51 protein-coding genes, 2 tRNA genes and 2 pseudogenes (1 of these 55 running past the window's edge) are annotated in these 57,671 nt (G+C 45.6%); 46 read left to right on the top strand and 9 right to left on the bottom strand.

All coding sequences use genetic code 11. The features are described from left to right. A protein-coding gene (locus tag ACTQ3K_RS06525) for a LacI family DNA-binding transcriptional regulator (RefSeq protein WP_441566753.1) crosses the window boundary here: on the bottom strand, positions 1 to 623 show its 5' portion. 415 nt of this gene lie to the left of the window's left edge; only the first 623 of its 1,038 coding nucleotides appear in the window; its start codon is at positions 621 to 623; its stop codon lies off the left edge, out of view. Positions 624 to 1,022: 399 nt separating this feature from the next. Between ACTQ3K_RS06525 and ACTQ3K_RS06520 the strand changes: the two genes are divergently transcribed. From ACTQ3K_RS06520 to ACTQ3K_RS06455, 14 genes are all read left to right on the top strand, one after another. Beyond that, on the top strand, positions 1,023 to 1,928 hold the full coding sequence (locus tag ACTQ3K_RS06520; RefSeq protein WP_441566755.1) for a shikimate dehydrogenase family protein: 906 nt from the start codon (positions 1,023 to 1,025) through the stop codon (positions 1,926 to 1,928). A 75-nt stretch (positions 1,929 to 2,003) separates the two neighbouring features. Beyond that, positions 2,004 to 3,041 (top strand): aminopeptidase, encoded by a 1,038-nt coding sequence (locus ACTQ3K_RS06515; protein ID WP_441566757.1) that lies wholly within the window; start codon positions 2,004 to 2,006, stop codon positions 3,039 to 3,041. 12 nt (positions 3,042 to 3,053) lie between these two features. Further along, positions 3,054 to 4,340: an aminotransferase class V-fold PLP-dependent enzyme gene (locus tag ACTQ3K_RS06510; RefSeq protein ID WP_441566758.1), complete on the top strand. Its 1,287-nt coding sequence runs from the start codon at positions 3,054 to 3,056 to the stop codon at positions 4,338 to 4,340. Positions 4,341 to 4,468: 128 nt separating this feature from the next. Beyond that, complete coding sequence (locus tag ACTQ3K_RS06505; RefSeq protein ID WP_441566760.1) at positions 4,469 to 5,803, top strand: ABC transporter substrate-binding protein; 1,335 nt, start codon at positions 4,469 to 4,471, stop codon at positions 5,801 to 5,803. 136 nt (positions 5,804 to 5,939) lie between these two features. Then, positions 5,940 to 6,791 (top strand): branched-chain amino acid ABC transporter permease, encoded by an 852-nt coding sequence (locus ACTQ3K_RS06500; protein ID WP_441566762.1) that lies wholly within the window; start codon positions 5,940 to 5,942, stop codon positions 6,789 to 6,791. A gap of 5 nt (positions 6,792 to 6,796) precedes the next feature. Beyond that, positions 6,797 to 7,795, top strand: coding sequence for a branched-chain amino acid ABC transporter permease (locus ACTQ3K_RS06495; protein ID WP_441566764.1), 999 nt, complete (start codon positions 6,797 to 6,799; stop codon positions 7,793 to 7,795). Position 7,796: 1 nt separating this feature from the next. Beyond that, a complete protein-coding gene (locus ACTQ3K_RS06490) occupies positions 7,797 to 8,525 on the top strand; it encodes an ABC transporter ATP-binding protein (protein ID WP_441566766.1) in 729 nt (242 codons plus the stop codon). After that, positions 8,512 to 9,219 (top strand): ABC transporter ATP-binding protein, encoded by a 708-nt coding sequence (locus ACTQ3K_RS06485; RefSeq protein ID WP_441566768.1) that lies wholly within the window; start codon positions 8,512 to 8,514, stop codon positions 9,217 to 9,219. The genes ACTQ3K_RS06490 and ACTQ3K_RS06485 overlap by 14 nt, the downstream gene beginning before the upstream one ends. Before the next feature lie 11 nt (positions 9,220 to 9,230). Beyond that, on the top strand, positions 9,231 to 9,992 hold the full coding sequence (locus ACTQ3K_RS06480) for an SDR family NAD(P)-dependent oxidoreductase (protein ID WP_441566770.1): 762 nt from the start codon (positions 9,231 to 9,233) through the stop codon (positions 9,990 to 9,992). Positions 9,993 to 10,026: 34 nt separating this feature from the next. Beyond that, positions 10,027 to 10,944 (top strand): sugar phosphate isomerase/epimerase family protein, encoded by a 918-nt coding sequence (locus tag ACTQ3K_RS06475; RefSeq protein WP_441566772.1) that lies wholly within the window; start codon positions 10,027 to 10,029, stop codon positions 10,942 to 10,944. A gap of 27 nt (positions 10,945 to 10,971) precedes the next feature. Beyond that, on the top strand, positions 10,972 to 11,997 hold the full coding sequence (locus tag ACTQ3K_RS06470) for a hypothetical protein (protein ID WP_441566774.1): 1,026 nt from the start codon (positions 10,972 to 10,974) through the stop codon (positions 11,995 to 11,997). 33 nt (positions 11,998 to 12,030) lie between these two features. Further along, on the top strand, positions 12,031 to 13,323 hold the full coding sequence (locus tag ACTQ3K_RS06465; RefSeq protein WP_441566776.1) for a pyridoxal phosphate-dependent aminotransferase: 1,293 nt from the start codon (positions 12,031 to 12,033) through the stop codon (positions 13,321 to 13,323). Continuing rightward, positions 13,259 to 14,215: a D-2-hydroxyacid dehydrogenase gene (locus ACTQ3K_RS06460; RefSeq protein ID WP_441566778.1), complete on the top strand. Its 957-nt coding sequence runs from the start codon at positions 13,259 to 13,261 to the stop codon at positions 14,213 to 14,215. The genes ACTQ3K_RS06465 and ACTQ3K_RS06460 overlap by 65 nt, the downstream gene beginning before the upstream one ends. Positions 14,216 to 14,242: 27 nt before the next feature. After that, on the top strand, positions 14,243 to 15,028 hold the full coding sequence (locus ACTQ3K_RS06455; protein WP_441566780.1) for an HpcH/HpaI aldolase family protein: 786 nt from the start codon (positions 14,243 to 14,245) through the stop codon (positions 15,026 to 15,028). 122 nt (positions 15,029 to 15,150) lie between these two features. On the opposite strand, the gene aroC is transcribed toward ACTQ3K_RS06455, so the two are convergent. Further along, positions 15,151 to 16,254, bottom strand: a complete 1,104-nt coding sequence (gene aroC / locus ACTQ3K_RS06450; RefSeq protein WP_441566782.1) for a chorismate synthase — start codon at positions 16,252 to 16,254, stop codon at positions 15,151 to 15,153. A 196-nt stretch (positions 16,255 to 16,450) separates the two neighbouring features. On the opposite strand from aroC, the gene ACTQ3K_RS06445 reads away from it, so the two are divergent. Further along, a complete protein-coding gene (locus tag ACTQ3K_RS06445) occupies positions 16,451 to 17,125 on the top strand; it encodes an HAD family hydrolase (RefSeq protein ID WP_441566784.1) in 675 nt (224 codons plus the stop codon). A 148-nt stretch (positions 17,126 to 17,273) separates the two neighbouring features. Here the strand turns inward: ACTQ3K_RS06445 and ACTQ3K_RS06440 are convergent, their stop codons facing one another. Together ACTQ3K_RS06440 and ACTQ3K_RS06435 are read right to left on the bottom strand one after the other, a co-directional pair. Further along, positions 17,274 to 18,212, bottom strand: coding sequence for a glycerophosphodiester phosphodiesterase family protein (locus ACTQ3K_RS06440; protein WP_441566786.1), 939 nt, complete (start codon positions 18,210 to 18,212; stop codon positions 17,274 to 17,276). Further along, on the bottom strand, positions 18,209 to 19,012 hold the full coding sequence (locus tag ACTQ3K_RS06435; RefSeq protein WP_441566788.1) for an MBL fold metallo-hydrolase: 804 nt from the start codon (positions 19,010 to 19,012) through the stop codon (positions 18,209 to 18,211). Before ACTQ3K_RS06435 ends, ACTQ3K_RS06440 begins: the two co-directional genes overlap by 4 nt. 278 nt (positions 19,013 to 19,290) lie before the next feature. Between ACTQ3K_RS06435 and ACTQ3K_RS06430 the strand changes: the two genes are divergently transcribed. Further along, positions 19,291 to 19,692 (top strand): hypothetical protein, encoded by a 402-nt coding sequence (locus ACTQ3K_RS06430; protein ID WP_441566790.1) that lies wholly within the window; start codon positions 19,291 to 19,293, stop codon positions 19,690 to 19,692. A gap of 122 nt (positions 19,693 to 19,814) precedes the next feature. On the opposite strand, the gene ACTQ3K_RS06425 is transcribed toward ACTQ3K_RS06430, so the two are convergent. Further along, positions 19,815 to 21,212, bottom strand: a complete 1,398-nt coding sequence (locus ACTQ3K_RS06425) for an alanine/glycine:cation symporter family protein (RefSeq protein WP_441566792.1) — start codon at positions 21,210 to 21,212, stop codon at positions 19,815 to 19,817. A 259-nt stretch (positions 21,213 to 21,471) separates the two neighbouring features. Here ACTQ3K_RS06425 and ACTQ3K_RS06420 point away from each other — a divergent pair. From ACTQ3K_RS06420 to ACTQ3K_RS06315, 22 genes are all read left to right on the top strand, one after another. Further along, a tRNA-Trp gene (locus ACTQ3K_RS06420) sits at positions 21,472 to 21,544 on the top strand. A 24-nt stretch (positions 21,545 to 21,568) separates the two neighbouring features. Then, positions 21,569 to 21,641, top strand: a tRNA-Ala gene (locus tag ACTQ3K_RS06415). 73 nt (positions 21,642 to 21,714) lie between these two features. Continuing rightward, positions 21,715 to 22,068 (top strand): Hpt domain-containing protein, encoded by a 354-nt coding sequence (locus ACTQ3K_RS06410; RefSeq protein WP_441566794.1) that lies wholly within the window; start codon positions 21,715 to 21,717, stop codon positions 22,066 to 22,068. A gap of 230 nt (positions 22,069 to 22,298) precedes the next feature. After that, positions 22,299 to 23,378: an ABC transporter substrate binding protein gene (locus ACTQ3K_RS06405; protein WP_441566796.1), complete on the top strand. Its 1,080-nt coding sequence runs from the start codon at positions 22,299 to 22,301 to the stop codon at positions 23,376 to 23,378. Between the two features lie 18 nt (positions 23,379 to 23,396). Beyond that, a complete protein-coding gene (locus ACTQ3K_RS06400; RefSeq protein WP_441566798.1) occupies positions 23,397 to 24,317 on the top strand; it encodes an ABC transporter permease in 921 nt (306 codons plus the stop codon). A gap of 1 nt (position 24,318) precedes the next feature. Next, positions 24,319 to 25,116: an ABC transporter ATP-binding protein gene (locus ACTQ3K_RS06395; protein WP_441566800.1), complete on the top strand. Its 798-nt coding sequence runs from the start codon at positions 24,319 to 24,321 to the stop codon at positions 25,114 to 25,116. A 243-nt stretch (positions 25,117 to 25,359) separates the two neighbouring features. Continuing rightward, positions 25,360 to 26,676, top strand: a complete 1,317-nt coding sequence (locus tag ACTQ3K_RS06390) for an NCS2 family permease (RefSeq protein ID WP_441566802.1) — start codon at positions 25,360 to 25,362, stop codon at positions 26,674 to 26,676. A 455-nt stretch (positions 26,677 to 27,131) separates the two neighbouring features. Continuing rightward, positions 27,132 to 28,520 carry an AAA family ATPase gene (locus tag ACTQ3K_RS06385; protein WP_441566804.1) on the top strand — a complete coding sequence of 463 codons (1,389 nt, stop codon included), beginning with the start codon at positions 27,132 to 27,134 and terminating at the stop codon, positions 28,518 to 28,520. Between the two features lie 57 nt (positions 28,521 to 28,577). Then, positions 28,578 to 29,744, top strand: a complete 1,167-nt coding sequence (locus ACTQ3K_RS06380; RefSeq protein WP_441566806.1) for a DnaB-like helicase C-terminal domain-containing protein — start codon at positions 28,578 to 28,580, stop codon at positions 29,742 to 29,744. Between the two features lie 46 nt (positions 29,745 to 29,790). Further along, on the top strand, positions 29,791 to 30,825 hold the full coding sequence (locus ACTQ3K_RS06375) for a hypothetical protein (protein WP_441566808.1): 1,035 nt from the start codon (positions 29,791 to 29,793) through the stop codon (positions 30,823 to 30,825). A gap of 31 nt (positions 30,826 to 30,856) precedes the next feature. Continuing rightward, entirely contained in the window at positions 30,857 to 31,951 is a 1,095-nt protein-coding gene (locus ACTQ3K_RS06370) for a phosphoribosyltransferase-like protein (protein WP_441566810.1), read from the top strand. Between the two features lie 25 nt (positions 31,952 to 31,976). Then, positions 31,977 to 32,693 (top strand): hypothetical protein, encoded by a 717-nt coding sequence (locus ACTQ3K_RS06365; RefSeq protein ID WP_441566812.1) that lies wholly within the window; start codon positions 31,977 to 31,979, stop codon positions 32,691 to 32,693. Beyond that, positions 32,687 to 33,202: a pyruvate kinase alpha/beta domain-containing protein gene (locus tag ACTQ3K_RS06360; RefSeq protein ID WP_441566814.1), complete on the top strand. Its 516-nt coding sequence runs from the start codon at positions 32,687 to 32,689 to the stop codon at positions 33,200 to 33,202. The genes ACTQ3K_RS06365 and ACTQ3K_RS06360 overlap by 7 nt, the downstream gene beginning before the upstream one ends. Positions 33,203 to 33,267: 65 nt before the next feature. After that, positions 33,268 to 34,137 carry an FKBP-type peptidyl-prolyl cis-trans isomerase gene (locus ACTQ3K_RS06355; protein ID WP_441566816.1) on the top strand — a complete coding sequence of 290 codons (870 nt, stop codon included), beginning with the start codon at positions 33,268 to 33,270 and terminating at the stop codon, positions 34,135 to 34,137. 140 nt (positions 34,138 to 34,277) lie between these two features. Beyond that, positions 34,278 to 34,841: a M48 family metallopeptidase gene (locus tag ACTQ3K_RS06350; protein ID WP_441566818.1), complete on the top strand. Its 564-nt coding sequence runs from the start codon at positions 34,278 to 34,280 to the stop codon at positions 34,839 to 34,841. Positions 34,842 to 35,024: 183 nt separating this feature from the next. After that, positions 35,025 to 35,147, top strand: a complete 123-nt coding sequence (locus tag ACTQ3K_RS06345) for a hypothetical protein (RefSeq protein ID WP_441566820.1) — start codon at positions 35,025 to 35,027, stop codon at positions 35,145 to 35,147. 83 nt (positions 35,148 to 35,230) lie between these two features. Further along, complete coding sequence (locus tag ACTQ3K_RS06340) at positions 35,231 to 36,724, top strand: radical SAM protein (protein WP_441566822.1); 1,494 nt, start codon at positions 35,231 to 35,233, stop codon at positions 36,722 to 36,724. Between the two features lie 343 nt (positions 36,725 to 37,067). Next, positions 37,068 to 38,000, top strand: coding sequence for a hypothetical protein (locus ACTQ3K_RS06335; RefSeq protein WP_441566824.1), 933 nt, complete (start codon positions 37,068 to 37,070; stop codon positions 37,998 to 38,000). Beyond that, the gene (locus ACTQ3K_RS06330; protein ID WP_441566826.1) at positions 37,997 to 39,853 is read left to right on the top strand and encodes a site-specific DNA-methyltransferase; all 1,857 of its coding nucleotides are present in this window, start codon (positions 37,997 to 37,999) and stop codon (positions 39,851 to 39,853) included. The genes ACTQ3K_RS06335 and ACTQ3K_RS06330 overlap by 4 nt, the downstream gene beginning before the upstream one ends. A 13-nt stretch (positions 39,854 to 39,866) precedes the next feature. After that, a complete protein-coding gene (locus tag ACTQ3K_RS06325; protein ID WP_441566828.1) occupies positions 39,867 to 42,590 on the top strand; it encodes a restriction endonuclease in 2,724 nt (907 codons plus the stop codon). Continuing rightward, on the top strand, positions 42,587 to 43,402 hold the full coding sequence (locus ACTQ3K_RS06320; RefSeq protein WP_441566831.1) for a substrate-binding periplasmic protein: 816 nt from the start codon (positions 42,587 to 42,589) through the stop codon (positions 43,400 to 43,402). Before ACTQ3K_RS06325 ends, ACTQ3K_RS06320 begins: the two co-directional genes overlap by 4 nt. Continuing rightward, positions 43,392 to 45,572, top strand: a complete 2,181-nt coding sequence (locus tag ACTQ3K_RS06315; protein WP_441566833.1) for an ATP-binding protein — start codon at positions 43,392 to 43,394, stop codon at positions 45,570 to 45,572. The genes ACTQ3K_RS06320 and ACTQ3K_RS06315 overlap by 11 nt, the downstream gene beginning before the upstream one ends. 93 nt (positions 45,573 to 45,665) lie before the next feature. Here the strand turns inward: ACTQ3K_RS06315 and hcp are convergent, their stop codons facing one another. Beyond that, positions 45,666 to 47,270 (bottom strand): hydroxylamine reductase, encoded by a 1,605-nt coding sequence (hcp, locus tag ACTQ3K_RS06310; protein ID WP_441566835.1) that lies wholly within the window; start codon positions 47,268 to 47,270, stop codon positions 45,666 to 45,668. Between the two features lie 20 nt (positions 47,271 to 47,290). Then, complete coding sequence (locus ACTQ3K_RS06305; RefSeq protein WP_441566837.1) at positions 47,291 to 48,010, bottom strand: 4Fe-4S binding protein; 720 nt, start codon at positions 48,008 to 48,010, stop codon at positions 47,291 to 47,293. 98 nt (positions 48,011 to 48,108) lie between these two features. Between ACTQ3K_RS06305 and ACTQ3K_RS06300 the strand changes: the two genes are divergently transcribed. The 5 genes and pseudogenes from ACTQ3K_RS06300 to ACTQ3K_RS06280 all read left to right on the top strand — a co-directional run bounded on the left by ACTQ3K_RS06300 (position 48,109) and on the right by ACTQ3K_RS06280 (position 52,370). Beyond that, positions 48,109 to 48,801, top strand: coding sequence for a Crp/Fnr family transcriptional regulator (locus ACTQ3K_RS06300; protein ID WP_441566839.1), 693 nt, complete (start codon positions 48,109 to 48,111; stop codon positions 48,799 to 48,801). A 90-nt stretch (positions 48,802 to 48,891) separates the two neighbouring features. After that, positions 48,892 to 50,145, top strand: a complete 1,254-nt coding sequence (locus tag ACTQ3K_RS06295; protein ID WP_441566841.1) for an ATP-binding protein — start codon at positions 48,892 to 48,894, stop codon at positions 50,143 to 50,145. A 163-nt stretch (positions 50,146 to 50,308) separates the two neighbouring features. Then, positions 50,309 to 50,515, top strand: a pseudogene (locus tag ACTQ3K_RS06290) (cell filamentation protein Fic); the annotation flags it as partial. 170 nt (positions 50,516 to 50,685) lie between these two features. Beyond that, entirely contained in the window at positions 50,686 to 51,315 is a 630-nt protein-coding gene (locus ACTQ3K_RS06285; RefSeq protein ID WP_441566843.1) for a tyrosine-type recombinase/integrase, read from the top strand. 629 nt (positions 51,316 to 51,944) lie between these two features. Continuing rightward, positions 51,945 to 52,370: a hypothetical protein gene (locus tag ACTQ3K_RS06280; RefSeq protein ID WP_441566845.1), complete on the top strand. Its 426-nt coding sequence runs from the start codon at positions 51,945 to 51,947 to the stop codon at positions 52,368 to 52,370. On the opposite strand, the gene ACTQ3K_RS06275 is transcribed toward ACTQ3K_RS06280, so the two are convergent. Both ACTQ3K_RS06275 and ACTQ3K_RS06270 read right to left on the bottom strand, forming a co-directional pair. Continuing rightward, entirely contained in the window at positions 52,367 to 53,281 is a 915-nt protein-coding gene (locus ACTQ3K_RS06275; protein WP_441566847.1) for an IS3 family transposase, read from the bottom strand. The genes ACTQ3K_RS06280 and ACTQ3K_RS06275 overlap by 4 nt on opposite strands. Then, positions 53,278 to 53,562 (bottom strand): transposase, encoded by a 285-nt coding sequence (locus tag ACTQ3K_RS06270; RefSeq protein WP_441566849.1) that lies wholly within the window; start codon positions 53,560 to 53,562, stop codon positions 53,278 to 53,280. Before ACTQ3K_RS06270 ends, ACTQ3K_RS06275 begins: the two co-directional genes overlap by 4 nt. 302 nt (positions 53,563 to 53,864) lie before the next feature. Between ACTQ3K_RS06270 and ACTQ3K_RS06265 the strand changes: the two genes are divergently transcribed. The 3 genes and pseudogenes from ACTQ3K_RS06265 to ACTQ3K_RS06255 form a co-directional block, all read left to right on the top strand. Continuing rightward, the gene (locus tag ACTQ3K_RS06265) at positions 53,865 to 56,177 is read left to right on the top strand and encodes a type II restriction endonuclease subunit M (protein WP_441566851.1); all 2,313 of its coding nucleotides are present in this window, start codon (positions 53,865 to 53,867) and stop codon (positions 56,175 to 56,177) included. Then, entirely contained in the window at positions 56,170 to 57,069 is a 900-nt protein-coding gene (locus ACTQ3K_RS06260; RefSeq protein ID WP_441566853.1) for a hypothetical protein, read from the top strand. Before ACTQ3K_RS06265 ends, ACTQ3K_RS06260 begins: the two co-directional genes overlap by 8 nt. A gap of 19 nt (positions 57,070 to 57,088) precedes the next feature. Further along, positions 57,089 to 57,460: pseudogene (locus ACTQ3K_RS06255) on the top strand (tyrosine-type recombinase/integrase); the annotation flags it as partial. Between the last annotated feature and the right edge of the window lie 211 nt (positions 57,461 to 57,671).

The raw sequence follows: 57,671 nt of genomic DNA, 5'->3' as shown, positions 1-57,671 counted from the left end.
ATATAGCCGGCAAAACGGTGGTTGGTCAAAGTATGCTGGCTCATAGGATATGCCAGGTTGGGAAGCAGAGCGATCCGTTTGTGCCCCAGATGAATCAGCCGGCCGATGGCCTCCCTGACTGCCTGGCGGTAGTGAGGAATAATCTGACTGACAGAAGGATTTAACAAGGTATAATCATGTGTGACATAAAGAAGAACCTTGGTTCCGCTTTTGACCAGCAGGTTGATCTGCTCTTCTGTCAAGGAACTGTTTGCAACGAAGATCGCATCATAATGCCGACTGATCAGGCTGCTGATAAACGCATCCGTTGCATAAAAGGATTCCGTTTTGGAAACGGTAATTAGAGCGATATGATAACCAAGCTCATTGGCCAGAGACTCCAGATAAAAAAGAAGGTCATTGAACATATCGTTCAGGGAAGATCCGCGAATTACAGCGATCATATGAGTTTTTCCCTGCCGCAGGTTCTTCGCATTCTGATTGGGAATATAATTCAGCTCCTCGATGGCGGCAAGAACTGCCTTCCGTTTCTCGGCACTGACATAGTTAGAGTTGTTGATTACATAGGAAACAACCGCGGGGGAAACTTTTGCAAGCTTTGCAACATCATTTCTTGTTACCATATTGTCGACCTCGGATTTCTTGTTTACACACCAGACATAAACACGTATTTATAAATCTAAGCTGTCACGTATAATCAAGCTGGATAAAGTATAGCATGATTTGAAGATAAAGTCCACAGGATACAATGTATAAATAGTAAAAAGTTTAGAAGAACAGAAATTTGTACTGATTGCATAAAAAAATAAATATAAAACTGTAATATATGTGAAAAATAAAAAAATAGCAAAAGAAACATTGACATAAACCGAGACACATGGTAAAACTAAGACATAAACTAAACACGGGTAAATAAAAATGAAAATAACGGAAGGATGCAAAGAAGCAGAAAGGAAATCCAGCGTGTCATTTTAATTTTTCAAAAGATATAAACACGGGTTTATAAAAAGGAGGGTATGTGTATGGCAATGAATATTGATGTGGACAAGCACCTGAGTTTCACCATGAACACAAAGCTGTTTCCCATGATTGGATGTCCGATGGGCCAGAGCAGCGGATCCTACGGTTACAATCCCTTATTCGAGGGAAATGGAATCGATGAGATCATGTGGCCGGTGGAAATTCCGGAGGGCGGTCTGGAGGACTTCGTAAAAGCATTCAAGACACTGGGAATGAGACATTTCACAATTACAATGCCACATAAAGCAGCAATCATCCCTTATCTTGATATTGTTGATGAACACTCCAGAATCTTCAATTCTGTGAATGCAGTAAAGGTTGAATCAGATGGAAAGCTTCATGGAGCCGGTTTTGACGGCAAAGGCAATATGGCAGCTATCGTCAATGCCGGTGTAGATGTGAAGGGCATGGATGTAGCGATCATCGGCGCCGGAAGCATTGTTGGTGTTATTCTTCTTGCAATGGCTGAACATGGGGCCAAGAAGGTAACTCTGATCAACCGGACGGAAGCGAGAGCAAAGCATCTGATCGATGTGGTTCATGAGCACACGCAGATGGAGATCGAGTATCTTCCTTATACCAATGAGAACCTTGACCTTGCAGCTTCCAGATGCGACTTCTTAATGCAGGCAACGCCTCAGGGACTTTTCGGATTCCCTGCAGATTATGAATATCTCGGCTTCCTGGATAAATTAAAACCGGAAGCAGTTGTAATGGAGAATATCGTAAATCCTCCGATGACGAAGTTTGCTGCCAAAGCAAAAGAAAATGGTCACAAAATGATTTACGGCGTGGACATGATGATCGGCCAGCTGGCAGAAATCTTTGAATTCTGTTTCGGCTTCAAGCCTTCACCGGAGTCTGTTGAAAAGTCCAAGAAGAATGTATATGAATACTTTGGACTTTAAACAATAAGGCAGTATAGTCCAGCCGGACAGAACCTGCCCGGCGATCACTATAAAAAATGTAAAGGAGTAAAACTTATGGGAAAGATCTACAAATCCATGCAGACACTTCTCGATGTCTGCGCTCAGTGTAAGAAGGATGAAAAGATCCTGATTATCACTGACCCGGATGCACTCCCGATTGCTCAGGCATTATGGGATGCTGCGGAAGATTATCCGGAAAGAAGTATGATCATGATGCCGACTCAGACAACTCATGGTCAGGAGCCGACAGCACTGGTTGCAGCAGCTATGATGGCAGCAGATGTCATCTTCCGTCCTACCACATTCTCTATTTCCTCTACCGATGCGAAGAGAAATGCATGCGCAAACGGAGCACGTGACCTGAACTGTTCGGACTACGATGCAAGAATGCTGGAGAGCGGCGGACTTTATGCAGACTTTGAAGGACTTGGTGAAGTTATGGACCGTGTTGCTGAGAAGTATGTAGGAAAGACTGTTGAAATCACAACGCCTCTAGGCACACACATCACGGCAGACATCACAGGAAGAAAGAACCTTCCTCAGTACGGAAGAAGCATTGTTCCTGGTCAGTCCTCTTCCCCGCCCGACATTGAATGTGCAATCGGCGCAAATGTCGGAACCATGGAAGGCGTGGCCTACATTGATGGATCCATCCCTCATCCGCTTTTGGGCCTGATCAAAGAGCCGATTCGCTTTGATATTAAGGGAAGCAAGATCGTAAAGATCTCCGGCGGCGAGCAGGCAGACATCTTTGCAAAGATTCTGGAAGACCTGAAGGCAACATATAAGAATGGTGAGCAATATCATGTTGGTGAGATCGGAATCGGAATGAACCCCGCTTGCGAGTTAACCGGCAGAATGCTTGAAGACGAAGGATGCTACGGCACAGTACATTTCGGCGTTGGTGATGACCGTGGTTTCTGCGGAAGCTATGCACCTGCTGATTACACAGGGGCAAATACCTGTGCATCTCACTTAGACTGTGTATTCAGAAATCCTACTTTGACAGTAGACGGCAAGGTGATTCTGAAGGATGGCAAGCTGGCAGACGAGTTTATTAAAGGGACTGTAATGGATCCCGACAAAAAATAGGAGGCTGGAGTTATGGGAGTAATCAATCCTAACGATTATCCTCAGGGACTGATGTTTTCTGACGAGATTCAGAAGCAGGTCAGAGATCGTTTCTGCAACATTGACAGCGATAGCTATGGTGAAAGAGTTTTCTTTGAAAACTCCGGTGGTTCTCTGAGATTAAAGGCTTGTGCAGAGAGTGTCAAGGTCGACACCCATCCCGACTGTCCTGGCCGACACCAGAAGCAGGCAGATATTCAGGGTACATATGTAGAACAGGGTTATAAGGATCTGCGGACAATCTTCGGAACAGAGAAAGGTTCCATTATTACAATGCTTTCCGCATCCCAGACCATGTTTAATATTATTGGTGCAATCGTAGCTGGTGTTCCCGGAAAGAATATGGTTGTTTCCTGTCTGGAGCATCCTTCAGGGTTTGACTCGGTTCAGTACTATGCAGAGCGCTATGGACTGGAGCTTCGAGTAATGCAGAGTAATCCTGCGACCGGCGGTATCGATGTTTCCGAAGTGGAACGTCTCGTAGATAAAGATACAGTTCTGTTAAGCTGTATGTATTCCTGCAACATTACAGGAGCGATCAATGATATTCCTGCTTTCGTAAAGGCTGCAAGAGCAATCAAGCCCGACCTGTACATTGTTGTAGATGCGGTTCAGCATATTCCTCACGCAGCAGTTAACGTAGAAGAGCTGGGGATCGACGCAATGGATTTTGCACCCTATAAATTCTTCGGTCTTCGTGGTTCAGGTATCGGCTGGGTATCCGACAGATGTGCGGTACTGCCTCATAACAGAATCCTGTGTTATCCGGAAGCTCAGTGGGAGCTTGGTTCTACCGCTCCTCATCTGTTTGCTAACTGGAGCGCAATCGTTGACTATGTATGCTGGCTTGGTTCTCAGTATCTGGAAAGCGATAACCGCAGAGAGCTTTTCGAAGAAGGCATGAACAGAATCGAGCTCCATGAGCGTGCGCTTCTGAACCGTGCACTGGAGGGAACAGACGAGCTTCCCGGACTTCGTGCGATCAAGGGTCTGACGGTACAGTGTGATAATCCGAATCTGACACAGAGAGATTTCATTTTACCGATCACCTTTGACAATATGGACGTAACGTCTGCAGTAAAGGAATATGTAAAACGTGGTATTTATGTATTTGAGCGTAAGTCTCCCAGCCATTATTCCAAGAGAATTGTTGAGTCCTTTGGACTGGACGGTGTGATTCGTGTATCTCCGATCCACTGCAATTCCAAGGAAGAGGTTGACAAATTCCTTAAGGCTTCTGCTGAGATCGCAGCATTATAAGCCAAAACCCGACATTCACATAGTACAGCAAACAATGTGTACTGTTACTGCTGTTTAAGTGTTATCTGTCCTCCAATCAAGGGGGGTGGGAGGGCAGAAGCACTTAACTACATACAGGGAGGTATTATATGAAGAAGTTTTTATCGATTGTTTTATCCGCAGCAATGATTTTTTCGTTAGCAGCCTGTGGCGGAAGCGAGACCGGAGGAACAAAGGCGGCTGAGGGAACGAAGGCAGCAACTGAGGGAACAAAGGCTGCTGGTACAACCGATGACAAGGCAAGTGGGGATACGGTTAAGATTGGCCTGATGGTTTCCTTTACCGGTTCTGGCGTACAGTGTGGTGAAGAATGTCAGGCACTGGCAGAAATTTTTGAAGATGTTATTAACAACAAGCATGATGATTTAAATCTTCCTTTCGCATCAGACGAAGGTCTTCCAAACTTAGGAGGCAAGAAGATCGAATTTGTTGTTGGTGACCAGAGTACAACCGAGATCGCACAGAGCGAAGCGGAGCGTCTGATCACGGAGGAAGGCGTTATTGGTATTTGTGGCAACTTCTCTTCCGCAACAACAAAGACCGTTATGGTAGTTGCTGAAAAATACGGCGTACCGGTTATCTCCGAGGGTACCTCCATGTCTCTGCTCGAAGCAAACTATGAATACTTCGGAAGAAGCTTCCCTGGTGATGACCTCTTTATCGAAGAGTCTTTCAACTACCTGGATTCCCTGAACAAAAAGGGTACCACAGACATTAAGACCATCTGCCTTGTATCTGAGGACTCTGAGTTCGGTACCAACATTGCAAATGTAGAAAAATCTGTAGCAGAAAAGCATGGTTATGAGGTCGTTGAAAACATCTCCTATAACAAGGACGCAACCAATGTAACCTCTGAGGTTATGAGGGTTAAGGCTGCTGATGCGGATGTTGTTATGATGAGTTCTTACGCAGCAGATGCGCTTCTGTTCATGAATGAGTATAAAACCCAGAACTACTTCCCCAAGATGCTGTTCGGACAGAGAGGCGGCTTCATGGCTTCCGATTTCGCACTGAACCTTGGTGAAAATTCTGACTATGTATTAACAACTTCCAGATGGAACTCTGATATGGACAACGATGCGTCCAGACAGCTGGTTGACATGTTCAAGGAGAAAACTGGTCTGACTCTGATTGGTGATACGCTTACATCTGTATGGGATGGTATTGTAATCGCAGTTGCAGCTAACCAGGCTGGTTCTACTGATGGCGCTGAGATCCGTAAGGTTATGGAAGAAGGCGTAGATGTTAAGCCCGATGAAGATCCTTTCGGTCTTGAAGGCTATGTATACTCCGGCGCAGGCCAGAACGAATACGGCAGAGCTATCGTTCTTCAGTACATGGGCGGCTCTCTGATTACTGTATATCCTGATTCTCAGGCCAGTGCAGATATCGTTTACCCTGCAAAGGGCTGGAACGAAAGATAGTAACAGCAGTTATTGAAATAACGGTGTAAAATAATTCAACAGGCAGAAGCGGATAGTGATATAGAATGGTATATTAGCGGCCCTTCTGCCTGTTTTGCATCAAAAGACGGATGAAATTGGAAAGGATGGGCTGCTTATGTTTCTGCAGGTACTGTATGAGGGCTTGACGATGGGAACCATTTATGCCCTGTATGCAATGGGTATCGCTCTGGTATGGGGCGTTATGAATATCCTTAGCTTTTCGCAGGGTGAGTTTATGATGGTGGCCATGTATCTCACCTTCTTTATTACAAAATCACTGGGAGTAGATCCTCTGGCTGCAATGCCTTTTGTAGTTGTATTTATGTTCCTGTTTGGAGTCCTGATCTATAAGACCCTGATCGCACGTGCGTTGAAAGGGCCGGTTCTTTCTCAGAGACTTGTTACTTTTGGTCTTGGTATGGTTCTGACAAACGGAATGATCCTGCTTGCAGGCGGCCAGACAAAGAGTATCACAAACAAGATTTTTTCCGGAAGCTTTGATTTCCTCGGAATCACGGTAAGCCGTGAAAAATTATTCCTGTTATGCACATCACTCATTGTAACAGTTTTGTTATTTTGGTTTATGAATAAAACGAAACTCGGAAAAGGTATCCGTGCAACTTCCATGGATAAGGAAGCAGCCGGACTCGTTGGTATTAACACCGAGACTGCTTACATGGTAGCATTTGGTATTTCCGCAGCAATCGCAGGTGCCTGCGGCTGTGCAATGACGTATTACTACTACTTCCAGCCCAGCATTGGTACCAACTTCATGATCTTCGGTTTCATTGCAGTTTGCCTTGGTGGTTTCGGAAGCATTGGCGGCGCATTTGTCGGCGGTCTGATCATGGGTGTTGTCGATCTGTTTGCAGGTACCTATCTGAGTGTATCATTTAAATACCTGGCAGTCAGTGTGATTTTCCTGTTAATCGTTACATTTAGGCCTAAGGGATTATTTGGGAGGTAATGCAGATGAAAACTTTACTGAAAAACGAAAAAAGCTTTCTGACCCGTACGGCCATTATTATGCTGGTGCTTTGCCTGATCCCGGCAGTGCTCCGCGGAGAATTCTTCACCAGTACCTTATGCCTGGCTGTAATCTGGTCTATCATGGGAATCGGCTGGAATGTCCTTGGCGGATATGCCGGACAGGTATCTAACGGACATGCTATGTTCTATGCAATCGGCGCTTATATCAGTGCTCTGATGTTAAAGTGGTGGCACATTACACCCTGGATTTCTATGTTTGTTGCAGCAGCTGTCTGCGCAGTGCTTGCGTTTATCCTTGGTTATCCGCTTCTTCGTCTGCGTGGTCACTATTTTGCAATTTCGACCATGGCAATCGTAGAGTGTGTAAGAATCATCTTTACAAACTGGAATCTGATCGGTGGTGCAACCGGTGTCAGCTACTTAGAGAAGAGCATGAGCCCCTGGTATACTCTTCAGTTTAACAACCGTGTGCCTTACTACTATATCCTGCTTGTATTCCTGTTAATCTTCGTATGCATCAGCCGTGTGATCGAGCGTACCAAGTTCGGTTATTATCTGAGAGCAATCAAGGCAAATCAGGATTCTGCAGAGAGTGCCGGCGTAAACTCCACCGTATATAAGCGCCGTGCGTATATGATCTCCGCAGCAATTGTTGGTATTGCAGGCGCTTTATATGCACAGTACATTCAGTACATCGATCCTCTGTCCCTGCTTCCTCTTTCCAACTCCATGCTGATCGTTCTGGTCGTAGTAATGGGCGGTATCGGAACCATCTGGGGACCTGTACTCGGTGCATTCATTATGACGTTCATCAACCAGTATGCAAGAGCACTGTTCAACCAGATGAGTGGTCTGAATATGTTCATCTATGGCGTCCTGGTAGTTGTTATCGTATTATTCCTGCCTAAGGGACTTGTTTCTCTGATTCCGAACAAGAAGGGAAAGGTGTCCGCAAAGAAGACTGCAAAGGAGGAGAAATAATATGGCTTTGCTTGAGATCAAACATGCAACAAAGGCATTCGGCGGCCTGAAGGCCAATGAGGATGTAACCTTTGATGTAGAAGAAGGAACCATCGTTGGTGTTGTAGGACCAAACGGTGCAGGAAAGACCACGTTGTTCAATTCCATCAGCCGGACCCATGACCTGACATCCGGCCAGATCATCTTCAACGGAAAAGACATTACAAAGATGCGGGCATATCAGGCGTGTCTTTTGGGTATGGGACGTACATATCAGATTCCCCAGGCACTGGAGGATATGACCGTAATGGAAAATATCATGGTTGGTGCGCTGGCAAAGCGTCCCAAGGTAAAGGATGCCATGGAATTTGCGGAAGAGATCGCAGAGTTCTGTGGTCTGAGCAGCCTCGGTGACAAGCTGGCGTCCGGTCTGAACGTTATGCAGAAAAAGAGACTTGAAATCGCGAGAGCACTGGCAGGAGAACCAAAGATCCTTCTGCTGGACGAGGTAATGGCCGGTCTGAACGGTGTAGAGCGTGACGATGCGATCGAGCTGATTCGGAATATTAATGCCAAGGGCATTACCATTCTGATGATCGAGCATGTTATGAAGGTAGTTATGAGCGTTTCAACGAAGGTTGTTGTAATTGTTTCCGGTAAGAAGCTTATGGAAGGTTCTCCGGAAGAGGTTACTAATGATCCTGCAGTTATCAATGCATACTTGGGAGGTGGACATAATGCTGGTCGTTAAAGATCTGGTTTCAGGATATTCAAAAATGCCCGCGATCCATGGCGTATCCTTTAAAGTGGAAGAGGGCCAGGTAGTCGCAATCCTTGGTTCCAACGGAGCTGGTAAAACGACAACGTTAAAGACGGTTATGGGAATTTTACCTGCAATGTCTGGAAGTATCACCTACCAGGGAGAGAATCTGATTGGAACCCCTTCTCATAAGATGGCTGCAAAGGGAATCAGCATGGTTCCCGAAGGACGTCATCTGTTTCCGAAGCTTTCGATCTATGACAACCTGATGATGGGCGCTTATACGATTAAAGATAAGAATAAGATCAAGGAAAAGCTGGATGTTATTTATGACATCTTCCCGATTCTGGCAGAACGAAAGACACAGCTTGCAGGAACCATGTCCGGTGGTGAACAGCAGATGGTCGCAATCGGCCGGGCTCTGATGTGTGATCCGAAGCTTCTAATCCTTGACGAGCCGTCTCTTGGTATCATGCCCAAGCTGGTAGATGAGATCTTCGAGTTTATTAAGACCATCAATAAGATGGGTGTGACGATCGTTATCATTGAGCAGAATGCCGAGAAGACACTTGCATTTTCGGATTATGCGTATGTAATTTCTGATGGTAAGACGGTAATTGAAGGAACTGCTCAGGAACTGATGAATGATGATCAGGTACAAAGAGTATATCTTGGTATTGATTAAGGAGGTCATATATGCTGAAAGAAATCTCACTGGAAGGAAAAACCGCGCTGGTAACAGGCGGTGCGACTGGTATTGGATTTGCTATCTCAACTGAGCTGGCAGACGCCGGTGCACATGTGATCATTGTCGGACGTCGTCAGGAGAAGCTGGACGAGGCAAAGAAGCAGCTTGGAGACAAGTGTACCTGCTATCAGTTTGATGTAACGGAGACTGAGAAGCACGCTGAGTTCATCCAGATGCTTGAGAATGATGCACCGATTGATGTCCTGGTAAACTGTGCCGGTATTAATAATAAGAAGGATTACTTTGACTTTACGGCAGAAGAGTTTGACAAGATCGTAGAGACTCAGGCAAAAGCGCCGTTCATGTTATCCCAGGAAGTGGCAAGACATATGAAGGAGCGGAAGAAGGGATCGATTATCCTGATCTCTTCACTGGCAGCAATTCTTGGTATGCATGAGATTCAGGCATATACCGTCTGCAAGAGCGGTATGAAAGGTCTTGCGAGAAGTCTTGCCAGAGACCTTGGCCCTTACGGCATCCGTGTAAACAGCCTGAACCCCGGATTTGTATATACCGATATGCTTCGGAATACGAATCTGAAAACTCCTGAGAGGTTAAAAGAGATTGAAGACCGTACTCCGATGAGAGGATTTACTCTGCCGAAGGATCTTGGAATGGCTGCCGCTTTCCTGGCTTCTGATGCAGCACGGTTCGTTACCGGAATTGATCTTGTTGTTGATGGTGGAATCAGCAGCTCGTTCCTGATTTAATTATTCATTCGTATATAAATAGGAGGGATTACTTATGGCACAGAAGCTTGTACCGTCCGGACATTTACTTGAAATGTTTATGCCTTACAGAGATGATGAGAAGAGAATGCTGGAAGTTTTAAAGAAAGCCGCTTCCTGCGGATTTTATAAGAATGTGGAGCTTCCCGCATTTAAAGACAAGTACCGTAAGATGTATGTTCGGAATACGTTGGAGGAGAATGGCTTAACGGCAACGACCTTTGTTACACCTTATGTAAAGGAAAAGAAGCTTTCCTTATGTGATCTGGACGAGAGCAGAAGAAGAGAAGCAATCGAACTTTGCAAGGAATATGCCGGACATGCTTCCGATATCGGTATTATGCACTTCGGCGTTCCCAGCGGTGATGATCCCGGCGATGAAAAGCGTGCCGAGGCAAAGAAGGTTATGGCGGAATCTCTGGTTGAGCTGGCAAATTATGTGAAGGGGCTTGGCATGAACCTGACCATTGAACCTCTGGATCGCTATGCTTACAAAAAACAGCTCATTGGACCGATGAAAGAAACCAGCATCTGGTTTGCTCCCATTCATGAGGCTTGTCCGAATGTATTCATTCACTGGGACAGCGCACATGAGGCACTTGGTGAGACCGATCTGATGCATTCTATTGAATATGTAGCACCGTTTATCGGTCAGTTCCATCTGTGTGACGCAATCACGGATGTAAATCATCCCTGCTATGGCGATCTTCACATGGAAGTGGCAGAAGCTCCGGATTGGAAAACAGAAGGCTTCCTGACTCCTGAGGTTGGCGCTCAGATCCTTAGAAAGATTGCAGCTTATGATAAGCCGGAAGGTGTTAAACACGTATGTGTGGCAGTAGAAGTTCTCGGCCATCCCGGGGACAATCTCTGGAACAAAGAGAAGAATGCAAGAGAGTTCCTGGCAAAATGTTTTGAACTTGCTGAAATGTAACGCTTGAAAACAGAGAGGTAACTAGGCATGGTAGTGAAAGAAAAACTTGCAGCTCTGTCCATGTGCTACAGCATTACGGTGATGGAATATCATGGAAGAGAATACTGCATCAGTGCTTCGGAAGAACGTGACGGCGGGATCGTCATGATCGATACAGAAACAAAGGCAGTTTCCGAGCTCGAAGGCCTGGCAGGCGGTGTCATGGCAGTTATCCCGATCCCGGAACATGAGGGAGAGTTCCTTTCCATCCAGAAGTTCTATCCGATCTTTGATTCCGGAAAAGCACAGGTGGTTCGCTGCCGCATCTCGGGGGAAATATCCCCGAAGATGCAGGCAGAGGTATCGGTGGTAGCGGATATTCCGTTTGTACACCGGATCGCACTTGCCGGAACACCCGGAAAGAGAAAGATCATCGCTGCGACCCTCTGCCGGGACAAGGCATTTATCGATGACTGGTCCCAGCCGGGTTCGGTATACGAGTATGATCTGGATGAGAATTTCAAGGTTGTGGGCATCACGCCCCTGATTCAGGGGATCACCAAGAATCATGGGATGTATTTATATGAGAAGCAGGGTGGTTCTTATATTCTGATCAGTGGCGAGCAGGGTGTATGGGTCATTGATGAAAAGTCCGGATTCAGGAAGCTGAGTGAAGAAGCCATCAGCGACCTGTGTATGTTTGACGTGGACGGAGACGGCATTGATGAGATGGTATGCATCGCACCGTTCCATGGAGATCATATGAAGGTGTTTAAGAAAAAAACGGCGGACTGGGAATGCATCGCAGATGAGCCCATTCATTTTGGCCATGCAATCTGGAGCGGAATGTGCGGAGAGAAGCCGCTGATCATTTCCTGCAGCAGAGGAGAAGATAAGTGTACAAGGATCTACCGGCCGGTGATCAGGAAAGGGGAATTCCTGCTGGAGAGCACAGACATTGATGAAGGGGTTGGTGCATCCAATATCCATGTGGTGGAGAAGGACGGAGCGGTCGTGCTTTATGCGGCAAACCATGGAATCGGCCAGGTAGCGCGTTATACCATTATGGAGTAAATGCGCTTAAAAAGAGAAGAGGGGAATATAATTATGAAGATTTCGGAAAAGATCCAGAAATGTGGTCTTTCTCCCATGCGGAAGTTTCACCCTTATGCAGTGAAGGCGGAGAATGCGGGGAAGAAGATTTATCATCTGAACATCGGACAGCCGGATATTAAAACACCGGAGATGTACTTTGATGCAGTTCATGAATTTCATAAGCCGACCCTGGCCTATGCACCGTCACCGGGTCTTCCGGTCATGGTAAAGGCTGTTCAGGACTATTATGAGAAGATCGGCGTAGGGCTGAAGGAAGAAGATATCCTGATCACGACAGGTGGAAGCGAAGCACTCCAGATCCTGATGAATGTGATCCTGGATCCCGGCAGCGAGGTTTTGATACCGGAGCCGTTTTATCCGAATTATAATACCATGATCACTCTGGCGGGCGGCGTGATCCATCCGATCCCTACGACCCCGGAGGAAGGCTACCGTTACGCAAAGCGCGAGAAGATCGAAGCCTGCATCAATGAGAACACAAGAGCCATCATGGTGACCAATCCCGGAAATCCGACTGGTCTGGTAGTGAGCCGTGAGGAGATGCGTGTAATCGCCGATGTGGCAAAAGCCCATGATCTTTATATCATTGGCGACGAAGTTTACCGTGAGTTTGTATATGGAGACGAGCCGCTGGCATCCATGGCGCAGTTAGAAGATGTACAGGAGAATGTGGTGCTGATCGATTCCGTATCGAAGCGGTTTTCCGCATGCGGAGCCCGTGTCGGAGCCCTGATCTCCAAAAACCGTGAGGTGATGAGTCAGGCGATGAAGATGGCTCAGTGCCGTCTGTCGGTGGCAACCCTGGATCAGATCGCCAGTGCAAAGCTGTATGAGTGCGGTCCGGAATACTTTGCGGCAGTCCGTGAAGAGTATAAGAAGCGCAGGGATACCTGTTATGAGATGATCCGGAAGATCCCCGGAGTGGTATGTGCAGAGCCTCAGGGAGCGTTCTATCTGATGGCAGCCCTTCCGGTGGATGATGTGGAGAAGTTCCAGATCTGGCTGCTGGAGGAGTTTGAGGACAAGGGAGAGACTGTCATGTTTGCACCTGGCGGCGGCTTCTACAAGACGAATGGAAAAGGCAATAATGAGATCCGTATCGCCTACGTCCTGAAGCAGGAGGATCTGATCCGTGCAATGGAGCTGCTGGCAATGGGAATCGAGGCTTATAATAAAAAGCAGGCTGAGATTTCCGGAGCAGGGAAAGGAGAATCACTTTATGAAAATTGTAGTGCTCGACGGATACACAGAAAACCCGGGGGATCTGAGCTGGGAAGGCTTTGAGGCTCTGGGAGAGCTTACCGTATATGACAGAACCGCGGCGGAAGAGGTGGTTTCCAGAATTGGAGATGCAGAGCTTGTAATTACCAACAAAACTCCTATTCCGGCGTCTGTATTTGAACAGTGCCCGGGAATCCGTTACATTGGGGTTCTGGCAACCGGATACAATGTGGTCGATGTGAAAGCGGCGGCAGAAAGAAATATTCCGGTAACAAACATTCCTACGTATGGAACTGATGCCGTCGGTCAGTTTGCCATTGCACTGTTGCTTGAAATCTGCCATCATATCGGTCACCATAATCAGGCAGTTCATGAGGGCAGATGGAGCAGCTGTGAAGATTTTTGTTTCTGGGATTATCCGCTCATGGAGCTGAGTGGAAAGACCATGGGAATCATCGGATATGGCCGGATCGGCCGGGTAACCGGAAAAATCGCACAGGCGCTTGGCATGAACGTACTGGCGTATGACACGAATGGAAAGCATGGAGCGATTACGGAGACCAGCCGTTATACGGATCTGGATGAACTGTATGCGAAGTCTGATGTGATTGCACTTCATTGTCCGCTGTTCCCGTCTACGGAAGGCATGATCAATAAGGAAACCATTGCCAGAATGAAAGATGGTGTGATTATTCTGAATAATTCAAGAGGCCCCCTGATCGTGGAAGAGGATCTGGCAGAGGCACTGGAGAGCGGAAAGGTACGTGCGGCCGGCCTGGATGTGGTTTCAACCGAACCGATCCGGGAAGATAATGTTCTTTTAAAGGCGCCGAATTGTATTATTACACCTCATATTTCCTGGGCACCGAAGGAGGCAAGAAAGCGTCTGATGGATATTGCTGTAAATAATTTAAAGCAGTATCTGGCAGGAACGCCGGTAAATGTTGTGAATTAAAAGCTTGCGTGGGGGAGGCTTACAAAAATGGGGAATCGAGCAAAAGAGTTATTAAAAGAAGGTAAAATGTCACTGGGCGGCTGGGAGAGCCTGAATAATGCAGGGGCAGCCGAGGTGATGGCAAGAGCTGGATTTGACTGGATCGCAGCGGATGTGGAGCATGCTTCTCATTCTGTTCAGGATTTTGCGTATATGGCAACCGCAGTAAAGGCACAGGGCTGTGTTCCGATTGCCCGCGTATTTGATAAAAGTATGTGTTCGATCCGGCGGATTCTTGATGCGGGAGCCATGGGCGTGATTGTGCCGATGATCCGTACTGCCGATGATGCGAGAGAGGTCGTAAAAGCGGCAAAGTTTCCACCGCTTGGAATCCGCGGGGCCGGAGCCGGCCCGTACTGCGGGTATGGAATTACCTTGAATGAAGCAATTGCCACCGGGAATGAGGAGACACTGGTAATTGTCATGGTAGAGACAAAAGAAGCTGTGGAAAATATTGATGAGATTCTGGAGGTAGAAGGAATCGATGGGATTTTCATGGGACCGTTTGATCTTTCCTGTTCCTATGGATTCCCGGGCGACATTACAAATCCAGTTGTTTCGGCTGCAATGGTAAAGGTGCGGGAATCCTGCAAAAAGCATGGAAAAGCAGCAGGTATGCATGTAATTCCCAATGATGAAAAGATTTTGTCAGATGCGATTGAAAAAGGATTTACGTTCCTTGCACTGTCCTTTGATTCCAATTTTATCTATCTTGGATCCAGGGGAATGTTGGAAACCGCAAAAAAAGCAGCTGAAGCAGTAGGAACAAAATAGCCATAATCAGCATTTAAACAGAAATAAAGCAGCCGGAGACTCCAGGACATCAGTTCTGGAGTCTCTGTCTGCAAACGGGACAATTTTTAAAATGTCAAATTATTTTCCAGAAATCCGCCCTCCTATTTTTGATAAAACCGGCAGAGGTTATCCATACGGGCGCTCATGTTGGCGAACAGAAGATCCACCAGGGTAACGGCAGTCATAGCCTCCACCACCACAACGGCGCGGGGAACGATCATGGGATCGTGGCGTCCGTGGATGGAGATGGAAACGGCTTCTCCGTTTCGGTTCACGGTTGGCTGTACGCGGGAAATCGAAGGGGTAGGTTTAAAGGCCGCACGGATCAAAATGTCTGATCCGTCACTCATACCGCCCAGGATTCCTCCGGCATGATTGGAGGCTTTTTTTAATGGTGCACCCGGTGCTGCGGCAGGAAGAAAGGGATCATTGTTCTGAGAGCCGGTGCTTTTTGCGGCAGCGAATCCATCACCGATTTCCACGCCTTTTACAGCTCCGATGGAGAACAGTGCTTTCCCCAGGCAGGCATCCAGCTTGTCAAAGACCGGTTCTCCGATGCCGACAGGCATACCGGTCACACAGCAGGCAACGACGCCGCCAACCGAATCCTGTTCCGAGATCTTCTGGTCGGCAAGAATACGAACCTGTTCCGCAGCGTTGGAATCCGGCATACAGAATGGGTTGGAGGCACAGACAGAAAGATCCACCTGTTCACAGGCGATTCCTCCGATCTCCTCCGCATAGGCGTGAACCTCAATTCCAAGAGCTGCAAGAATCTTTATGGCAACGGCTCCGGCGGCAACTCTGGCAGCCGTTTCCCGACCGGAGGAGCGTCCGCCGCCGCGGTAATCGCGAAAACCGTATTTTTCATCAAATCCATAGTCGGCATGACCGGGGCGGTAGCAGGCAGCAATCTGGGAATAATCATGAGAACGCTGATCCTTGTTAAAGATTACCATGGAAATCGGAGTCCCGGTAGTTTTTCCTTCAAAAACGCCGGAAAGGATCTCAACGGCATCTCCCTCGGCGCGGCCGGTGGTATAGCGGCTCTGTCCCGGTTTCCGGCGATCCAGAAAGGGCTGAATATCGCCTTCAGAAAGGGAAAGTCCGGCCGGACAGCCATCCACAACGACCCCCAGTGCCTTTCCGTGGGATTCGCCCCAGGTGGCAAAGGAGAACTGTTTTCCATAGATAGAACCTGACATGGGAATACCTCCATTGATAAAGCCGGTCTGATCCCCGGCTGATTTTCTGTTTCCAGTATAAAGGAAATCCTTTACTTTTACCAGATTTTTTTCTATAATGGCGGAGAAAAAAAGAAAAAGTCAGATCAGTGACTGCGGAGAATAGAAAGAAAAAGAGAACGAACAGGTGCTCCGGCAGAAGGAAAGGAAGGATATCATGTTAAAAAGTGTGATTTTCGATATGGACGGCGTACTGGTCAACAGCGAGCCGCTTCATTATCAGGCATTCGTGAGGACACTGGCACAGTGGGGAAAATGTCTGACGTATGAAGAATATAAGAAATACATCGGAACGACCAACGCAGTGATCTGCGAAGGTCTGGTAAAAACCTATGATCTGTCGGTTACCCCGGAGGAGTTCAATGAGATCATGAAAAAACATAAGGCGGATGTTTATGCCGAGGTGGGATATCCCGGAATCCCCGGAGTACCGGAAATGCTCCGTTCGTTTAAAGAAGCAGGCTATACGATGGCGGTGGCTTCCTCTTCGCCTTATGAAAACATTGTAAAGACAACAAAAGAGCTGGGGATCCATGAATATTTTGATCAGCTGGTCAGCGGTGAGAGCGTAGAACATCCGAAGCCTGCGCCGGATGTATTTTTAAAGGCGGCAAAGGCACTTGGGACGGCACCGGAGGAATGTCTGGTGGTGGAGGATTCCTGCCACGGCGTCCATGCAGCAAAAAATGCCGGAATGCCCAGCATCGGTTTTATCAATCCCGATTCCGGAGACCAGGATCTTTCCTGCGCCACCAGACAGACCAGGGACTTCCATGAAGTAGACGCCTCTTACGCAGAAGAAGTGTACAAAATCTGGAAAAACCGCCAGTAAAAAAAAGCCTGCCCCACAGAACTCAGCACCTTGATTGTCAGACCCTATCAGTGGAGCGTGCAAAGACAAGGAAGATCCCATGCAGCGGGATCTCAGAGGCGACTTTGGGTGGAGCCGGGTGAGAACCGCTGCTGGGATCAACTGGAGTTTACGGGCGGAACCCTTCAAAGATAAAGAGATCGAATTGTTTTTTGCATACTTCCATATCTTCTTTTGAGCGTATCGTCCATGCCACGGACAGATTCCGGTACAGGTTTTTACATAACCGTCTGGACAGTGCTCCGGCGCAGGTGAAGTCATAGGCGATGAAGTCCGGCTTTGTCAGAAAGTTAAACAGAAGATGATGGAGCGGAGAAAGATATACATAATGAAACGGGGAGGATACTTCCCGGAATTTGGCGGAGAGCTGGCCCCGGACGATCTGAGGCCGGTTCTTTTTATACCATCGGAGCACCAGCGGGTTAAAGGATTCGATACAGTAAAGGCCGGAATAATGCTTCAGAAGCCGGTCGCAGACCCGGCAGACGGAGGTATCGAATAATTCCACCTTATACTCGATCAGAAGGGGGACACGGCCATTTACCGTGTCCAGAACCTCTTCAAATTTCGGAATCCGCTCGTTGGTACCGTTCAGCCGAAACATCGACAGCTCTTCCCAGGTGAAACGGCAGACTTTACCGGATACGCCGCAGACACGGTCAAGGGTAAAGTCATGGAATACGACAGGAATCCCGTCCTTCGTGAGCTGAACATCCAGCTCAATGCCATATCCGGCATCTGCCGCAGCATGGAACGCCGGAAGAGAGTTCTCCGGTACATTTATTCCGGGAACGGGGTGAAACGGGACAGAAACCTGTCGGTGGCTGCTGCCGGAGGATGACTGGGTATCACGGCTTTCCGGAAAGATCCGTCGTCTGACGGGCAGCTCCGGAGTTACATCATGAAGCCCGCGGTGGGCATAATAATACCGGCGAAGCTCTGAAACGTCGTCCTTCTTTCCAAGGGCCGGCATGATAAGAAACAGGTAAAGAAGCGGAAGCCCCGGAAAGAAGGCAAAAATCAGAATCAGGATCAGGAACAGGCTCATAGTGTCAGGATCTCCCCGTCATCAGGAACAAACAAGGTTCCGTGATAATACTGGCGTCCTTCTGCCAGATAGCGTTCTTTCCGGTGTGCAATATCCTTGTCTTCCGTATGCCAGAGTACCAGGTTCGGAATATGAAGGCTTTCTGCCAGTTCGCAGGCGTCCTTAACCGTGCTGTGATGCTTTTCGTAAGGCTTGAACCGGTCGCGGTCGCCGTAAAGGCAGAAGGCTTCATGCAGAAGCCAGTCACTTCCGGCCACATACCGCTCACAGCCGGGATTATACGGCTCGTCTCCGGCACAGGTCAGCTTCTTTCCGTTCTTCAGAACCGTAGTGAAGCCGAACTGACGTGCCTTGGTGGAAAGAATATCAAAAAACGTCACCTCATAATCCAGGATCTTATGGGTGTCTCCGTCGGAAAGCGGAACAAATAAAATCCGGTCATCAAAGAAATCACAGAATTTTTTCTGGATCGTCAGACGGCAGAGGGTTTTAATGGTCTCGACCAGTCCATCGTGACAGTAGATGGTCAGGTTTCCTTCGTAGCTGCCCTTTTTCATGGCAGTGGCGATCATACGGATAATCCATACCATTCCAAGAATGTGGTCATTATGTTCGTGGGTAACAAAGACATGATGGATTTTTGTCAGAGGGACATTCATATCTTCCAGGATCCGCAGAATCCCGTTTCCGCCGCCGGCATCCACCAGGAAATATTCTTCCTCATCGCGGATCGCAAAGCAGGTGTTGTAGCATCGTGTAGCCTGGGCATTGCCCGTGCCGAATACATATAATTCTTCCATGGAAAACCATCCTTTCAAATTCGGTTTCAAATTCAGTTTCAAATTCAGTAAAAAACAGGTATAAATCAAAAGGTTTGTCGCATAAAAACTTTGTTTTGTTCCACCGGAATTATACTATATAAGCAGGGACGGCGCAAGGGCTGCGTCCAGTTCACGAAAAATTCAGAATTTGTTTGCATTCGATTCATTGACGGGGAAGCGGAAAACAGCTATGATTAAACAAGATGGCCTGTGATCAGGCGATAAAAGAAATTAGGAAAAGCAGGAGAGAAACAGTCATGGGTGGATTTCGAGATAAATTGAACCGGATGATGTATGGAAGATATGGGAATGATCAGCTTAATAAAGCAATTCTGATCCTCATGATCATCTGCCTGGTGATTTCCATGTTTACGCGGATCCAGGCGTTTTATATGATCGCGCTGGTTGGTCTTCTGCTGGCATATTACCGGATGCTGTCGCGGAACATTTCAAAGCGGGGCATGGAAAACACCCGTTATCTGAAAGCAACCGCCGGGCTTCGTGGAAAATTTCAGAAAATGAAAAACCGGAGTGCCGATAAGACACACTGCTATTTTCAGTGTCCGTCCTGCCATCAGACAGTCCGGGTGCCCAAAGGCAAGGGAAAGATCAGTATCACCTGCCCGAAATGCCGGCATGAGTTTATTAAGAGAACGTAACGGCACTTAAAACTGAAAGAATGGTTAGTTGAACAAAAAGCTCCCTGTCCTGCCGGAAAACCACAGTGTGATCCGGTAAGACAGGGGGCTTTGGCATGTTAATAGAAATGAGCGGAAATCAGTCAGCGTCGTTTCCGCTGTTCAAAATCCTTCAGGCTGGCCAGCGCCTCTTTTGACAGAGGCAGAAGGGCAATCAGGTTGAAGATAGTCATAAGACCGATTCCCACGTCGCCCAGGTCCCACACAAAGGTGTAGGCAGCCAGTCCGCCGATGAAGAGCATGGCGAGGGCAAGAAGCTTGTATCCGGTCTGGGCAGCCCAGCGGTCTCCAAACAGATAGGAGACGTTGGAACGGGCATAGAACAGAATACCGATAAAGGTTGTGAAGCTGAACAGCCAGAGGATCACAGCAATAAAAATCACGCCAAACTGACCTAAATGGGCATACATGGAAGCCTGGAGAAGATCCATGCCAGCCAGTCCGTCGATGGCACCGGCAGGAGCCAGCAGCATGATCAGGGCGGTACAGGTGCATAACAGGGTATCCACAAACACGCCGAAGGCCTGCATAATGCCGACCTTTGCCGGATGATCACTTTCAGCAGCTGCTGCCGCACAGGGGGCAGAGCCGGAGCCTGCTTCATTGGAGAAAAGACCGCGCTTGACGCCGTTCATGAGAACTGCCCCGAAACCGCCGGCTGCGATCTGGCGAAGTCCAAAGGCCTCGGAAAAGATACGGGAGAAAACGGATCCCAGCTGACCGGCGTTTAGGATGATCAGAACGATGGTGATCAGGATATAAAACGCAGACATGATGGGAACCAGAATATCCAGAACCTTTACGGTGGCATTTTTTCGCAGGACGATCAGCAGTGCGACAAGCACCAGCACAATGGTTGTATATAAAGGCGGAATAGAAAATGCATTGTGGAAGGCAGCGGTAACAGAGTTGCCGATCACCTGGCTGATGCCGCACCAGCAGATCAGGCCGGAGATGGCAAACAGGGATGCAAGGATGCTTTTTTTCAGTGGTGTTTTCTGTTTGGACTGAATCCAGTCATGAATATAGTAGGCAGGACCGCCCCGGTAACCGCCGTATAACGGATCCTTCTGTTTATGAAGCTGTGCCAGAGTTGCTTCAACAAAGGCTGTGGCAGAACCAAGGAGTGCCGAGATCCACATCCAGAATACAGCACCGGCACCGCCAAAAGAAATAGCAGCGACCACGCCTACCAGGTTTCCCATGCCGACGCGGGTGGCTGTGGAAACGATCAGAGCCTGTATCGCCGAAAGGCCACCATGCTTTTGATCCTTCTTTTCTGTCAGTGTACGGAACATGTCCGGAATCAGACGGATCTGCATGCACCGCATCCGGATCGTAAAATAGATTCCGACAGGGAACAGAAGAAGCACCAGAGGCGGAAGACTTAAAACTCCATCGCCGGGCAGAGGCAGACGAATCCAGTCGCCCCACAGAAAGCCGTAGACACGGCTGATTAACGTGACAATAAAATTACCCATAATAAAAGAACCCTCCCCAATTATATGTCAAGTACGCTTTGTTCGCAAGGCAGGAGCGCCTGTAAAACGAAGCGCTGCGGCCAGCCTCCGGCTGACCGTAATAGTCATAGTATATAATAAAAAATGTGTTTTGTATAGAGGCGAAAATCCGTGAGAAATGATAGCTTAAAATATTGGTAAGAAATAATAGTTTAAAATATTGGTTGACAGATCCAGAATCATGTGGTATAAATTGAGGGTAGGTTTTTACCTGCCATACAGGGGTGTAGTTCAGTCGGTAGAACGTTGGTCTCCAAAACCAAATGTCGAGGGTTCGAGTCCTTCCGCCCCTGCTTTTTTTATATCTGATACCATGCGGGGCATTAGCGCAGCTGGGAGCGCGCCACACTGGCAGTGTGGAGGCCAGGGGTTCGAATCCCCTATGCTCCATATTGAAAACGCTCGGAACAATAACCGTTTCGGGCTTTTTGCTTATATAGAAGAAACAAAGGGGGATGAAAAGATGTCATTGGAAACGTTTTATGAAAAAACCGGCGGCAGCTATGAGGAAATCCTTGGACGGCTCCGCAGCCCGGAAATGATTCTGAGGTTCGCGAAAATGTATGCGGCGGATCCATCCTGGAAGCAGCTCCATGACGCGCTGGATCAGGGAAATGCGGAAGATGCGTTTCGGGCGGCTCATACCTTAAAAGGCGTGTCTCAGAATCTGGGATTTACAAAACTTTACGAAGTGTCAGCAAAATTAACCGAAGAGCTCCGCGGAGGGAAACCTCTGGTGCATAAAGAACTGGTAGATGCTGTCGATCAGATACACCAGACCATTATCGACAACCTGGGAGAACTGGACACCGAATAAATACGAAAACTAAAGACGGCGGACGGTGTATGTTTCCTAAGCGACTGACTTTCGATGGGAAGAAGTCTGAAGAGCACACAGCACCGCCTATTTTGTTTCTACTAATACTTTAATGCTTTAAACCACGACGCTTTAAAGGATTGACTTTTCAACGCGGCTGTAGTATGCTTGTAAGAAGCGCGGGATAACTGCGTAAAATGTTTAATAAAGAAAGAAAAGAGGAGAGTTTCATGAAGAAGAGATTTCTTGCAGTAATGATGAGTGCTGTTCTTGCGGTGTCCGTTCTCGGCGGCTGCGGAAGCAAAAAGGCAGACAGTGATACGGCGGCACAGACGAAGGCTGCTGACACAAAGGAAGAGGAAACAAGCGCAGCTGATACCAAGGAAGCAGGAGACGAGGCCGCTTCCGGAGATACCGTAAAGGTCGGTGTGATCCAGCTTGCAGAGCATCCGGCGCTGGACCAGAGCTATCAGGGCTTTGTGGACGCACTGAAAGAGGGCGGCTATGAAGAGGGCAAGAACCTGGAACTGGATTTCAACAATGCCCAGGGCGATACCTCCAACTGCGAGACTATCGCAAACAAGCTGGTAAACAATAAGAATGACCTGATCCTTGCCATTGCAACGCCTGCAGCTCAGGCCGTGGCAGGAAAGACAAAGGATATCCCGATCCTTGCAACCGCAGTTACCGATTTTGCGGCAGCAGGTCTGGTTGACAGCAACGAGAAGCCCGGAACCAACGTATCCGGTTCTTCTGATCTGACTCCTGTAGAGGATCAGATCAAGCTGTTAAAAGAGCTTCTTCCCGATGCAAAGAAGGTTGGCATCATGTATTGCTCCTCCGAGGATAACTCCATTATCCAGGCAGATCTTGCAAAGAAGGTATGCGAGGAGCAGGGGCTTGAATACACAGAATATACGGTTTCTGATTCCAGTATGCTCCAGTCTGTGGCAGAATCCATGATCGGAAAGGTTGATGCCGTTTATATTCCCACCGACAACCTGCTGGCAGAGGGCATGTCCACGGTTACCATGATAACCAATGCCAATAATCTTCCCTGCATCGTAGGTGAGGAGGGCATGGTAACAAACGGCGGCCTTGCAACATACGGAATCGATTACTATGAGCTGGGCAAGCTTGCCGGCAAGCAGGCTGTTGAGATTTTAAAGAACGGTGCAGATGTCAGCGAAATGCCGATTGAATACATCAGCGCAGAGAACTGCAAGCTTTCTGTAAATTCTGAAGCAGCAAAGGAGCTTGGAGTCAGCCTGGATGCAATTATGGACAAAGCAGAAGATGTAGCAGAATAAACACAGGGAGGAAGCAGCATGGGGATTTTATTAGCAATTCAGGGCGCAGTCAGCCAGGGAATTCTCTGGGGCATCATGGCGCTTGGAATTTATCTGACATACAGAATCCTTGACGTGGCGGATCTTACCGTTGACGGAAGCTTCGCCCTGGGCGGCTGTACCTGTGCTGCCCTGATCACCGCGGGCCTGAACCCGTATCTTTCTTTAATAGTAGCGATCCTTGCCGGAATGCTGGCCGGGTTTGTCACCGGCATTTTGCATACGAAATGCCAGATCCCGGCGATCCTTGCCGGAATCCTGACCCAGATCGGTCTGTATTCCATCAACCTGCGGATCATGGGACGGTCCAATACCCCGTTATTAAAGGTTCCCACGATTTTTAAGGGCATTGCGGAGGCCATCGGCCTTGCCCAGAACTGGGTATCCATGGTAGTCGGCCTGATTTTTACGATCATTTTGATCGTGTTCCTGTACTGGTTTTTCGGAACCGAGATTGGTTCGGCGATCCGTGCCACCGGAAATAATGAAAACATGGTTCGTTCCCTTGGCATGAATACCAACACCCATAAGGTGCTGGGACTGGCAATCAGCAACGGGCTGGTTGCTTTATCCGGCGCACTGGTAACACAGAGCCAGGGCTATGCCGATGTCAAGCAGGGCACCGGAGCCATTGTGATCGGCCTGGCGTCCATCATTATCGGTGAAGTAATCTTCGGAAAAAAGACCAGCTTCGGTACAAAACTGGTGTCTGTTGTGGTCGGTTCCATTATCTACCGTATCATCGTTGCGGTCGTGCTGCAGATGGGTCTCAATACCGATGACCTGAAGCTTTTGACAGCAATCCTTGTGGCGGCGGCTCTGACAGTTCCGGTTATGCTGGAAAAGCGGAGACTGGCGGCAGGCTATGATCCGAAGACCGATGGAAAGGAGGGAAAGTAACATGTTAAAAATCAGTCATGTAAGCAAAACCTTCAATCCCGGTACGGTCAATGAAAAGCAGGCCCTCAGCGACCTGAACCTCCATCTGGAGCCAGAGGATTTCGTCACCATCATCGGCGGAAACGGAGCCGGAAAATCGACCATGTTAAACATGATCGCAGGCGTTTATCCCATTGACTGCGGAACCATCTATCTGGACGGTGTGAATCTTTCCCGCCAGCCGGAGTTTAAGAGAGCCTCGCTGCTTGGACGGGTATTCCAGGATCCTATGATGGGAACGGCGGCAAACATGCAGATTGAGGAAAATATGGCGCTGGCCAACCGCCGCGGGAAAAAACGCGGTCTGAGATGGGGCGTCACAAAAGAGGAAAAAGAGCAGTTCCATGAGGAACTGAAGCGTCTCGGACTGGGACTGGAGGATCGTATGACCTCCAAGGTGGGTCTCCTTTCCGGCGGGCAGCGTCAGGCACTGACTCTGTTAATGGCAACACTTCAGCGCCCCAGGCTGCTTCTGTTGGATGAGCATACGGCAGCGCTGGATCCCAGAACGGCTAAGAAGGTTCTGGATCTGACGGAGGAGATCATTGCGGAGGATAAGCTGACGGCGCTCATGGTAACTCATAACATGAAGGATGCGATCCGTCTCGGGAACCGTCTGATCATGATGCACGAGGGCCATATCATCTACGATGTGCGCGGAGAGGAAAAGAAGAAACTGACCGTGGAGGATCTGTTAAAGAAGTTTGAAGAGGCCAGCGGCGGTGAATTTGCAAACGACCGGATGATGCTTGCAGACTAAAAGCGGGGCATCCGGGAACAGAAAAGAGAAGCGGAGCGTTGGAAACAGGGCTCCGCTTTTAATATTCTGGACTTCTCCGGCTTTTTGACCGAAAACCTTAAGAAAACAGGAACGATTTCTTAATTTCCCGTTGAGTTTATAAAATTTTTATGTTAATATAATAATGTTTTTGATAAAAACCGCCGGAATAGGACGTTTCCAACCTGTTCCGGTCATTTACGTCTAAAGAAACGGAGGATAAAAATGGAAAAGTTCTTCAAACTGAAGGAGCATAACACCAACGTAAAAACCGAAGTGATCGCCGGTGTTACGACTTTCTTCGCAATGGCCTACATCATTTTTGTGAATCCCAATTATCTGTCTCAGACAGGCATGGATTTCACAGCGGTTATGGTTGCCACCTGCCTTTCCGCAGCAATCGGTACCTTCCTGACGGCGTTCCTTGCCAATGTACCGTTTGCACAGGCTCCCGGTATGGGCCTTAACGCATTCTTTACTTATACGCTCTGCTTCAGCATGGGATATACCTGGCAGCAGGGTCTGGCGATCGTTCTGATCTCCGGTATTCTGTTCCTGGTCGTGACCGTGACTCCTTTAAGAGGTATGATCATCGCATCCATCCCCGCACCGTTAAAGAATGCAATTTCTGTAGGTATCGGTCTGTTTATCTGCTTTATCGGTATGCTGAATGCCGGAATCGTTCAGTGCTTTGGCCCTGAAAACGGAAGCTACACCGACATGGGAGCAATCACAAAGGGCGGCGCACTTCTGGCTCTCATCGGTCTTCTGATCACCGGTATTCTGATCGTATACAAAGTGAAGGCTGCCATTTTTATCGGTATTATTATTACAACCATCATTGGTATCCCCATGGGCATTACAACCATGCCGGAAACGATTACCATGAGCCACATCGGAAACATCAGCATGACTGCTTTCCAGCTTGACTTCGGCGGTGTGCTTTCGGTTGGTGTCTTGCCTCTGATCACGGCAGTAATAAGCTTTTTCATTGTGGACTGCTTCGATACAGTTGGAACACTTCTTGGTACAGCCGGAAATGCCGGAATGCTTGACAAGGACGGCAACCTGCCCGGCGGCGACAGAGCGCTGATTGCAGATGCTCTTGCGACCTGCGTTGGTGCCTGCCTCGGTACTTCCACAGTAACCACCTTCGTTGAGTCTTCCACTGGTATCCAGGAGGGCGGCCGCACCGGTCTTTCTTCCGTAGTAACCGGTCTGCTGTTCCTGCTTGCGATCCTGCTGGCACCCGTTGCCGGAATCGTTCCCAGTGCTGCAACCGCTCCCGCACTGATCATCGTGGGCGTTTACATGATCATGGGTGTTACCAAGATTGACTGGACAGACTTTGAGGTTGCACTTCCCTGCTTCCTGACCATCGTTATGATGCCCTTTGCATACAGCATCTCCGATGGTATCGGTTTCGGATTTATTTCCTACACCGTAATCAAGGTTTGCCGTGGAAAGTTCAAGGAAGTTCCGTTCCTGATCTACATCCTGTCCGCAGTATTCATTGCAATGTACATTCTGACTTACCTGTAAGGAGCAGAATGCGGCTGCGGCTCACAACTTCATAAGAAACATCAGGCCCCTTTCTGCAGAAACGCAGAGAGGGGCTTTTGACTGAAAAAAATACGGCTGATTGGAAAAGAAAATACGGTTGACGGGGAACAGACAGTCTGATAGAATGTAACAAATGATGTTTATAAAAGCGATTTTTTGTTACAAATAAAGAAAAGCAGAAAAGCTACAGAAGCAGAAAACGCGCGTGAAAAACATATTTTTTTGAGAAAATGGGTTGTTTATGTAATCCCGTATGTATTATTTTTATGTAAAATAAAAATCTTAAAAGAATCCCTTCGGGATTCCCGGGTGAAAGACTGTAAAATAAAAACATAAGCAGAGCTATGCGAGGAGTATAGAGAAGAGAGAAGAAAAAACAAAAACCTGCTCTCCGTCCGCAGCGCCCTGCCACAGTCTGAAAAAGGAGAATCCCAATGACATTGATGAGAAATGAATATAAGAAAGAAGTCAGTCGTTTTATGAGAGAGCTTGCCCTGGGACACAGTGGAACATACCTGGAAAATCCGGCCGTGGGGTTTGTGAAGGACGCCAAAGCCGGAGCCTTTGACCAGCTGACTGATGAGCAGTACGAGAAGCTTCTGGCGTATTATGAAGATCTTTCAGGTTTTTGGGAGAGACAGTCCAGAGCAACCGTGGGAAAAATCTTTGAGGGCATCATGAAGGATGCCGCTCCTGATATGAAGAGTCTGTACCAGATCTCAGAAATTCTGGCGGACAGCTATGAGAGCCGTCCGGGCCATGAGAAGTTTGCCGGTGCAGGAGAAAGAAAAATAGACGAAGAGGTTGAAACCATGATCGCCATGCAGGAATGGGAGACAGAGGATGAACTGACGGAGCAGGAACAGGCACGCGACCATAGAACCATGGGAAGAGAAGAACGGCTTTTTGCCATGAAACCGAGAGAAATCTATGACTATGTGAGCCGGCAGGTTTACGGTCAGAGAGAGGCGGTCAAGGCAGCGTCTATGCTGGTGTATAACCATCTGCGTGGCCGGAAGAGGAATGTGATGTTCATCGGACCGACCGGCTGCGGTAAAACAGAGATCTGGCGCGTGATGAGCAGCCTGTACCCGAACATCAAGATCGTGGACTGCACCCAGCTTACCATGGAAGGATGGAAGGGTTCCTTTAAGCTGCGCAACATCTTCGATGACATGACCGTAGCAGAAGCAGAGCATGCCATCATCGTCATGGACGAGTTTGACAAGTTCTGTGAACCCAAGATGGGAAGCAACGGAACGGATTACAGTGCAGCCGGTCAGAATGAGCTTCTGAAGTTCATTGAAGGAACCATTCTGGACTACCCCATCGAGGGAAAGAATCAGTCCGAGAAGAAAATCGACACCTCGAAGGTGAGCTTTGTGTTCTGCGGAAGCTTCATCAATCTGATGATGATGAAGAATGAGGAGAGTCATTCGCTGGGCTTTGGAGCCGATGTGGACGGCGTAAGCGTGGACGCGCAGTATGAGCAGGCCATTTTGACGGATGACCTGGCAGACTTCGGTCATGTCCGGAGAGAAATCTGCGGAAGAATCAATCAGGTGGTACAGTTGAGCGGCATGACGGCCAGAGACTATCAGAACATTCTGAAAATTCCCAGCCTGTCGCCTCTTACAAAGCTGGAAAAGGAGTATGATCTGACCCTGAAGCTGGATCAGAGAACGGAACGGCTTCTTACCGAAGCGGCGGAGCTGAACCACATGGGTGTCCGTTACCTTTACAGCTCCCTGCAGCGTCTGCTGGATGAAGAGCTTTTCGAGAATCAGGATCAGAAGGAATACACGCTGTGCCAGAGGGAATAATCCTCTGGCGCAGCTCCGGAACCATAAACCAGAACCATAAAAAAAGGAAAATCAGGCATGGAGCAGAACAAAACAACCGATAAAAAGATCATACAGACGACGGCAGCTGAGGAGCAGTTTTTCCGCACACATTCCGTGGAGGAACAGATCGACCGGTTTACCAGACAGGAAATCGGAAGCGTACTGATCCCGCATATCTCCACGGGGATCGCCGGGCTGGACACACTTTTGGGCGGAGGACTGACGGCTGGTGTCATCATGCTGGGTGGTCATTCCGGTATGGGGAAATCGACGCTGGCGTTACAGATCGCCCAGAATATTTCGGCGGCGGGAATCCCGGTCTATGGTTATTTCCTGGAAACGTCGAAGATTGGTGTCATTGCCAAGGCGCTTTCCAGACAGGTGTATCTTCAGACAGACGGAACCGTGTCTCTGCCGGCGGCGGAGCTGCTGTATGAGGGGAGTGTGAACCACCTTGACCGGAAGCGTTGGGAGGAGATCGAACAGGCCAGACAGACGGTAAAAGAGGCATGCCGGAATCTCCTGCTCTTTGAGGATCGGAAAGCGGATCCCATCAGCGGGCTCCGGATCTACCGTGAAGTTTCGGAGCATGCACAGAAAGGGAATGCTGTGGTCATGGTTGATTACCTTCAGATTCTGGAGTCACAGACGGAGCAGAACGCTGCAAGAGCGTATCTGAATGATCCACGGACCATGCTCGATGCCAATATCCGCATTCTGCGCCAGCTTGCCTATGAAATGGAAATTCCAGTGGTGGTTATCAATTCCCTGAACCGCAGCAGTTATGGAAGAGCAGTCAGCGTATCGGCGTTCAAGGAATCCGGAGCCATCGAGTATTCGGCGGACGTGGTGCTTGCCATGCAGTTTGCTCTGTTCAGCGATCACGGGGAACTGAAAAACGGTGAGGCGGCAGCAGACCGGGAAAAGTCAAAAAATCCCAGAATTGTGGACTTGGTAGCATTGAAGCAGCGCTACGGGCGCTGCGGCATGGATGCCAGAGTGCGATTTACCTATTATCCGGGGAACGATGTGTTTCTGGAAAGTGCCGATCAGAGGCCGGTGCCTGCTTCGAGAAATGCCGGAAAGCGGACGAGAACCCGGGCTGTGAATGAAACGGGAGCTGCAGAGGACGGAGCTCCTGTAAGGCAGCAGACGATCCCGGACCCGGACTATGATGCAGAATGGATCGAGAACTGCCGGTAGGAAAGAACAAGAGGCAGGAGAAATAAGAAAACAGGCAGGAGCGTTTATGAACAGACCAGACCGGTTTTATATGAACAACTGTAAGATCGCCCAGGAGCTTTACAAAAAAGAAATTCCGGCCATGAAAAAACAGCGGGTGGATGTGGGGAACGGCTGCCTTGTGTCTTATGCAGTAAAAACGGGCTCTTCCATGACCTGGCTGGAAAAACTGTTGTGTGATGCGGTGTACACACTCTGGCTGACCAGACGGTTTGAGCGGCAGGGGATCCTTCGGGGAACCGTGACAATAACGGTAACGGAGCTGCTGGCGTGCATGAGCGGAAGCGGAACGATCCGGATCCGTCAGGCGGAGCCGGGGAGTATCTCCAAAGAACAGAGGCTGGCAGACAGCCTGGAACGGCTCGGACAGATGGATATTGCCATCTGGTGGGAGGAAGAAATCGAGCGGCGGAGGCTTACGGATGTTCCGGAGGTGCTGGCGGGAAAGCTTCTTCCGCTCCGGCGGATCAGTGGCACAAACCGGTTTCATCTGGATCTGGACCGGGGGTTGCCGCTGTATGAATATGCCTCCGCCATCCACCAGATCATCCGGATCCCCATGGAGCTTTTGACCTGCGGAGAAACTGTTCTGGCTGACGGAAGCGTTGTACCATCTTTGAAGCTTAAAAATTCCGATACCGTGATCCAGATGAAGCACCTGCTTTTGCAGCGGTGTGAGCTGCTTCGGAATCCGAAAAACGGGTTCTCAAACAGGAGTCTTCGTTACTGCTATCCGTCCCACAAACAGGCGGGAAGACTGGATGGGCTGCTTCCGATCATGGGCATCCGTGAGGAGGATTTCTCGACCGGTGCATGGTCCAATAAAAAGCAGGCAGTTCATAAACAGATGAAGGCACTTCTGGATTATTACTGTGCCGTCGGCTATCTGACAGGGTATCATGAAACAAGAGGCGGAGACGGGAAACGGAGCAGCATCATCGGAATCGATCTGGAGGGTGATATCCGTAATCCGGAGAGTTGTTTTCACACGAAGAAAAAAGAAGAAGCTGCTTGTATGTTTCGGGAAAAACCGATAGAATAGAGAAAGACGAAAGAGAAGAGGAGAACAGGAAATGGAAGAGAACCTCAGAGCGTTGGAGGAGCGCATTGCGGAAAAAATCCGGGATTTTCAGGCTGATTCGGACTATGGAAAGCCGTATGATGCTGCTCATGTAGACACCTGGATCAGACAGTTTGATGAAGCAGACCGCGAAGCGATTCTGCTGGAGACGGATCATCTTCTGGAAGAAAACTATATGAGCCGGAAAAAAATCGAGAAATTTTTTGATTCCATCTGGAATACAAAGGAGATTTTCGGAGAAAAGCCTTTTAAAACCTTAAACCGGGCACAGTTTCTGGACATTCAGGGAAAGGGCAGCAGCCAGAAGCGGCTGGTAAAGCTGATGGAGGAGTATTACCACAGCTCCAAGGGCATTGTTATCAACCGGATGAACCATAAATCGGTGGACCGCTATTTTTATCTGGATGACTGTATGTACACCGGTATGACACTGTTAAAGGACATTGGCACCTGGATCCAGAGCGATGAGCCCCATGAGGGCGCAGAGCTGGATATCATCTTCCTGGGGCTGTATGATGGGAACTTTCCTTATGTGAAGAAGCGTCTGGATGAAATCTGTGCCGGGAAGAAGATCATACCGAAGATCTACCTGCTGAAGGAGTATCACAATGTTATCGGGGATCCGCCCTATGATGTGCTCTGGCCGCGGTATGATGCGGAAGATCCTTATGTGAAACAGTATCTGGACTATGTGGACAGCCTGCGGGAAAAGTATCATAAAAAGGGATTGACATTCCGGGCGTATATAGACGGAGAACCGCAGTCAAGGCTGTTTACCTCAGTGGAGAGCCGTGATATTCTGGAACGGGCACTGCTCCAGAAGGGCGCTTATATCTGTTCCCTGCCCAGTACGCCAAACGAACGGCTGAAGCCCATGGGCTACAACCACACCATCTCTTTGGGCTACGGAGCGTTTTTTGCTACCTGCTATAATATTTCCAACAATTGCCCTCTGGCATTTTGGTGGGGCACAACGGCCAAGGAACGAAAAGGCACCCTGGGGAAATGGTATCCGCTGCTGTCACGGGAAGCAAACTCGGTCAGTGCGGAGAAGCAGACATGGGTGAAGACAACCATTCGGAACTGACGGTTGTTTAAAGAAAGGGATAACAATGAACGAAATGAACGATGATTACAAAAAATCTTTTGGTGGGGCAATTCGCATCATAACTGGCCTGTTGGAGCCGATCGTTTCCGTGAAGGAGGATGAGGTACTTCCGGATGTTTTAAATAAGAACCTGGAGGATATGTGCTCTGATATCATGGACGAGGGACCGCGGATGATTTCCAACGCATTTCTGGACTGGTTTTTCGATGCGTTTCCGTACCTGTATTACGGACTGCTCCAGGAGCCGGAGAAAACTTCGGATCTTCCGAAGATCCTGTATGGGATTGCCTATAATTATTATAAAGAAACCGCAGAATATTCGGTCAAGATCGTAGAGCAGTTTGACCGGGAGCCTTATTCCATCGATTTTCATGTATTCAGCGAGGAGTGTTATTCCCGGTTCTGCGGAAGGCTCATGGAGCGCATGAAGGTGTTGGATCCGGTCAGCGATTCCGTAGATGATCTGTGCAGCCGCATGATGCCGTCCCAGCGTTACATGATCGGTTTTGTGTTCTGCAGCTTCAGTGCCATGCTCTGCGAGCTGATGCATAACGAAGAACTGAAGGGGCTTATTGACGAGCTGGTTGTGTTTATGCGGTCGGTGGTGGCCTCTCATGCCATACCGATGACCGTGTTTGCCAATACGGCGGAGGAGCAGGGCATTTCCATGCAGGAGGCCGTTGATATGCTGGCGGAACAGGAAGTGTGGATGACATGGTAGAGACGACGGAGAAAACAATCCGTCTTGCAGTGGAATATGCACACAGCCACAATATAAAGCATCTGGTGGCGGCAACAACATCGGGGGAAAACCTGAACTATCTGCTGGGAGAAACGGATCTGCATATTGTGGGCGTGACCTGTGTGTATGATCATGGAGAAAATCGTCTTTCTGAAGAACGGAGAAAGCAGTTCGAGCAGGCGGGCATGGATCTCGTTACGGCGGGGCATGCGCTCAGCGGCGTGGAGCGGAGCTTTTCCAGACAGTTCGGCGGTTATGGGCCGGTTGAGATCATGGCAAATACTCTTCGGATGTTTTCCCAGGGAACCAAGGTCTGTGTGGAGGTCAGCACCATGGCACTTGATGCGGGAAAGATTCCTTACGGAGAACCGGTGCTGGCAATCGCCGGGAGCGGGCATGGAGCCGATACGGCGCTGCTTTTGACGCCGTCCTATACAAGTTCCATTCTGGAAACACGGATCCATCGGATCCTTTGCAAACCGGAGTGATCTTTCACTTTTTCCGGCGGAGCGATAAAGTATCATAAAAAAGAGAAAACGGGAGGATTTTACAGATGAAACTGGCAGTACCTTACGAAAACGGTTCGATTTTTCAGCATTTTGGAAAAACAAAGGTGTTTAAAGTATATGAAATCGAGAACGGAAGCGTTGTTTCCGAAGAGCTTCTGGATTTCAACGGCGAGGGTCACAGTGCGCTTGCCGGACTGCTGGCAGAGCTGGGTGTCCAGGCTGTGATCTGCGGTGGGATCGGAGAGGGCGCACAGTCGGCGCTGACAGCAGCGGGAATTGAGATCTGTTCCGGCGCAGAAGGCGATGCAGACCGGGCCGTGGAGGCCTATTTAACCGGTGATCTTGTTTCTGCAGGCGTGAACTGTGACCATCATCATGAAGAAGGTCATTCCTGCGGCGGAAACTGCGGGGACGGAGAAGAGGAACATTCCTGTGGCGGCTGTGGCGGCGGATGCAGTGGCTGCGGCTCTCATCAGCCTTCCTTTACCGGCCCCAATGTGGGAAAGACCTGCCGTACCCATTATCGCGGCACCTTCAACGATGGAACACAGTTCGATTCTTCCTACGACCGCGGCGAGCCGCTGGAGTTTGTCTGCGGCGCCGGACAGATGATCCTTGGCTTCGATAAGGCTGTGGCAAACATGAAGGTCGGTGAAACGATCCAGGTTCATCTCATGCCGGAAGAAGCATACGGACAGACAAACCCGGATGCCATCATTACACTGGAGATTGCCAATCTGCCCGGCTCCGAGGAGCTTACCGTTGGCCAGCAGGTGTACTTAACCAATCAGTATGGCCAGCAGTTCCCGGTAAAGGTAACAGCAAAAGAAGAAACGACCATTACCTTTGATGCAAACCATGAAATGGCCGGAAAAGAACTGAACTTCCAGATCGAGCTGGTAGAGGTTAAATAAAAAGCAGGAATTGTAAAGACGAAAAAATGAACGGCAGGCACGGCGGAAACAGTCTGGATTCAGACGCCGCACATGACGCCGCAGAATCAGGAAGACAGCTTTCGGGCTGTCTTTCTGTGGTGAATGGGAGAAAAAAGCAAATGAACATTCAGATCATACGGTCAAATCGAAAAACTGCGGTGATCCAGGTCTGGCAGGATCAGACGGTGAAAGTCCGGGTCCCCAGGTCGATGCCGGAAGAAGCGGTTCGGCAGATGATAAAAAGAAAAGAGCCATGGATCCGGGAACAGCTTGAAAAAATGAAAAGGCTGCAGGAGCAGGAACAAGCAGCAGAACAAAATACCCAGCGTTTTACCGGAGCGGAGCTTCAAAATCTGGCAGATCAGGCGTTAAAGGTAATACCGGAAAGAACTGCCTATTATGCGCCCATCGTCGGTGTTACATACGGCCGAATCACGATCCGCTGCCAGAAAACCCGTTGGGGGAGCTGCAACTCCAAAGGAAATTTGAACTTCAACTGCTTGCTCGTGCTGGCCCCGCCGGAGGTGCTGGACTATGTGGTGGTTCATGAACTGTGCCATCGGAAAGAAATGAACCACTCAAAGACATTCTGGAAAGAAGTCGAAAAGGTACTGCCGGATTATCGAAAGGCAGTGCGGTGGCTGAAAGAAAATGGCGGGGAACTGATGAAGAGAAGGGGATAGGATGTTTCGCTGTTTAGTGTTCCCTATGCTTACGTGGATCACAGTTCATACCTTGCAGACTCGTTATTCAGTCAGAAAAAAATACGGTTAAAGTTCAAGGAGGAATTTGCAAGGGAAGATTCGCCGTATCGTATAATCGTATGCAGAGTATATAAGCGGGGTGTGGGGAGATTTGAAGAAGCCATGGAACTGCTGAAAGATAAGATGCATTTGCTTGGGTACAGGGATTATCCGGATACGTGCAGGAGGCTTGAGAAACTTATAGACAAAGAAATGAGGAAAGGAGAACTGGATTCGGAAAAGTAAAAATGAAGAAATTTGACTTGTAACATAAAATAGGTTACAAGTTAAAAATAGTATGAAAGAAATATGAGGTGGTGATGTAAAAAATGGTAGTGTTTTACGAAAAAAGCTCTTTTGGATGGAACTATCTGAAGACATATCTAAATAATAAATCTTTGCGATGTGTTAAAATTGATTTTGACTATCCCTTAGAGCATGAAAAAAGAGATTCAAAAAATGTGATATATTATCATAAAGAAGGTGATTATGGGATACATGAAGGCGTACTGATTTCGCCCTGTAGATTCTCTGTTCGAAATATGGAACAGGAGTTTTTGGAATACGTAAATGAAGACAAGCAGGTTGCTCTTGTTATCTGCGAAAATGGAACTGATTGCCTGTTAGATGTTTTTGTTGAGTTAGCTGAAAAATATCAATGGCATTTACACCTTATCTATCTTGGTGAATGGGAAGGAACAGAAGTCGATCATAAAGGACTGCTACGAATCATTAAAAATGCAGATCAATACGATTCTATTTGCTTTTTGAATAGATACGACATGATAGATTACGACTCGGACTGGGCGGATGTTATTGAGCAGATTAAAACTTATGAGGAATTAGTTAGCAAAGATGTAGAAAAAATTTTATTAAAATCGCTCGAACTACCTAAAATACAGCAATTGCAAGAAGTGAATCTATATCATCACCAAAAAGAATCGTATGAACTCATAATGTTAAAGGATGATGAAATTATTCGGCATGATCTAGAGTGTTTTGGTGTGTATGAATATATTTGCCCAAATAATGGAAAAGAAGTTTGTTCGCACTTGAAAGCATTAAGGAAAAAATATGCCAAATGTTATCATGAAGATCTGGTGGAAAAGCCTTGTGAATTCGAAGCAGAGTGTAGATGTACTTGTCCTCCTTGTGAAAATGAAGCAATATATTTATGGAATAAAACAAAAAAAATAAAAGTAGCATATAGTGAGCAACTTTATGCACCAGTTCGTGGAATCGAACGATTAAGAATTCAAACGGATGGAGAAGGAGTACGCACATTGATTGCGTTCAATAATTGTATGTTAAATTGTCGGTATTGTATTAATAAACAACATATTAATGTATTTCCATTTTACAAGAAAGTCAGTGTAAATCAGCTTGGTCGTATGGTTGAAAAAGATGCAGTTTACTTCGAAATGTCAAATGGAGGGATTACATTTGGCGGAGGAGAGCCGTTATTGTATGCCGATTTCATTCGAGCGTTTCATCAACAATATCCAGAATGGGACATAGATGTTCAAACTTCTTTAAATGTATTGGCATATGAGGTAGAAAAACTTATTGATGTTGTGGAGGTTTGGCACATTGATATTAAAGATATGAACCCGCAAATATATGCATTATATACTGGCTGTTCCAATAAAAATGTAATTCATAATTTAAAAATGTTGTGTACACAAATTCCACAATCCAAGATAAGGGTAAGAGTTCCTCACATACCGAAATATCATTGTGAAAATGATATTGTACATTCTGTTCAAGTGTTAAGAGAGATGGGGATTGAAAATATTGAAGAATTTAATTATATGATTTACTAAATTAAATTATAGAAAAGACAGGTTCAGATACACTGATTAACCGCAGTGCGTCCGGACCTATTTTTTGTTGTTATCGTCTCTTTCGGCTGCCTTTTCCACGTTTGCTTCCTGGAGATTTGAATGACAAATTCTCTCCCATAAGGTATAATACTAAGTATGGTATTTTGTTTGTTACTGTCCACAGATAATATTCCGCGAGATGTTTTGCTCATTACGAAATGAGAGGGAGATTCTTCAAAGGTAGGCGGAATGACGATGGCAGGATCTTTAATTAAAGATACAACCAGAGAAGAAAGACAAAAGATTGACAGAAAATCATTTGAAAGAATAGAAGGGAAAAAATATGCTTAGAAAACCGATTCTTGCGTTGGCAGCTAACCGTACACGGAAAGCTCAGATAAATCATGTTTGCGGAGACCCGGAGGAGTGGTTTGATTCGCAGCCGTTTCGGGAACGGAATCTGTATGCGGCATCGTTTGACTTTTTTGTAGACTGGGAATCGGAGCAGGTGTGTGATGAAGTGTGGATCAAGCGGATCAGTGATTCGGACTCGATCCAGGAAAAAAGTGAAACGGAGCTGTTAAAGCTGATCTCGGCGTGCGATGGAAAAGAAAAGTCCAACCGGATATATCTGTTTCTGGCCGCGCAGGGAATGAAAGAAAAATATATGCTGTTTCGGGATGTCCCGGAAGCGCAGTGGGAAAATGGACAGGAAAAGGTTGTGGAGCTGGATCTGTCCAGATATAAGAAAAATTCGGTCGCGCGGTACGATGCAAAGGAAATACAGGAGAAAATCGAACAATTAAGAAAACGTCCGGCGCCCATCGGGAGTGCCGGGCTTATATATGCCACATCGTCTCTGGAGGGGTATCTGTCGCACCAGCCATATTTTTGGCCGGGGGATGCGGATACCGTGATTTTTGATGGAAAAAATGAGGCAGCAGCGATCCTTGAATTTAAAAAGCATACAGCAAGATCAAAGATCCCGTTTGCGGATCAGAAAATCACAAACTATCTACAGAAGGATAATTTGAAATACAAGAGCCTGGCACTTCTGCGGGACCGGCTCCATACCGATCTGTTTGTGTTATACTATCCGATACAGGAGGAGATTCCTTATATGATCATAGAAAAACTGGATGGATCGGCGGATGCCCTGTTCGCAAGTGAACGATATGAGATTCCATTGCCTAATTACAGAAAAGCTGATCAGATGAGGGCCTTTGCGGATCAATTTATCACAGACGTTTTAAAACGGCAGGAGAAAATCAGATGATCGAGAACGTGAACATGCAAAGCAGGAATCAGACAGAACAGAATATCAATGCAATCGGCAGACTGTTTCCGGGCTGTATAACCGAGACCATCGGAGCAGATGGAAGGGAGCGGAAAGCAGTAGATTTCGATATGCTGAAACAGATGCTTTCCGATGTGGTCATAGAGGGAGAGGAGTTCTATGGACTGTCTTGGGTGGGGAAAAAGCAGGCGATCGTGGATGCCAATACACCGGTTAAGAAAACGCTGCGCCCGCAGACAGAGAAGAGCGTGAACTGGGATTCAACGGAAAATATCTATATTGAAGGAGATAATCTGGATGCTCTGAAGCTTTTACAGGAGAGCTATCTGGAGAGTGTAAAGCTGATCTATATTGATCCGCCGTATAACACGGGAAGCGATTTCATTTATAATGATTCCTTTAAGGTTTCGGCTGCGGAATATGAGATGGAGGCCGGACGGGTGGATGAAGATGGAACCCGTATGTCGGTCAATTCAGAAACCAGCGGCCGTTTCCATTCAAAATGGTGCTCGATGATGTTTTCGAGATTATTTCTTGCGCGGAATCTGCTTTCGCAGGATGGCGTGATTTTCATCAGCATTGATGATAATGAAGTGGAAAATCTGAAACTGATCTGCAACGAAATATTTGGAAAACAGAATTTTGAGGGGCATATTCACTGGAGAAGACGGCATAATCAGCCCAATGACAAAACAAAGATGATCGGCATTGTTGCCGAGCATATTTTAGTCTATGCGAAGGACAGTGTGTATTTAAAGCAGGTGGGCGTGGGAAAGCTGGATCTTACGGCATCCTTTACCAATGCGGATCATGATCCAAGAGGTCCCTGGGCCAGCAAGCCCTGGAAGACCGGTTCCGGTCAGAATGGCAGCCGGTATCAGATCGTGACCCCCACAGGAAAAATCCTGGATGAAGAGTGGATGGGGGATGAATCGACTTATAAAAAGTATCTGGAAGAAGGACGGATGTATTTTCCAAAGGGCGGAGACGGAATGCCCCGAAAGAAGTATTATCAGTTTGAACGGGAAGAGGAGGGACAGTGTGCCACCAACTGGTGGCCCCATGAGCAGTTCGGCCACAATCAGGGGGCTAATGACTGTATGACCGGATTGTTTGGCGTAAAAAATGTGTTCAGTAATCCCAAACCGGTTGAACTGCTGCGAGCTATTATGAAAGTGGCCAATGTGAAGGATGGAGATGTGGTTCTGGATTTCTTTTCCGGATCGGCAGCAACGGCTCATGCAGTCATGAAATTAAATTCGGAAGGAAACGGAAAACGAAAGTTTATCCTGATTCAGCTCCCGGAGAAATGCGGGGAGAAAACAGAAGCATACAGGCTGGGATATGAAACAATCTGCCAGATCGGGGAGGAACGGATCCGGAGAGCGGCCAAAAAAATAAAAGAAGAAACGGGCGCAGACATTGATTATGGATTCCGGGTATTTTCTGTGGACACAACGAACAGGAGGGAAGTTTATTACAGTCCCGCAGAATATTCGCAGGAGCTGCTTTTTATGCTGGAATCCAGTGTAAAACCGGATCGGACCGATCTGGACCTGTTGTTTGGCTGTCTTCTGGACTGGGGACTTCCGTTATCCCTGCCCTACCATTCAGACCTGATAGAAGGCTGTACCGTTCATAATTATAATGCAGGGGATCTGATCGCCTGTTTTGATGAGAATATTCCGGAGAGTGTGATGAAGGAGATCGCAAGGCAGAAGCCTCTTCGTGTGGTGTTCCGGGATCACAGCTTCTCCGGAAGTGCATCAAAGATCAATGTGGGAGAACTGTTTAAACGGATGGCTCCGGATACGGCTGTCAAAGTGATTTAAGGAGGAGAAGTCAATGAAGCTGCAATTCAGGCATCAGAAGTTCCAGGAGGATGCCGCAAAAGCTGTCGTCGATGTGTTTGCGGGACAGCCATATCAAACTTCTTCTTATCGGACGGACAGGGACAATGGAACGCATCAGATGTCCCCGGCGGAAGCACAGGAATTCACCGGATGGGGAAATCAGCGGATCGTACCGGAACTGAAGGATCCGATCATTCTGGAGCATATCCGGACGATACAGAAACGAAATCAGATCGATCCTTCTCCAAGACTGGAGGGAACCTATAATTTAACGGTTGAAATGGAGACCGGCGTTGGCAAGACCTATACTTATATCAAAACCATGTATGAGCTGAACCGGCATTACGGCTGGAGCAAGTTTGTGATCATTGTGCCGAGCATTGCGATCCGTGAGGGTGTGTACAAGACCTTTCAGGTCACGCAGGAGCATTTTGCGGAAGAATACGGAAAGAAAATCAGGTTTTTCAGTTATAATTCGGCGAAGCTTACGGAGATTGACCGGTTTGCGTCCGACCCTTCGATCAATGTCATGATCATCAATTCCCAGTCATTCAATGCAAAGGGGAAAGATGCCCGGAGAATCTATATGAAGCTGGATGAATTCCGCTCCAGAAGACCTATCGACATGATCGCCGGAACCAATCCGATCGTGATCATCGATGAGCCTCAGTCGGTAGAGGGAAAGCAGACGAAGAAAAATCTGGAGGAATTCCATCCGCTGATGACCTTGCGTTATTCCGCGACTCATAAGAGCGGCAGCATCTACAATATGGTGTACCGTATGGATGCGCTGGAGGCATATAACAGAAAGCTGGTAAAAAAGATTGTAGTGAAGGGCATTCGGAAATCCGGGACGGAGGTGACCGACAGCTATGTGTATTTGGAGGGGATCGACCTGTCCAAAGCGGATCCGGGCGCAGTGCTTCAGTTTCATTCCAGAAGCAGCTCCGGGATCAAAGAGATTTCCGTGAAGGCTGGGATTGGATTCGACTTGTATCCGAATTCCGGAGAGCTGGAGGAATACAGAAATCACTTTATTATTAAGAATATTGACGGGCGTGAGGATTCGATTGAATTTGTTAACGGAATCAGACTGTATGCCGGAGATATGAGCGGTCAGGTGAGTGAGGAGCAGCTCCGCAGAATCCAGATCCGAGAGACGATCCTTTCCCACATTGAACGGGAACGCCGGCTGTTTCATATGGGTATCAAGGTTCTGTCCCTGTTCTTCATTGACGAGGTTGCCCATTACAGAACATATGACAGATCCGGGAAACCGGTGAATGGGATGTTTGCGGATCTGTTTGAACAGGAATATGAGAAGATTGTCCGCAGTCTTGCGTATAAGGCCGGTGAGGAGGAATATGCCGGATATTTGCGGAGGATTGCTGCAAAAAAGACGCACGCCGGATACTTTTCCATTGATAAAAAAGGCCGCATGATCAACAGTAAGGTCAGACGCAGCGAGACTTCTTCCGATGATGCGGGGGCATATGATCTGATCATGAAGAACAAGGAGCTTCTTCTGGACCGTGATCCACAGAAGTCGCCGGTCAGATTTATTTTTTCCCATTCTGCACTGAAAGAGGGATGGGATAATCCAAATGTGTTTCAGATCTGTACATTAAAGCAAAGCAGCAGCGAGGTTCGCAAACGCCAGGAGGTCGGCCGCGGCATGCGTCTCTGTGTCAATGAACATGGAGAGCGCATGGACGAGAGTGTACTGGGAGCCGATGTCCACAACATCAATGTGCTTACGGTCATTGCCAGTGAAAGCTACGATGCGTTTGCAAAGAAGCTTCAGTCGGAAATGGCAGAGACAACCGGACGGGCGGAGGCAGCTTGTGATGGCAGCATCATGAGGCCGGAGAATGCCAGAAGCAGCAGGGTGGAGCTTCACGTTGATCCGGAAAAGCTTTCCATGCCGGAATTTCAGGCATTGTGGAGCAGGATCAATACAAAAACAGCATATGTGGTTGATTTTGACACGGATGAGCTGGTGCGGAAAGCGACAGAAGCACTTGATGCCAGGCTTCATGTGCCAAAGCTCAGTATTCAGACTGAGACCGGCGAGAAGTATGACCTTGTAGGAACGCTGGCGGAGAAAACCGGGCTTACAAGAAAAGCCATAATCCGGATCCTTGCGGGGATCAGGCCTTCCGTGTTTGATCAGTTTAAAGATAATCCGGAAGCATTTATGTTTCAGGCTGGCAGGCTGATCGATCAGGAGAAGGCAGAGGCAGTCATCCGGCATATTTCGTATGAGGCTCTGGATGAGCGGTATGATACAGAGCTTTTTACGGATAGCGTTATAAAAGGGAAACCTGGCGTGAATGTCATGAAAACAGAGAAGCATCTGTATGATCATGCAATTTATGCTTCGGAATCCGAGCGTAAGTTCATTGAGGCGCTGGAAGCGTCATCGGAAGTCGCCGTCTATGTAAAACTGCCGGACCGCTTTTCTGTTTCCACACCGTTTGGACATTATAATCCGGACTGGGCAATTGCGTTAAAAACGGGAACGGCAATGTATGCGTATGTTGTTGCAGAGCTCAGAGGCTCCACAGACACAAAGGAATCACGATGGCTCGAGGAGGCGAAGCGCCATTGCGCGCGAGAGCATTTCAAGGCTGTCAGCGGAGGACAGGTGATTTACGATGTGGCAGATGGGTATCCGGAAAACGATAAAAGAACAGCAGGGATGGAAGGAAAATGAAAGGAAAACGAGTGATCGCAGCGATTCTGCTTGTGGGAGCTTTATCAGCTGCCCTGGCAGGATGTAAAAATGCAAGTACCAGTAAAAAAGAAACAGAACAGCCGGTCATCACACTGGGCAGTGACAGTTATCCGCCATACAATTACCTGAATGAGGATGGAATCCCGACCGGAATTGATGTAGAGCTGGCCACAGAAGCCTTCAAAAGAATGGGGTATCAGTTGGACATTGTTCAGATCAACTTGGAGGATAAAAAAAAGCTGGTGGAGAGCGGGGAGATTGATTGTATCATGGGTTGCTTTTCCATGGAAGGGCGTCTGGATGAGTACCGATGGGCCGGACCGTACATAGCAAGCCGTCAGGTAGTTGCGGTAAATGAGAGCAGTGATATTTACAGACTGAGCGACCTGGAGGGTAAGAACCTGGCTGTCCAGTCTACAACCAAGCCGGAGGAGATTTTCCTGAACCAGACGGATGAGAGAATCCCCAAACTGGGCAATCTGATCAGCCTTGGACACAGGGAACTGATCTATACGTTTCTGGGGAAAGGGTATGTGGATGCCGTAGCCGCGCATGAGGAATCGATTGTCCAGTATAGGAAGGATTATGATGCAAGCTTCCGTATTCTGGAAGAACCGCTGCTGATCACCGGAATAGGTGTTGCTTTCGCAAAAAATGATGATCGGGGAATCTGTGAACAGATGGAGCAGACGCTGGAAGAGATGAGGCAGGACGGTACTACCTTGAGGATCATTGAAAAATATCTGGATGATCCGGAAAAGTATCTGGAGGTGGAAGGGCTTGGATATTAAGAGAAGGACAAAGGAAAAATGGATTCGAAGAGCCGGCGTTTTACTTGGAATCTGTGTGGCTGCCGTCTCCCTGTATTATTCCTTTCATGCAGAAAAAGCGGATGCGGAGAAAAGAATGGTGGAGATTGTAAACTATGTCAAAGTACAGTGCTCAACCTATACCCATTACAATGAAGCTTCGGAATCCAAAAGTCTCCTCCGTGCAATTGAAAGCGCCAGACAGACGAGTATGAATATTGACCTGGAAACAGAAAATGGCGGTCAGCTAAATCAGGAATTTTTAAAAGAAAATCTTCGGAACCTCTGGATGGACGGGATCCTTGTTCTGGATACAGAAGGAAGGATCGTCTGCGAATACAGCGTGGATGAGACTCTGGCCAATGAGATTAGCGATTATATTCAAAAAGATATGATCATGGAGTTTACCGGTTATGAGGAACGAATCTATTCGGAACGGATCAACAGAAAAGACGGATCATACATTGACCTTGCAGCCTGTGCCAGAAAAGATGCACCAGGTATCGTAGTGAGCTACTATCATACATCTTTTGAGTTCGCCAGAAATTATAATCTGACGATACAAAATCTCTTAAGCGGTTACAGCACCATGAAGGATGGAACGATTATTGTTGCAGATGAGGGGACGATCATTGCCAGCAACAATGAGAGTCTATTGGGGCAGAAGACTGCTGATAACGAGGTTGTTCAGGCGATGAAAATGCATACAGACAGTCAGCACATTTTTCATTTGAAGAATGAGGGAAACGGATATTATGGAATCATGTTAAGGCAGCGGGATTACTATATCTATACATATCTTCCGGATACGGTAGTATTTCACAACCTTCCATTAAATGTAGCCGGTGTTATTTTTCTGTATTTCCTGCTTTTTAGTATGTTCTGGCTCTGGGTATACCGAACCAATCTGGCAAACCAGAAGCAGGAGATGGAAAAAGAGGAGAAGTATAAAGCGGAACTTCTGACAGCAGCCAAAAAGGCAGAGGCTGCCAATCGGGCGAAGACAGAATTTCTCCAAAGGATGAGCCATGACATCCGGACACCGATCAATGGAATCTTCGGGATACTTGATATGGCTGACCATTATGCGGATGATATGGAGAAACAGACGGAATGCAGAACAAAAGCCAAAGCGACGGCTCATCTGTTACTGGAATTGCTGAACGATATTCTGGATATGAGCAAGCTGGAGTCGGGAGAAGTGGTTCTGGAAAACAGGCCATTTAATCTGAAACGTGTTTTTGAGGAAATCTATGTTGTGATCGAGCATATGGCTGCCGAACAGAATATCCGGATTGTGTGGGAAGAAAAAGAAGTTACACACCGGAATCTGATCGGAAGTCCGGGGCATGTGAAACGGATCCTGATGAATATCCTGTCGAATGCGGTGAAATATAACAGGGAAAATGGAAGTATCTATATCAGCTGCAGGGAAATTGCATCCGAACAGCCTGGAATGACCGTGATAGAATTTGTCTGCCGGGATACCGGAATCGGGATGGCAGAGACGTTCCAGAAACGTATTTTTGAACCGTTTGCACAGGAGCATACAGGAAGCCGCACAAAATTCGCAGGAACAGGTCTGGGAATGCCGATTACCAAAAAGCTGGTTGAGAAGATGGGTGGAACGATTACCTTTGAAAGTGAAGAGGGTGCAGGGACGACATTTGTGATCCGTATTCCGTTCCAGATTGATACAGACAGGAGCGACAAATCTGAAACCGGAGAAAAAACAGAAGCTTCTATTCGGGGACTGCATATTCTTCTGGCAGAAGACAATGAGCTGAATATGGAAATAGCAGAATTTGTGCTTCAGAATGAAGGCGCTGCCGTGACCAAAGCATGGAATGGCCAGGAGGCTGTCGAGCTGTTCAGAAAAAGTGAACCTGGTGAGTTTCATGTCATTCTTATGGATATTATGATGCCGGTCATGAGTGGTTATGAAGCTGCAAAGACGATCCGCTCTCTGGAGAGAGCGGATGCAAAGGTAATACCGATCATTGCAATGACGGCAAATGCGTTCACGGAGGACAGACTGAGCGCAAAAGAGGCCGGAATGGATGAGCATATTGTAAAACCTGTTGATGCGAAGGTATTGGTAAAGGTAATTCACGAATTAGTGGAACACAGATTCGGTAAAATTTCTAAATGAAACAAAAACACTCCGCAGGCGGAGAATCCTGCAGGCAGGACTCTTCGGTCTGCGGATCTGTGAATTTGCTCACTGCAATTTATTTATTACAAGTTATTTACCGTGGTTCATCAGCACTTTGATGTCTTCCTCCGGTGTGGTGACAGGTGCAATGCCATAATGCTCCACCAGAAAGCTCCGAATATTGGGAGACAAAAATGCCGGAAGAGAAGGACCAAGACGGATGTTTTTGATACCAAGATGCAGAAGCGTTAACAGGATGCAGACAGCCTTCTGCTCATACCAGGAGAGGACGAAGGAAAGCGGAAGCTCATTTACGGAACATCCAAATGCATCCGCAAGCGCTGCGGCAACCTGGATCGCACCATAAGCATCATTGCATTGTCCCATATCCATCAGTCGTGGCAGACCACCGATTTCTCCCAGATCGAGATCATTGAAACGGAATTTGCCACATGCCAGGGTGAGGATCATACTGTCAGAAGGTGCCTGTTTCACGAATTCTGTGTAATAGTTTCGACCCGGTTTGGCACCATCACAGCCGGCAACCAGGAAGAAATGGCGGATCGCCCCTGATTTTACGGCTTCTACTACAGTACCTGCATGGGACAGGATCGCTGCATGACCAAAACCGGTTGTTACTTTTGATCCGCCGTTGATGCCTGCGAGCATCTGATTTTCTTTATAACCACCCAGTTCCAGTGCTTTTTCAATGACCGGTGTGAAATCTTTCTTCTCATCGATATGAACGGCACCTGGGAAGGCAACCATTTCTGTTGTAAATACCCTGTCGGCGTAGCTGTTTTTCGGCGGCATCAGACAGTTGGTAGTGTAAAGGATCGGAGCCGGAAGATGGTCAAACTCTTTCTGCTGATTCTGCCATGCAGTTCCGAAATTTCCCTTCAGATGAGAGAATTTTTTTAAGAACGGATAGGCATGGGCAGGGAGCATTTCACCATGCGTATAGATATTGATTCCTTTTCCCTCTGTCTGTTCAAGCAAAAGCTGAAGGTCTTTCAGATCATGTCCGGTCACGACAATAAAAGGTCCCTTTTCTATGGTAAGTGTTACCGTAGTTGGTTCTGGCGTGCCGTAGGTTTCTGTATTTGCCTTATCAAGAAGTGCCATGCACTTCAGATTGATTTCCCCTACTTTCAGAACGGCAGGAAGCAGTTCTTCCATACGTTCTTCATAACCGATCTTAAATAATGCTTCGCAGAAGAAGCGATTCACCTCGGCATCTTCATAATTCAGAACATTTGCATGATAGGCATAGGCAGCCATTCCGCGAATCCCGAAAAGAATAAGAGATTTCAGGGAGCGGATATCTTCATCGGCATTCCACAGCTGCTGCATGTCGTATTCCTCTGTCTTACCGCATGGAGACTGACAGCTGCTGCAGTCGGGAACCAGTCGTTCTTTCTCGGCTCTGACCTTTCGTATCATCGTTTCAATCGCCGTATTGTCAAAGCTCACATTTGTAACGGTAGTAAACAGTCCTTCAATTATGAGCTGCCCGGTTCTTTTGGAAATCGTTTCTGCATCATTGACTGCTCTTGCCAGACCGATCAGCGCACCCGTCAGTTCATCCTGCAATCTGGCGGTATCCGCTTTTTTTCCACAGACACCGGCATTTCCGGTGCATCCGCTACATCCGGCGGTCTGTTCACACTGATAACAAAACATTTTCTTATCCATTTTTATATTCTCCTTTATTTTTATTCTATAATTTTTCCGTCAATACTTATCGTTACGACCTGCCATGGTATGAATTTTCCACTGTTCTGAAGCGCTTTTTTGGCTGCCATCTCCAGGCCGCCGCAGCATGGAACCTCCATTCTTACAATTGTCACACTTTGAATATCATTATTTTGAATAATTGCAGTCAGCTTTTCACTGTAATCCATCTGATCTAATTTTGGACAGCCAATGAGAGTTACCTTATTCCGGATAAAATCCTGATGAAAGCCTGCGTAAGCGTAAGCGGTACAATCGGCTGCGATCAAAAGCTTTGCCCTGTTAAAATACGGTGCATTGACAGGTGCCAGCTTAATCTGCACCGGCCAGTTCTGAAGCTTTGATATTGAAGCTGCGATGGAAGATGGTTTTGACAATTCTGTTGTTTCCGGTTGGCGGATCTGCATACTTTTAGATCCGGGACAGCCGGTGCGAACAGAACCTGCCGGATGCTTGATAAATAGGTTTTTCTGAGCCTCCTTCACGGCTTCTTCATCGTATTCAGGAGCTTCTCGTTCTTCAAAAGAAATGGCTCCTGTCGGACATTCCGGGAGACAGTCCCCTAATCCGTCACAGAAGTGTTCTCTTACCAATTCTGCTTTTCCATGAATGATATCAATGGCTCCTTCGTGGCAGGCATCTGCACAGGCACCGCAGCCGTTGCATTGTTCTTTATCGATCCGAATAATTTTTCTTATCATGTTTTTCCTCCGTCAGAATCATTTACCTTTTATTTCTGTTAGAATTATAGTATGATAACGATAACTTGTATGTTTGATTTCCAACAGGAGGGTTTGTTTTGAAAAAATATTTGCCCATTCTAAGAACCAGTCCTTTTTTTAAAGGTCTTTCTGACAGTGAGATATTATCGGTACTGCATTGTGTAAATGCAGTGACAATTTCCAGAAAACGGGATTCATATATATTCAGAGCAGGAGATTCTACCGATGTAATGGGACTTGTGGTGTCCGGCTGTGTTCTTGTTATTCAGGAAGATCTGTGGGGACATCGGAATATTTTGTCAAAATGTCATGCGGGTGATTTTTTTGGCGAACCATATGCAGCAAGTTCGGGAGCGGTTCTGAATGTCAGTGTGGCAGCGGATGAGGATTGTGAGATCATTTTATTAAATGTTCAGAGGATTCTGGTTTCCTGCTCAGCAGCATGTGAACATCATCAGAAACTGATCCGCAACCTGGTCAGTGTCCTGGCAAATAAGATACTGATCCTGAACGATAAGATCACACATGTTGGCAAGCGAACGACAAGGGATAAACTATTGTCGTATCTGTCTGCAGAATCCATCAGACATTCGTCGCTGTCGTTTGATATTCCCTTTGACCGCCAGCAGCTGGCAGATTATCTTTGTATTGACCGTGCGGCAATGTCTACGGAGATATCAAAGCTGCAAAGAGAAGGATTTATAAAAACAAACAGAAATCATTTTGAATTGACTGTTTGTAATGATTCGGGTTCTGAAGTGAAAATATGACGTCAAAAAATCAATCGTAAAAATTTACGATTGATTTTTGCGCGGATATGCATATAATTTAATCATTAGATTTGAAAGGGGGAGATTACTATGCGTGAAACAAGAATATTGGAATTCAAGGAAACAATTACGAATACTTTTTTGAAAACCGTCAGTGCCTTTTCGAATTATAATGGTGGAACCATTCTTTTTGGTGTTGATGATGATGGAAACGTGAAAGGATTGCTAGATATAAAACAGGCTTGCCTGGATATCGAAAATAAGATCAATGACAGCATATCACCTCAACCAAACTATACACTTGAAATACAAAATAACGATCAGACGATAAAACTCACTATAAAAAGTGGTCTTCAGAAGCCATATTTATATAAATCAAAAGCATACAAACGAAATGATACAGCAACGATAGAGGTAGATACACTGGAATTTTCAAGGCTTGTATTAGATGGAAAAAATATTAGCTTCGAAGAACTACCTTGTAAAGATCAGGAGTTATCTTTTGAAATTCTACATCGTAGACTGAAAGAAAATATTCAGATTCAAATGTTTGATCAGGATACTTTAAAGATATTGAACCTGTATGACAATGTAAATGGCTTCAATAATGCAGCAGGAATTCTGTCAGATAAAAATCATTTCCCGGGAATTGATATTGTCGAATTCGGAGAAAACATCAGTATCATTCAAAAGAGAGCGACCTTCGAAAACACATCGGCCCTAGATGTATATGAAAAGGCAATAGATGTATTTAGAGATTATTATCAATATGAAGTAATACAGGGCGCTGACAGAACGAAGATGGAGAAAATACCGGAAGCAGCATTCAGAGAAGCAATTGCCAATGCGTTGATTCATAGGGTATGGGATGATAATTCACACGTCAGAGTTTCCATGTTTGATGATAGGATAGAAGTAGTATCTCCTGGTGGATTGCCTGCTGGAATAACGGCAGAAGAATATTTATCAGGTAAACTTTCTGTTTTAAGAAATAGAACTCTTGCAAATGTATTTTACAGACTGGGATTTGTAGAGATATTTGGAACAGGAATTACACGAATAAAACAACTGTATGCAGAGAGTCTGATAAAACCAGATTTTGAAGTATCAGAAAATATCATAAAAATTGTGTTGCCGACATTTGAAACGAATGCTGATTTAACCGAAGACGAAAAAGTGATCTACAAAATCTTGAGTAAGACAATACTGAAACCGATAAGTGAAATTGCACCATATGTCCCATTTGGTAAATCGAAAACAACACAGTTGCTGAAAGCGATGGGAGAAAAAGGCGTGGTTGCAGTTGAAGGAAAAGGCAGAGGAACTAAATATATAATTAAGTGAGTGGGGGTATAGGAATCTATTTTATTAAATCGATCTGACTGGGAAACAGTTGTTATATCGGCTGAAAAAGTGCGATGCGGTAAAATGAATGGTGTTTTTGCCGATGGCGTGATATACGAATCAGTAGATTAGTATGTTTTTGATTTATAGTGGAGGATGGTAGATGAAATCCCTTTTAGTTGCCGATATAGCAAAAAGATGGAATATGTCAGAACGTAGTGTTAGAAATTACTGTGCCCAGGGGCGGGTGAACGGTGCGTTTCTTACTGGTAAGACATGGAACATTCCAGAAAATGCAGAGAAACCGGAGCGCACCAACAAAAGAAAAGAAGAACCGGTTACTCTGTTGGATATTCTGAAAGAACAGAAGATAAATACTCCGGTGTAAGACACAGATTGATTTGGCAAAATCATGTGGAGTACCAGTAGACGAGATATTAGATAGTAAAGAAAAAATAGCATCTTTTTTTATGAATTGAAAGACGGTGTGTTATAAATCGTCCATCTATGATATTATGTAATTATTCAAAGAGAGGGTGGGTGAAAGGCAAAAAGGAACAAATCAGAAATATAAACCTGAATAATTCACGGTTTTACTGTGAATTATTCAGGTTATACTATATCGAAGAACCAAAGACAGAGAACGGAACGCACGATGTGCCTATGTTTGGAGATGTGGAGCGTTGTTTTAAACGCGTCATTGATAATAGACCTGTATTAAAAGAAGAACCTGTTAGTTGGAATGCCGACCATACCGAAAGCGCAACGGGCTTTTTATGGTTTGATAAAAATGATAGCGTTGAAGTTGCCAAACATTGGCAGAACCACCTTAGATGGAGCGTAAATAAGTATAACAAGACCTATAAACAGGAATTGCCTAATATTACGCTTCACATTTGCCGTCATACTTTCTGTAGTATGTGCGCCTGTGCCGGATTAAGTCCGAAAACGCTCCAAATGATTATGGGACATAGTTCAATTGAGTTTACTCTTAATGTATATACGCACCTTGAAGCCGGAAACATTAAAGAACAGTTCTTTAACATGGCACAAAGCAAGCAATATAATTTTTATAGCCTTGACCGTGCTCCGGCTGTAGTATCGTTAAATGAGGATTACGACGAAGAACCGGAACCGGATTTTGACGAAGAAGCGGACGACGAAGACTAAAAAAAGAGGGTGTGTTATATATCAAAGATATAACACACTTTCTAACGCATAAAGTGAAATACCCTCATTTATGAGGAGAAATGAAAAACAATTAAATATAAAAATGTGCAAAAATGTTGAAAAATAAAGGCTTATCGCCTCAAATCCGTTGGCACGAAAGGAGATAAAAAAATGGTCAAAATACTATTTATATGTCACGGCAATGTCCTGTGACATTTGAATAATACGTTGCACATCGCGGCAAAACGCGGCATATCTTGCTTTTTCCAATAACACGTGACTACTGTTTTACTACGAATGACGGAATGCAAATAGTATATCTGTAGTATGTTTCGTTAAATAGTTATGAGCTCTGGCATTTTGCCGGAGCTTCTTATCGTTAAAAGGTTCTCTGATATAGATACAAGATAGGTAGCAAAACATGGCAAATTAGTGCATTTCTAGGCATTGGTGAAATCGTTAAATTGTTAGGAGTAATCGTTAAAATGTTGTGATATATCGTTAAATTGTTAGGGCAATCGTTAAAAGATTGTAGTAATCGTTAAAAGGTATCTTTTTGTTGAAACTATTCCTCCGTGGGAATATAATAAAAATGAGATATTCATGCAAATGAAAAGAGGTGTTGGTATATGAAAGTAAGTGGAAAATTATCATATAAATCTGCAATTATTGTGAATGATGTATTTTTTAAGGACATAGATGAATTATTAAGAGAATATTTTGAAAAACCTAAATATTCTGCACAACTTATAAATGGTGATGAGGTTGAGTTTGAATCTGTTTCAGAATTAATATCATATGACAATTTTTCTAACCGTGCTATAAAGACAATGAGAATTGGATTTGGAATAGGAAACTATATTAGGATTGAACCATCAATGGCATTCATTAATGGATATAAATCTACGTTAGAAATGGGTTTTGAAGTTGAAAATAATGGCAAATCAGAGGAAATAAAAAGAAAAGTAAATGACCTTTGTGATAAGCATAAACAATCATTGGTCCTATGTCAAGATTTAGTACAAGTTAAAATGAGAAATTTCTCCCCATTTTAACCTGCCAGAAGCTCAGCCTCAGTGTGCGTTCTTTCATACACTCGTTCGAATTCGTTTGGCGATATATAGTTGCAATGGCTATGAATTCGTTTCGTATTGTAGAAAGCTTCCAGATATTCAAAAATCAACTGGTATGCCTGCTTATAGTCGCGAATTTTAAAGCGATTGAGCCATTCACGTTTGATAATAGAATGAAAGGATTCAATGCATGCATTGTCCCACGGAAAAGCTTTCTTCGAATAACTGCGTTGCATATTCTCGGTTGCTTTTTTATATTCCTTTGCAACATATTGGCTGCCCCGATCTGAATGGATAATTAATGGTTGATCGATATTTCGGCGAGCTTTGGCTTTGTTTATAGTATCAATCACGCAAGATACTTCCAGTGTTTCTGAAAGCGTCCAGGCTATGATTTTTCTGGAAAATAAATCCATAACACTGGTCAGATAGACAAATCCATCTATTGTCCAGATGTAGGTAATATCCGAACACCAGACTGCATTCGGACGATCAGGATTAAATTGCCCATCAAGGATATTTTGTAATTCAGTGCTGAAATCGGAATCTTTTGTGGTGATTGTCCATGGTTTGCTCCACTGAGCACGGATCCCCATTTGGCGCATATATGTACCAACGGTTCTTTCCGAGATGATTTCACCAGTTTTTCGAAGTTCTACAGTGATTTTCGGAGCACCGTAGTTCTGCTTGGAATCATCATAAATATCCTGTATTTTTGCTTTTACAGCTTCACGACGTTTTTCTGTATCAGAAGGTACGTGGTGGAGCCATGCAAGATATCCTGAGCGGGAGACGCCTAGAAATTTCAACATTCCGGAGACGGAAACCCGGCGTCCAGCCTTTTTGGCAGCTTCCGTCTTCTCAGACCCTTCGAGATAAATGGCTTCCGTCATTTTCCCAGAATGTTGATTGCTTTTTTTAACACATCAAGTGCATCTTGGGTATCACGTAATTCACGTCTGAGACGGGCAATTTCCTTCTGCTCGTCAGATGCATAATTACCAGAACCACGAACAGGAATATCACCTGATTCCCGGAAGTCTTTCAGCCACTTTGTTAATGTGCTGTATCCGATGCCAAGATTTTCTGCACATCCACGTACACCAAGATCTTTATGATCCTCGTAGTACTGGACTGCATCAAGTTTAAATTGTTTGTCATGTTGCTTTGCCATATGAGATCCTCCTTCAGCATGTCTCTATTGTATCATGCTTATGTGTATTTGGGATTTCTCATTTTGGCTTGTACTATTTATATTCTAGCACCAATATTAATAATAGAATAGCAAGTGCAATTGCAATGCGTATTGCACTATTGTAAAATTAGAAGATGGGATAGACACTATTGAAAACTAAAAGATATTGGAAAATAAGAAAGATACTATTAAATTGGATTTTTAAACTTAAAAAGATACGCTTTACTTTGGAAAGTCGAAGACAGTCATCTAAGGAATATTGGTCGTTTAACAGACTTCTTTTGGAGAGATTTGTTTCTGGTGTTATTAAGGGAATAATATTAGCAACAATTCTTGGTTTGTTGGATAAGCTGTTACTTAGCATTGGCGTGATACTGGTTATAAATAGTAATATTTTGTCAGATGTACTTATTGGAGAATTAGGCGTTGCAGGTGTTATTTTAGGATTGTATTGCTCTAATATTTCAAGTATATATTCTACAAGATATGCTAATGCTCCAGAAAAAATAGCTATTGCCTTTCAATATGATAGGTTGACGGTAAAGTGTTTAAATGCCATTAGTAGTTGTATAATATATGGAACAATTATACTTGTTGAATTATTAATGGGATATGACGTTGGTTGGGTATCTGCCGGTATATTAATTATATGGTCAATAGTGGTCGTTATTTCTTTTGGAATAACTGGAAATAGAACATACCAGTTGTCAGATGTATTTAGAGTATCAGATGATGCTTATATTGCATTAGGAAGAGTGATTACCAAAAGTCTTAATCGAGAACTGTATGCATCAGATGCAAATTATCAAAATCACTTTTGTAAGATTGCATCAGATAGAATTGAATTACTAAAAGTTATTCAAAAATATGGATGTAATCCTGATTCGGCAGATAGCTCATCTATTCTTAATTTTATGTGTGCGAATCTAGACCTTATTGAACAGTATTGGCTTATTAAGAGGCATATTTCGAGAGATTCATTGTGGTTTAGGAGAAAAGGAGTATATCAGAAGTGGCATTTTGCTAATGACACGGAAACCTCAATGGCGTTAAGAACAGGAACCTCATTAAGACCAAAGGAAAAACCTGATTTTTATTGGTTCGAAGATGAATTAATGTCAATAAATCATGCATGTGTAAATTATTTGATTAAAAGGAATGACTGGGGGACTTTATATAGTTATTTTTCAGTCTTTGAGTCAGTTTGTAAATCCGCAATAGAACAAAAAGAGGCAAATTACTATGTAGGACAAATTGATTGGCTAAAAAGTGTTATTCAAAGTTTTGTAGATAACACTAAAATAGAAGAAAATGTTGCCTTTGCAGGAATTGTCGAACATATTTCTCTTTTATATTTGGATATAATATTGGAGTCAAGTAAGTATTTTAGTAATCTTGATATTAATGCAATAAGCAAATCGGTTATAAAAGGAATTGACACCGGAAAGAGATACAACTCTATAAAGGCAATTAGGGGAAGAAATTATATAGAAATATATAAGAAGATGATAACTGAGGTTTATACAGAAGGACATCGGATCACTCCTGATTGGTTAATTAAGCAGTATGTGGCAAAAGAGGAGTTTGTTTATGTAAATACCTTATTTGATATGGTTAAGGAAGGGGTCGAACAGGCATATTCATTGAGTAGTTTTTTTGTTGAAAAAAATATGTATTATGAAGCGTGCATTATGCTTACGAGATTCTATGAATATGAGTCTAAGTTGTCAAATTTCTTTAAGTTTGCAAATCAGGTAGAAAAGAATTTAAATAAATATCATTTGGATTCTGCAGATAAATGGGATGACAGTAGATTAGCAGGAGTAGAAGAAAAATTTTTGGAATGTAAAAAAGAACTTCCAGAAATGTTGCTAAAATGTTCAAGTGCTTTTGCAATTAAAAATTGGGATAGAAGAGAAGAATATCCTGACTTTTTAGGTGAGTGCTATAACCATATTGCAGAAGATACGGTTGAGGCTATTGTCAACTCAGATAAAAAGCAATTTGAAAAAGATTTTGAGATTTTAACAAAGATAATGCTTTTATACCAGGAGTATATCAGAACGGATTTTATAAAGAACAAAGATTTATATAGAGTAGAATATGCATATTATATGTTTACGTCTCCGATTGTTGAATGGGCACAAATTGGTGGACTTGGAATATTGTGGGGCGAATTTTTTAAAGATGTAGAATGGTGTAGTATCGTAAAAGAAGCTTCAAAAATTGTACTTAATGTAAAAGAGAATGAGGAGAAGTCAACAGAGCTTGCAGCTCAATTAATCGAATTTGCATCACGGAGAAATAAATTCCTTTTTGGTATAGGGGCAAGAGATATCCTTGAAACAAAGTGGAATCAATTTGTCGCAAATGCAATAAGAGAGTCTGCTACTATTGAAACGGAATATGTTATGTTCAGACAAGAGATAAAGACTGATAGTAAAATTATTAAAGCATTTTGCTCAAATTTTTTAGATATGGGATTTACGACAGATCCATCCGAAGTATTTTGGGTTATATGTATTAATCCGCTACTCCCTAAGGAAAAGAGATTTCACACTAGATTTTCGTGGGAGGATGATTTGAATGAATAATATATTAAGAATAAAAAGGAAGATGGAAAAAGTATATAAACGTCCCATTGATAACATTTATTCGCATAGTTTTTACAGTGATTTGTTTTCAGGTTATGAGTATTCGTTAAGCGAAGAAAAAATTAATAGAAGAGATTTCTATATAATCATTCCAGATGATAAAGAGATTGTAGAATTATTTGGAAACGGTAGGCATTATGATTTTTCATATGAGTTTAGTCAATCTATTGATAGAGTCCTTTATAGCATGGCTGTTTATGGAAAGGCATATATTTTCGTAAAGCCAGATTATATTAACGAATCTGATGCGAATGGAAAAGAAATTAAAAAACTAAGCGCTATTCATATAGGAGAAGTAAAAGGAATTCCAAAGAAAGGTAAGTTTTACTCAAAGACTTATTCAAATGGAATCTCTGAATTCAATATTGAAGAAGGTAAATTAATTACTTTTGACTTAAAGGAATTTGGATATAAAAGAAATTACTTTAAAAACCTTGTAAAACATTTGGGAAAATATGATATTACATCTAATTCTCTAGAATCAATAAACAATGAGCCTACGTATGATTTTAGCGTACATGCAGATAAAAACAGGAAAAGGTTCTTAAAAAAGATGAGAAACATTGGCTGGAGTTTTGGAACGGACGGTTTTTCGGATAGTTATATTTTATATAAGGAAATCAAAATGAAGCTATTTAAAATGCAGATACTTCAAAATGTACTTATGAAAATTAATAAAGTGATAACAACAGAATATATTCCCAATAAGGAATTTGAAATAAAAGCGTTAACCAGTAATGTTGACTATGCAGGAGCGTGGGCAAAATTTCAATCTGGAGAATTAACAGTTTCGGAATTGAGTAATATAGTATGGAAAGGAATTACTGATTAAGTGAACATGTTTACGAGTCGCAGATGTAGAGGAATGCTTTCGGAAAATAATAGAAAAACGAAACTCACCCAAAGCAGAACCTATGGTAGATGGAAAAAGTGGATTCTTATACTTTGATAAAAATGAAAGTATCTGTTATTCCCTGCACTGGGAGCATTATTTCCAACACATCATTCAGAAGTATAATAATACTTACAAAGTACAGATGCCTGTCATTACACCGCATGTATGCCGACACACCTATTGCTCAAATATGGCAAAATCCGGAATGAATCCAAAAGCATTGCAATATTTGATGGGCCACTCAGATATCAGCGTAACGCTGAATACATATACGCATGTAAATCTTGAGGATGCCAGGGAAGAAGTTGCCCGGATTCAGGTTGTGTAATTACGATTTTTAATTGAAAATAGCAAGGTGTAAAATGGAAAAACATACACCTTATTTTACACCTTTTGCTGACGATATTATGCAAAAATAAACCAGATTATGAATAATCTGTGCTCCAATGAGCCACCTGTCCGGCAAGCTTGAGCCACCATTCCGGATATGTGTGAGCCACTATTCCGGTCATAATGAGCCACTTCAGTTTTATAATAGA

It is taken from the genome of Candidatus Paralachnospira sp. LCP21S3_A2 (assembly GCF_052118925.1).
Lineage (GTDB): Bacteria > Bacillota > Clostridia > Lachnospirales > Lachnospiraceae > Lientehia.
This window is presented reverse-complemented; position numbering and strand designations above follow the sequence as displayed.

Bases quoted from the DNA above. Each gene is read 5' to 3' on its own strand.
- ACTQ3K_RS06350 (WP_441566818.1), top strand. From the start codon at position 34,278: ATGAACATTCAGATCATACGGTCAAATCGAAAAACTGCGGTGATCCAG.
- ACTQ3K_RS06460 (WP_441566778.1), top strand. From the start codon at position 13,259: ATGAAAATTGTAGTGCTCGACGGATACACAGAAAACCCGGGGGATCTG.
- ACTQ3K_RS06480 (WP_441566770.1), top strand. From the start codon at position 9,231: ATGCTGAAAGAAATCTCACTGGAAGGAAAAACCGCGCTGGTAACAGGC.
- ACTQ3K_RS06305 (WP_441566837.1), bottom strand. From the start codon at position 48,010: ATGATAAGAAAAATTATTCGGATCGATAAAGAACAATGCAACGGCTGC.
- ACTQ3K_RS06440 (WP_441566786.1), bottom strand. From the start codon at position 18,212: ATGAGCCTGTTCCTGATCCTGATTCTGATTTTTGCCTTCTTTCCGGGG.
- ACTQ3K_RS06325 (WP_441566828.1), top strand. From the start codon at position 39,867: ATGAAGCTGCAATTCAGGCATCAGAAGTTCCAGGAGGATGCCGCAAAA.
- ACTQ3K_RS06295 (WP_441566841.1), top strand. From the start codon at position 48,892: ATGCGTGAAACAAGAATATTGGAATTCAAGGAAACAATTACGAATACT.
- ACTQ3K_RS06390 (WP_441566802.1), top strand. From the start codon at position 25,360: ATGGAAAAGTTCTTCAAACTGAAGGAGCATAACACCAACGTAAAAACC.
- ACTQ3K_RS06320 (WP_441566831.1), top strand. From the start codon at position 42,587: ATGAAAGGAAAACGAGTGATCGCAGCGATTCTGCTTGTGGGAGCTTTA.
- ACTQ3K_RS06485 (WP_441566768.1), top strand. From the start codon at position 8,512: ATGCTGGTCGTTAAAGATCTGGTTTCAGGATATTCAAAAATGCCCGCG.
- ACTQ3K_RS06425 (WP_441566792.1), bottom strand. From the start codon at position 21,212: ATGGGTAATTTTATTGTCACGTTAATCAGCCGTGTCTACGGCTTTCTG.
- ACTQ3K_RS06490 (WP_441566766.1), top strand. From the start codon at position 7,797: ATGGCTTTGCTTGAGATCAAACATGCAACAAAGGCATTCGGCGGCCTG.
- ACTQ3K_RS06275 (WP_441566847.1), bottom strand. From the start codon at position 53,281: ATGACGGAAGCCATTTATCTCGAAGGGTCTGAGAAGACGGAAGCTGCC.
- ACTQ3K_RS06465 (WP_441566776.1), top strand. From the start codon at position 12,031: ATGAAGATTTCGGAAAAGATCCAGAAATGTGGTCTTTCTCCCATGCGG.
- ACTQ3K_RS06340 (WP_441566822.1), top strand. From the start codon at position 35,231: ATGGTAGTGTTTTACGAAAAAAGCTCTTTTGGATGGAACTATCTGAAG.
- ACTQ3K_RS06475 (WP_441566772.1), top strand. From the start codon at position 10,027: ATGGCACAGAAGCTTGTACCGTCCGGACATTTACTTGAAATGTTTATG.
- ACTQ3K_RS06470 (WP_441566774.1), top strand. From the start codon at position 10,972: ATGGTAGTGAAAGAAAAACTTGCAGCTCTGTCCATGTGCTACAGCATT.
- ACTQ3K_RS06375 (WP_441566808.1), top strand. From the start codon at position 29,791: ATGAACAGACCAGACCGGTTTTATATGAACAACTGTAAGATCGCCCAG.
- hcp (WP_441566835.1), bottom strand. From the start codon at position 47,270: ATGGATAAGAAAATGTTTTGTTATCAGTGTGAACAGACCGCCGGATGT.
- ACTQ3K_RS06330 (WP_441566826.1), top strand. From the start codon at position 37,997: ATGATCGAGAACGTGAACATGCAAAGCAGGAATCAGACAGAACAGAAT.
- ACTQ3K_RS06445 (WP_441566784.1), top strand. From the start codon at position 16,451: ATGTTAAAAAGTGTGATTTTCGATATGGACGGCGTACTGGTCAACAGC.
- ACTQ3K_RS06410 (WP_441566794.1), top strand. From the start codon at position 21,715: ATGTCATTGGAAACGTTTTATGAAAAAACCGGCGGCAGCTATGAGGAA.
- ACTQ3K_RS06280 (WP_441566845.1), top strand. From the start codon at position 51,945: ATGAAAGTAAGTGGAAAATTATCATATAAATCTGCAATTATTGTGAAT.
- ACTQ3K_RS06385 (WP_441566804.1), top strand. From the start codon at position 27,132: ATGACATTGATGAGAAATGAATATAAGAAAGAAGTCAGTCGTTTTATG.
- ACTQ3K_RS06380 (WP_441566806.1), top strand. From the start codon at position 28,578: ATGGAGCAGAACAAAACAACCGATAAAAAGATCATACAGACGACGGCA.
- ACTQ3K_RS06430 (WP_441566790.1), top strand. From the start codon at position 19,291: ATGGGTGGATTTCGAGATAAATTGAACCGGATGATGTATGGAAGATAT.
- ACTQ3K_RS06435 (WP_441566788.1), bottom strand. From the start codon at position 19,012: ATGGAAGAATTATATGTATTCGGCACGGGCAATGCCCAGGCTACACGA.
- ACTQ3K_RS06365 (WP_441566812.1), top strand. From the start codon at position 31,977: ATGAACGAAATGAACGATGATTACAAAAAATCTTTTGGTGGGGCAATT.
- ACTQ3K_RS06270 (WP_441566849.1), bottom strand. From the start codon at position 53,562: ATGGCAAAGCAACATGACAAACAATTTAAACTTGATGCAGTCCAGTAC.
- ACTQ3K_RS06400 (WP_441566798.1), top strand. From the start codon at position 23,397: ATGGGGATTTTATTAGCAATTCAGGGCGCAGTCAGCCAGGGAATTCTC.
- ACTQ3K_RS06500 (WP_441566762.1), top strand. From the start codon at position 5,940: ATGTTTCTGCAGGTACTGTATGAGGGCTTGACGATGGGAACCATTTAT.
- ACTQ3K_RS06510 (WP_441566758.1), top strand. From the start codon at position 3,054: ATGGGAGTAATCAATCCTAACGATTATCCTCAGGGACTGATGTTTTCT.
- ACTQ3K_RS06395 (WP_441566800.1), top strand. From the start codon at position 24,319: ATGTTAAAAATCAGTCATGTAAGCAAAACCTTCAATCCCGGTACGGTC.
- ACTQ3K_RS06515 (WP_441566757.1), top strand. From the start codon at position 2,004: ATGGGAAAGATCTACAAATCCATGCAGACACTTCTCGATGTCTGCGCT.
- ACTQ3K_RS06260 (WP_441566853.1), top strand. From the start codon at position 56,170: ATGAATAATATATTAAGAATAAAAAGGAAGATGGAAAAAGTATATAAA.
- ACTQ3K_RS06345 (WP_441566820.1), top strand. From the start codon at position 35,025: ATGGAACTGCTGAAAGATAAGATGCATTTGCTTGGGTACAGGGATTAT.
- ACTQ3K_RS06455 (WP_441566780.1), top strand. From the start codon at position 14,243: ATGGGGAATCGAGCAAAAGAGTTATTAAAAGAAGGTAAAATGTCACTG.
- ACTQ3K_RS06355 (WP_441566816.1), top strand. From the start codon at position 33,268: ATGAAACTGGCAGTACCTTACGAAAACGGTTCGATTTTTCAGCATTTT.
- ACTQ3K_RS06370 (WP_441566810.1), top strand. From the start codon at position 30,857: ATGGAAGAGAACCTCAGAGCGTTGGAGGAGCGCATTGCGGAAAAAATC.
- ACTQ3K_RS06505 (WP_441566760.1), top strand. From the start codon at position 4,469: ATGAAGAAGTTTTTATCGATTGTTTTATCCGCAGCAATGATTTTTTCG.
- ACTQ3K_RS06360 (WP_441566814.1), top strand. From the start codon at position 32,687: ATGGTAGAGACGACGGAGAAAACAATCCGTCTTGCAGTGGAATATGCA.
- ACTQ3K_RS06520 (WP_441566755.1), top strand. From the start codon at position 1,023: ATGGCAATGAATATTGATGTGGACAAGCACCTGAGTTTCACCATGAAC.
- aroC (WP_441566782.1), bottom strand. From the start codon at position 16,254: ATGTCAGGTTCTATCTATGGAAAACAGTTCTCCTTTGCCACCTGGGGC.
- ACTQ3K_RS06335 (WP_441566824.1), top strand. From the start codon at position 37,068: ATGCTTAGAAAACCGATTCTTGCGTTGGCAGCTAACCGTACACGGAAA.
- ACTQ3K_RS06405 (WP_441566796.1), top strand. From the start codon at position 22,299: ATGAAGAAGAGATTTCTTGCAGTAATGATGAGTGCTGTTCTTGCGGTG.
- ACTQ3K_RS06495 (WP_441566764.1), top strand. From the start codon at position 6,797: ATGAAAACTTTACTGAAAAACGAAAAAAGCTTTCTGACCCGTACGGCC.